The organism is Paenibacillus sp. FSL H8-0261 (genome assembly GCF_045040645.1).
Lineage (GTDB): Bacteria > Bacillota > Bacilli > Paenibacillales > Paenibacillaceae > Paenibacillus_AQ.
In genome coordinates this window covers 5363441-5421111 of sequence record NZ_CP150297.1, presented here as the reverse complement: position 1 = coordinate 5421111, position 57671 = coordinate 5363441, and the positions used below count along the sequence as shown (strand labels likewise).

48 protein-coding genes and 1 pseudogene (2 of these 49 running past the window's edge) are annotated in these 57671 nt (G+C 44.3%); 43 read left to right on the top strand and 6 right to left on the bottom strand.

Going from position 1 to position 57671, the window contains the following annotated elements:
- Window positions 1–1307, top strand: the 3' portion of a protein-coding gene (gene leuS / locus MHI27_RS24140) for a leucine--tRNA ligase (RefSeq protein ID WP_405174857.1). 1144 nt of this gene lie to the left of the window's left edge; only the last 1307 of its 2451 coding nucleotides appear in the window; its start codon lies off the left edge, out of view; it ends in the stop codon at window positions 1305–1307.
- A gap of 59 nt (window positions 1308–1366) precedes the next feature.
- Here leuS and comER read toward each other — a convergent pair whose 3' ends face one another.
- Complete coding sequence (comER, locus tag MHI27_RS24135) at window positions 1367–2218, bottom strand: late competence protein ComER (RefSeq protein ID WP_341128955.1); 852 nt, start codon at window positions 2216–2218, stop codon at window positions 1367–1369.
- 186 nt (window positions 2219–2404) lie between these two features.
- On the opposite strand from comER, the gene MHI27_RS24130 reads away from it, so the two are divergent.
- From MHI27_RS24130 to MHI27_RS24105, 6 genes are all read left to right on the top strand, one after another.
- Window positions 2405–3043: a helix-hairpin-helix domain-containing protein gene (locus tag MHI27_RS24130; RefSeq protein WP_405174856.1), complete on the top strand. Its 639-nt coding sequence runs from the start codon at window positions 2405–2407 to the stop codon at window positions 3041–3043.
- A 115-nt stretch (window positions 3044–3158) separates the two neighbouring features.
- Window positions 3159–3677, top strand: coding sequence for a dCMP deaminase family protein (locus MHI27_RS24125; protein WP_042191041.1), 519 nt, complete (start codon window positions 3159–3161; stop codon window positions 3675–3677).
- Between the two features lie 117 nt (window positions 3678–3794).
- Window positions 3795–6473: a ComEC/Rec2 family competence protein gene (locus MHI27_RS24120; RefSeq protein ID WP_405174855.1), complete on the top strand. Its 2679-nt coding sequence runs from the start codon at window positions 3795–3797 to the stop codon at window positions 6471–6473.
- Window positions 6474–6837: 364 nt separating this feature from the next.
- Entirely contained in the window at window positions 6838–7377 is a 540-nt protein-coding gene (locus MHI27_RS24115; RefSeq protein ID WP_405174854.1) for an RNA polymerase sigma factor, read from the top strand.
- Window positions 7374–8492: a hypothetical protein gene (locus tag MHI27_RS24110; protein WP_405174853.1), complete on the top strand. Its 1119-nt coding sequence runs from the start codon at window positions 7374–7376 to the stop codon at window positions 8490–8492. Before MHI27_RS24115 ends, MHI27_RS24110 begins: the two co-directional genes overlap by 4 nt.
- A gap of 73 nt (window positions 8493–8565) precedes the next feature.
- Window positions 8566–9582, top strand: a complete 1017-nt coding sequence (locus MHI27_RS24105) for a LacI family DNA-binding transcriptional regulator (RefSeq protein ID WP_405174852.1) — start codon at window positions 8566–8568, stop codon at window positions 9580–9582.
- A gap of 88 nt (window positions 9583–9670) precedes the next feature.
- On the opposite strand, the gene MHI27_RS24100 is transcribed toward MHI27_RS24105, so the two are convergent.
- Entirely contained in the window at window positions 9671–10621 is a 951-nt protein-coding gene (locus tag MHI27_RS24100; protein ID WP_405174851.1) for a sugar kinase, read from the bottom strand.
- 345 nt (window positions 10622–10966) lie between these two features.
- On the opposite strand from MHI27_RS24100, the gene MHI27_RS24095 reads away from it, so the two are divergent.
- The 5 genes from MHI27_RS24095 to holA all read left to right on the top strand — a co-directional run bounded on the left by MHI27_RS24095 (window position 10967) and on the right by holA (window position 15558).
- Window positions 10967–11608: a bifunctional 2-keto-4-hydroxyglutarate aldolase/2-keto-3-deoxy-6-phosphogluconate aldolase gene (locus tag MHI27_RS24095; protein ID WP_405174850.1), complete on the top strand. Its 642-nt coding sequence runs from the start codon at window positions 10967–10969 to the stop codon at window positions 11606–11608.
- A gap of 235 nt (window positions 11609–11843) precedes the next feature.
- Window positions 11844–12080 (top strand): hypothetical protein, encoded by a 237-nt coding sequence (locus tag MHI27_RS24090; RefSeq protein ID WP_042191032.1) that lies wholly within the window; start codon window positions 11844–11846, stop codon window positions 12078–12080.
- Window positions 12081–12464: 384 nt separating this feature from the next.
- Entirely contained in the window at window positions 12465–13013 is a 549-nt protein-coding gene (locus MHI27_RS24085; RefSeq protein ID WP_036677530.1) for an RNA polymerase sigma factor, read from the top strand.
- A complete protein-coding gene (locus tag MHI27_RS24080; protein WP_405174849.1) occupies window positions 13010–14260 on the top strand; it encodes a zf-HC2 domain-containing protein in 1251 nt (416 codons plus the stop codon). Before MHI27_RS24085 ends, MHI27_RS24080 begins: the two co-directional genes overlap by 4 nt.
- Window positions 14261–14538: 278 nt before the next feature.
- A complete protein-coding gene (gene holA / locus MHI27_RS24075; RefSeq protein ID WP_042191027.1) occupies window positions 14539–15558 on the top strand; it encodes a DNA polymerase III subunit delta in 1020 nt (339 codons plus the stop codon).
- 248 nt (window positions 15559–15806) lie between these two features.
- Here the strand turns inward: holA and rpsT are convergent, their stop codons facing one another.
- A complete protein-coding gene (rpsT, locus tag MHI27_RS24070) occupies window positions 15807–16079 on the bottom strand; it encodes a 30S ribosomal protein S20 (RefSeq protein WP_042130412.1) in 273 nt (90 codons plus the stop codon).
- 310 nt (window positions 16080–16389) lie between these two features.
- Here rpsT and gpr point away from each other — a divergent pair, with 310 nt between their 5' ends.
- The 16 genes from gpr to dnaJ all read left to right on the top strand — a co-directional run bounded on the left by gpr (window position 16390) and on the right by dnaJ (window position 36712).
- Window positions 16390–17391 (top strand): GPR endopeptidase, encoded by a 1002-nt coding sequence (gpr, locus tag MHI27_RS24065; protein ID WP_042191024.1) that lies wholly within the window; start codon window positions 16390–16392, stop codon window positions 17389–17391.
- Between the two features lie 156 nt (window positions 17392–17547).
- Window positions 17548–18921: a stage II sporulation protein P gene (locus tag MHI27_RS24060; RefSeq protein ID WP_042191022.1), complete on the top strand. Its 1374-nt coding sequence runs from the start codon at window positions 17548–17550 to the stop codon at window positions 18919–18921.
- Window positions 18922–18984: 63 nt separating this feature from the next.
- Entirely contained in the window at window positions 18985–19470 is a 486-nt protein-coding gene (locus MHI27_RS24055) for a hypothetical protein (RefSeq protein WP_405174848.1), read from the top strand.
- A 134-nt stretch (window positions 19471–19604) separates the two neighbouring features.
- Window positions 19605–21419: a translation elongation factor 4 gene (gene lepA, locus MHI27_RS24050; protein ID WP_036677511.1), complete on the top strand. Its 1815-nt coding sequence runs from the start codon at window positions 19605–19607 to the stop codon at window positions 21417–21419.
- A gap of 108 nt (window positions 21420–21527) precedes the next feature.
- The gene (locus MHI27_RS24045) at window positions 21528–23333 is read left to right on the top strand and encodes a sensor histidine kinase (protein WP_405174847.1); all 1806 of its coding nucleotides are present in this window, start codon (window positions 21528–21530) and stop codon (window positions 23331–23333) included.
- A complete protein-coding gene (locus MHI27_RS24040; RefSeq protein ID WP_076299684.1) occupies window positions 23318–24085 on the top strand; it encodes a response regulator in 768 nt (255 codons plus the stop codon). Before MHI27_RS24045 ends, MHI27_RS24040 begins: the two co-directional genes overlap by 16 nt.
- 95 nt (window positions 24086–24180) lie before the next feature.
- Entirely contained in the window at window positions 24181–25485 is a 1305-nt protein-coding gene (locus tag MHI27_RS24035; protein WP_076299683.1) for an ABC transporter substrate-binding protein, read from the top strand.
- 91 nt (window positions 25486–25576) lie between these two features.
- On the top strand, window positions 25577–26461 hold the full coding sequence (locus MHI27_RS24030) for a carbohydrate ABC transporter permease (protein WP_231573337.1): 885 nt from the start codon (window positions 25577–25579) through the stop codon (window positions 26459–26461).
- A gap of 63 nt (window positions 26462–26524) precedes the next feature.
- Entirely contained in the window at window positions 26525–27352 is an 828-nt protein-coding gene (locus tag MHI27_RS24025; protein ID WP_076284811.1) for a carbohydrate ABC transporter permease, read from the top strand.
- A 19-nt stretch (window positions 27353–27371) separates the two neighbouring features.
- A complete protein-coding gene (locus tag MHI27_RS24020) occupies window positions 27372–29621 on the top strand; it encodes an FAD-dependent oxidoreductase (protein WP_405174846.1) in 2250 nt (749 codons plus the stop codon).
- Between the two features lie 212 nt (window positions 29622–29833).
- Complete coding sequence (gene hemW / locus MHI27_RS24015; protein WP_042191005.1) at window positions 29834–31006, top strand: radical SAM family heme chaperone HemW; 1173 nt, start codon at window positions 29834–29836, stop codon at window positions 31004–31006.
- 93 nt (window positions 31007–31099) lie between these two features.
- Window positions 31100–31591, top strand: coding sequence for an N-acetyltransferase (locus MHI27_RS24010; protein ID WP_042194380.1), 492 nt, complete (start codon window positions 31100–31102; stop codon window positions 31589–31591).
- A 104-nt stretch (window positions 31592–31695) separates the two neighbouring features.
- Window positions 31696–32727 (top strand): heat-inducible transcriptional repressor HrcA, encoded by a 1032-nt coding sequence (hrcA, locus tag MHI27_RS24005; protein WP_042191003.1) that lies wholly within the window; start codon window positions 31696–31698, stop codon window positions 32725–32727.
- Between the two features lie 62 nt (window positions 32728–32789).
- Window positions 32790–33371, top strand: a complete 582-nt coding sequence (gene grpE, locus MHI27_RS24000; RefSeq protein ID WP_405174845.1) for a nucleotide exchange factor GrpE — start codon at window positions 32790–32792, stop codon at window positions 33369–33371.
- 114 nt (window positions 33372–33485) lie between these two features.
- A complete protein-coding gene (gene dnaK, locus MHI27_RS23995; RefSeq protein WP_042190999.1) occupies window positions 33486–35333 on the top strand; it encodes a molecular chaperone DnaK in 1848 nt (615 codons plus the stop codon).
- Window positions 35334–35590: 257 nt separating this feature from the next.
- Entirely contained in the window at window positions 35591–36712 is a 1122-nt protein-coding gene (gene dnaJ / locus MHI27_RS23990) for a molecular chaperone DnaJ (RefSeq protein WP_042130386.1), read from the top strand.
- Between the two features lie 316 nt (window positions 36713–37028).
- Here the strand turns inward: dnaJ and MHI27_RS23985 are convergent, their stop codons facing one another.
- Window positions 37029–41504, bottom strand: a complete 4476-nt coding sequence (locus MHI27_RS23985) for a S8 family serine peptidase (RefSeq protein ID WP_405174844.1) — start codon at window positions 41502–41504, stop codon at window positions 37029–37031.
- Between the two features lie 284 nt (window positions 41505–41788).
- On the opposite strand from MHI27_RS23985, the gene MHI27_RS23980 reads away from it, so the two are divergent.
- The 12 genes from MHI27_RS23980 (at window position 41789) to MHI27_RS23925 (ending at window position 52295) form a co-directional block, all read left to right on the top strand.
- Window positions 41789–42148 (top strand): hypothetical protein, encoded by a 360-nt coding sequence (locus tag MHI27_RS23980; RefSeq protein ID WP_042190997.1) that lies wholly within the window; start codon window positions 41789–41791, stop codon window positions 42146–42148.
- A gap of 39 nt (window positions 42149–42187) precedes the next feature.
- Window positions 42188–42367, top strand: coding sequence for a YfhD family protein (locus MHI27_RS23975; RefSeq protein ID WP_042130382.1), 180 nt, complete (start codon window positions 42188–42190; stop codon window positions 42365–42367).
- 93 nt (window positions 42368–42460) lie between these two features.
- The gene (locus MHI27_RS23970) at window positions 42461–42835 is read left to right on the top strand and encodes a hypothetical protein (protein ID WP_076299679.1); all 375 of its coding nucleotides are present in this window, start codon (window positions 42461–42463) and stop codon (window positions 42833–42835) included.
- 520 nt (window positions 42836–43355) lie between these two features.
- On the top strand, window positions 43356–44267 hold the full coding sequence (locus tag MHI27_RS23965; RefSeq protein ID WP_149647628.1) for a methyl-accepting chemotaxis protein: 912 nt from the start codon (window positions 43356–43358) through the stop codon (window positions 44265–44267).
- 197 nt (window positions 44268–44464) lie between these two features.
- A complete protein-coding gene (locus MHI27_RS23960) occupies window positions 44465–45025 on the top strand; it encodes an RNA polymerase sigma factor (protein ID WP_076299677.1) in 561 nt (186 codons plus the stop codon).
- On the top strand, window positions 44985–46661 hold the full coding sequence (locus MHI27_RS23955; RefSeq protein WP_405174843.1) for a DUF4179 domain-containing protein: 1677 nt from the start codon (window positions 44985–44987) through the stop codon (window positions 46659–46661). The genes MHI27_RS23960 and MHI27_RS23955 overlap by 41 nt, the downstream gene beginning before the upstream one ends.
- Window positions 46662–46797: 136 nt before the next feature.
- Window positions 46798–47376 carry a DNA-3-methyladenine glycosylase I gene (locus MHI27_RS23950; RefSeq protein WP_042190988.1) on the top strand — a complete coding sequence of 193 codons (579 nt, stop codon included), beginning with the start codon at window positions 46798–46800 and terminating at the stop codon, window positions 47374–47376.
- A gap of 190 nt (window positions 47377–47566) precedes the next feature.
- Window positions 47567–48622, top strand: a complete 1056-nt coding sequence (gene prmA, locus MHI27_RS23945) for a 50S ribosomal protein L11 methyltransferase (RefSeq protein WP_076299675.1) — start codon at window positions 47567–47569, stop codon at window positions 48620–48622.
- Window positions 48623–48624: 2 nt separating this feature from the next.
- Complete coding sequence (locus MHI27_RS23940) at window positions 48625–49308, top strand: site-2 protease family protein (protein ID WP_379424564.1); 684 nt, start codon at window positions 48625–48627, stop codon at window positions 49306–49308.
- 278 nt (window positions 49309–49586) lie between these two features.
- Window positions 49587–50351 carry a 16S rRNA (uracil(1498)-N(3))-methyltransferase gene (locus MHI27_RS23935; protein ID WP_076284799.1) on the top strand — a complete coding sequence of 255 codons (765 nt, stop codon included), beginning with the start codon at window positions 49587–49589 and terminating at the stop codon, window positions 50349–50351.
- A gap of 3 nt (window positions 50352–50354) precedes the next feature.
- Window positions 50355–51698, top strand: coding sequence for a tRNA (N(6)-L-threonylcarbamoyladenosine(37)-C(2))-methylthiotransferase MtaB (gene mtaB / locus MHI27_RS23930; protein ID WP_405174842.1), 1344 nt, complete (start codon window positions 50355–50357; stop codon window positions 51696–51698).
- Window positions 51699–51995: 297 nt separating this feature from the next.
- Window positions 51996–52295, top strand: coding sequence for a hypothetical protein (locus MHI27_RS23925; RefSeq protein WP_405174841.1), 300 nt, complete (start codon window positions 51996–51998; stop codon window positions 52293–52295).
- Window positions 52296–52540: 245 nt separating this feature from the next.
- On the opposite strand, the gene MHI27_RS23920 is transcribed toward MHI27_RS23925, so the two are convergent.
- Both MHI27_RS23920 and MHI27_RS23915 read right to left on the bottom strand, forming a co-directional pair.
- Window positions 52541–52867 (bottom strand): AzlD domain-containing protein, encoded by a 327-nt coding sequence (locus MHI27_RS23920; RefSeq protein ID WP_341059756.1) that lies wholly within the window; start codon window positions 52865–52867, stop codon window positions 52541–52543.
- A pseudogene (locus MHI27_RS23915) lies at window positions 52858–53591 on the bottom strand (AzlC family ABC transporter permease). The gene MHI27_RS23920 and the pseudogene MHI27_RS23915 overlap by 10 nt, the downstream one beginning before the upstream one ends.
- A gap of 212 nt (window positions 53592–53803) precedes the next feature.
- On the opposite strand from MHI27_RS23915, the gene MHI27_RS23910 reads away from it, so the two are divergent.
- The 3 genes from MHI27_RS23910 to MHI27_RS23900 all read left to right on the top strand — a co-directional run.
- A complete protein-coding gene (locus tag MHI27_RS23910; protein ID WP_341059759.1) occupies window positions 53804–56032 on the top strand; it encodes a hypothetical protein in 2229 nt (742 codons plus the stop codon).
- A gap of 158 nt (window positions 56033–56190) precedes the next feature.
- On the top strand, window positions 56191–56751 hold the full coding sequence (locus MHI27_RS23905) for an ECF-type riboflavin transporter substrate-binding protein (RefSeq protein WP_076284794.1): 561 nt from the start codon (window positions 56191–56193) through the stop codon (window positions 56749–56751).
- Between the two features lie 110 nt (window positions 56752–56861).
- Window positions 56862–57671, top strand: the 5' end (the start) of a protein-coding gene (locus MHI27_RS23900) for an ABC transporter ATP-binding protein (protein ID WP_076284793.1). Its footprint extends 897 nt past the window's final position; only the first 810 of its 1707 coding nucleotides appear in the window; the start codon lies at window positions 56862–56864; its stop codon lies off the right edge, out of view.

The window sequence follows — 57671 nt, the reverse complement described above, 5'->3', positions numbered from 1 at the left end:
CCGGAGACGGACCGCATGTCAATTCTGATTTCTTGAATGGACTTAAGAATGAAGAAGCGATTGCGAAGATGATTGCTTGGCTGGAAGAGAAGGGCGTAGGTAAAGGTAAAGTAACCTATCGTCTGCGTGATTGGCTGTTCAGCCGTCAACGCTACTGGGGAGAGCCGATTCCAATTCTGCATCTGGAAGACGGTACAATGAAGACTGTTCCGGTTGATCAGCTGCCGCTGGTACTGCCTGATGTAGATGCGATCAAACCATCGGGTACTGGGGAGTCTCCACTTGCCAATGTAACAGAGTGGGTGGAAACGATCGATCCTGAGACTGGTATGAAGGCTCGCCGTGAGACCAACACCATGCCGCAATGGGCGGGCAGCTGCTGGTACTACCTGCGTTATATTGATCCGAAAAACGATCAAGAGCTGTGCTCCCCTGAGAAGCAAAAAGCATGGCTTCCAGTGGATCTGTACATTGGCGGAGCGGAGCATGCCGTACTTCACTTGCTCTATGCACGTTTCTGGCACAAGGTGCTTTATGATATCGGCGTAGTGGAAACGAAAGAGCCTTTCCATAAGCTGGTTAACCAAGGCATGATTCTTGGAAATAATAATGAAAAAATGAGTAAATCACGCGGAAATGTCATCAACCCTGATGAGATTGTTGAAGCTTTCGGTGCAGATACACTGCGTGTCTATGAAATGTTTATGGGCCCTCTGGAAGCAACCAAGCCTTGGAATGAAAAGGGTGTTGAAGGGGTTCACCGGTTCTTGTCCCGTGTATGGCGCCTGTTCGTGAATGAGGAAGGTAAGCTCAATTCCAAAATCACAGCAGATGGCGGTACGGAAGAGTTCAAACGTACTTGGCACAAAACGATTAAGAAAGTCACTGAGGATTTCGAACATCTGCGTTTCAATACGGCGATTAGCCAGTTGATGATTTTCATTAACGATGCCTACAAGCAAGAAACCTTGTCCCATGAAGCTGCCGAACACTTTGTGCAAATGTTGTCACCACTGGCGCCGCATATTGCTGAAGAGCTGTGGCAACTGCTTGGTCATGAAGGAAGCATCAGCTACGTGGCTTGGCCAACTTATGATGAAGCATGGACAGTCGATGCTGAGGTTGAAATCGTTATTCAAGTTAATGGTAAAATCGTACAACGCGCCCTGATTCCGCTGGATATGGGTCAGGAAGAAATGCAAGCTCATGCGCTGTCACTTCCTAATGTGAGTGCAGCTGTAGAAGGTAAAACCGTACGCAAGATTATTGCGGTTCCTGGCAAACTTGTAAATATTGTAGTGGGTTAAGCGAAGAACGCAATTCTGCCCGCAGCATCGGAGAAATCCGTGCTGCGGGCTTTGTTGTTCTAACGTTCTTTAGGACCCTGATTAATAGTGTCGTGTCCGAATAGCTCATCAAGCTTAATAACATCCTCATCATATTTATCATGCGTTGTCGTGATGAGGCGTTCAAATACACCATCTAGACTGGTACGTAAGTGGTTTAACGCTTCTGCGGTAATTCCACCGCGAACAGCGACCCGTTCTTGAAGCTCTTGCGGGGTAAACTCCCCTTCTGTCAGCAATTTGCCTGTTCCAAGCAGCATTTCACCAGCGAGTCGGCTGATTAATGTCTCTTCAATTCCAGTGGCCTCAACGGCTGCTTCAATCCAGCGCTCAATGAAATAGCTTAAGAACGCAGGTCCACAGCTGGAGAAATCAGAAGCGATTCGGGTATGTGCTTCTTGGATTTCTAAGGGAACACCTATGAAAGACAATAGCTGTAGCAGTACAAGCCTGTCTTCTTTATTAAGCCTGCTGCCAAATATGCACAGTGAAGTCCCACTCTTGACGCAGTGCGTAATGCTTGGGATGATCTTGGCAATTTTGGACGGCAAAGCGGATTCCAGATGATGCAATTGAACTGGACTTGTAATGGATACGACAATTTGCTCACTCCGGAGACATGAGCCGATCTCATCTGTTAATGTTTTAAATTCAAGTGGCTTTACGCATAAAAAAACGATATCACTTCCTAACGCTGTCTCCCTATTGCTTCCGCAAATGGAAATGCCGGGGTGACGCTTCTCAAGCTCCAGCAGCTTGTTCATGCTGCGGTTGCTGGCAAGCACATCACACGGTTCTAGCGCTCCGGAAGAAAGAAAGGCGTCGATCAGCAGGCTGCCCATGCTGCCTGTTCCGATAAATCCTACTTTCACCTGTGGTTCCTCCTTTCTAGCATTGCTTTTTACTAACTGACATGAATTCTCTTCGTTATATGTATGCAGGATAGCCTTGGACAAATGACAGGTTTTGTATGAATTATTAAAGGGAATTCCAATTAAAGGAATGTATGAAGATTCACAAAAAAGTATAGGACGAATTTTCGTGAGGGGGAGCGCATTTTGAATAAAGGGAATATAGTGCTCGGAGTGGTTGTAGCTCTACTGGGTGGTGGGTTGCTATGGTCTGCAGGGAACAAGGGGGATTCCGGCATTGCCGGATGGGAAACCTTGAATGGAAGCATGGAACAAGCGATTGGAGTCGCTGAGCCAGATGAAGCTTCGGCTACAGAGGGCAAAGTGGGAGGCCAGCAGACGAAGGTAGATAAGCAAAGTGCTGGGAAAGTTACAGTGGGAGCCGAAGCTACTGGGAAGACTGATGCTTCTGGGAAAAATGATAGTGCTGGAAAGGCTGAAGTTAGTGATAAGTCTGATGCTGCTCAGAAGGTGAAGGATACTGCACAAGTAGATCATACTGTCCCGACTCCAGTAGATGAAAAAGGGACAACAGTTACTGGAGAGAATGCTTTGGAGGCGCTTGAAGTTACCACGTCAGTCGCTTCACAGGATGGTAAAATAAATGTGAACACTGCGGGTGCTAAGGAGCTGATGGATCTTCCGGGCATCGGAGAGAAGAAGGCCCAGACTATAATCGAATACCGCAACCGTGAAGGGGCTTTTCGTAGTCTGTCAGATTTGGGGAAGGTGAAGGGGATCGGGCCCAAAATGCTTGAAAAGCTAAAGCCTTTAGTAATATTTTGAAGATATAAGGGTATTGAAGGTACTGTTGAATGTGCTACAACCGTTGTCCTAGTGAATACTTGCGGGGATGTGCTACAATAGTTAACAACTATTTAGAAGGATATGGAGATTGATTATGACTGCTGCTTATCGTAAAGACTGGGATACTTACTTCATGGACATTGCCTGCATGGTCTCAACTCGTTCACGCTGTAATCGCCGACATGTGGGTGCTGTGCTGGTACAAGGCAAGAAGTTGCTAGGAACAGCGTACAACGGGGCACCAATGGGCGTACCTGATTGTTCAGAGGCAGGCTGTATGCTCTCGGAGCAATATGAAATGGAAATCGTGGATGGCGTAGAGACAATGGTGAAGAAACAGCGCTGTATTCGCACGATTCATGCGGAACAGAATCTTTTGCTATTTACAGACCGAATCGATCGGGAAGGCAGTACCGTCTATGTGACAGATGAGCCTTGCTGGACCTGCGCCAATATGCTGGCGAACAGTGGTATCGTGGAAATCGTGTATTACCGACCTTACCGTAAGGATATGGAAAAGGTTGAAGCGATGATGGCTGCCAAGGGTATCATATTTCGTCAATTGGAGAACTATGAGCCGCCAAGTGAAACGATGATCAAAGTATCGGAATAGCTGATCTGTATAACACCAATTTAATAAGATGGCTTGAGGAAGAACCTCTCGTGCGCTTTTATGGCGTATGCAGAGGTTCTTTTTTTGTATCCAGTATTGTGAAAGGGGGATGGGCACGTGAAGGAAAGACCCTTGTTAAGCTTTACAGTATGTTGGGTGGCTGGAAGCGCAGCGGCTTGCTTAATCTCAGGGAACGGACTGCTGTTAGCATGGGCTGGATTAATACTTTTACTGGTGAGTCTGAGGGTGTGGGGAACAGTAAGTTGGAAATACATAGCCATGTTGTGTTTATCCATTTCTTTAGCGGCTGGATATTGGGAGTGGAACGAAGCTCGCAATATTAGCGGAATTCCTGAAGCGCTGGGTAGCACGATTGCAGAGCTGAATGAGAGCCCCGTGGAAGCTAGAGGCACGATCATTTCCGTCGTGGAACGGGATGGGGATCGGGTTGATTTTATAATGAAGCTCTTACATATGAACCTACTTGCAGAAGGAGATGATAATTCATCTGATCCTTTGGATGGACAGGACAGCAAGATGCAAGGGGAGTTAATCGCAGTTCAGATCAAACTTCTGGCTGAGCAAGAAATTGCTGTCGCTGCGAAGTGGCGAAGAGGGGATGAGGTGCTGCTTAATGGCGTGCTGGAAGAGCCGGCAGTAGCGCGTAATTTTGGAGGCTTCGATTATCGTGCTTATTTACATACGAAGAAGATTCATTGGCTATTGAAGGGGCAGGGAGCGGAAAATGTAAGGGTAACCGTGCCAGATTCATGGAGTCCGTTAACGATTTTTCGCTTAAATGACAGCGCGCGAACGGCCCTTGGGGCAGAGCTGGACCAACTTTTTCAAGGACGCCACTCTGGGTATATGAAGGGCTTAATCATTGGGATGCAGGATGATCTCGATCCGGATACCTTTAAGCAGTTCTCTCAGCTCGGTTTGACGCATATTCTCGCTATTTCAGGTATGCATGTAGCGGTGTATGTAGGCGTTCTTTTATTTCTGTTCAGACGCTTACGCTTGACAAAGGAGACCGCACTAACGCTCACTTTCTTACTCGTACCGGTATACGTCCTTTTGTCTGGTGCGGGTCCGTCCATTGTGCGTGCGGGGCTGATGAGTATGATTGCCTTGCTCGCTGCAAGAGTTGGAATGTTGAAGGATGGACTGAATATTTTGGCGGCATCGGCACTGGTTATGTTGATCTGGAATCCTTATATGCTGCTCAGTGTCAGCTTCCAGCTGTCTTTTCTGGTGACCCTGGGCTTGATGGTATACGTTCCGCTTATGAATCCTCTTTTGAGCATACTGCCACGCTGGCTTAAAGGTGCGGTCTCGGTGACGTTAGTGGCCCAATTAGTTTCTTTCCCACTCACGATTTATTATTTTAATCAGTTTTCGCTACTATCCTTTGTCGCCAATTTGGTCTTTGTACCTTTTATTACCTTTGTAGTATTGCCGCTAGGGACGCTTGCGCTACTGCTTGGACGACTATGGGAAGATGCTGCAAAAGTACTGGCACATGTTACGGAGCTGCTGAATAACTTTACTTATTACGCTGTGGAGTGGATCAATGAATTTACTGGTGGAGTACTGATTTGGGGCTCGCCCTCATTGCTGTGGATCGGGGTGTACTATGTTTTGTTGTATGGTCTGCTGTATGTTGCCAATCTAAGAAAGGAAGCTCGTTCTGCACCGCAATATATGGAGGATGAGACGAGGCCATTAGCGGAGGCTGGTTTATCTGTGAACAGTCACTGTGGGTTTGGGAGAGTGGAGAATGCACAGTTTGCTATTGGTGCTTCTAAGGTTGGACGCTGGAGCGGAGCGATTGTTCTACTATTGGCAGTTGGACTGGGGATGTTGCTGTATAGAGGTTATCAGTCGGATGGTCAAGCAGGTAGAGGTACAATTAGTTATCTGGATATTGGACAAGGCGACAGCATTCTCATCACTACACCGAGCGGAGCACATATTCTAGTGGACGGTGGTGGAACCTTAAACTTTGGTCAAAAAGAAGAGTGGCGCGTTCGCCGAAGTCCGTTCGAGGTTGGCGCTAAAGTGCTGGTGCCTCTGCTGAAAAAACGTGGGATCCACCGTTTAGATGCGATTATTTTGACACATGGAGATCAGGATCATGCCGGAGGACTCCAAGCCGTGTTGGAAGAGATTCCGGTTTTGGCGTTGCTTTTTAATGGAACGTTAGTTGATCGCGAGTTTTATATGGGGATGATGAGGACTGCACTGGAGAGGGATGTTCAGCTGTACGCTGTGCATCAAGGAATGACCCTATCCCCGGATGATGCGACAGAGCTGTCCTTTTTGTGGCCGGAGGGAAGAGATGGAGAAGCGTCGGGTACTCCTTATCAGAATGGCATTCCTCTACTGGAAGAGCAGAATCACGATTCGGTAGCTTTTCGCTTAGAGATGAATGGTAGGAGCTTTCTATTCACCGGAGATATGGATTTGGAAGCTGAAGAGGAGATTGTAGAGCAGGCTAAGCAAAAGGGCATCAGCGCTGGACCTGCTATTGATGTGCTGAAGGTAGCTCACCATGGGAGCAAAACATCTACTGGAGAAGCTTGGTTAGAATTCTGGCAGCCTGCAGCAGCGGTGATTTCAGCGGGTGTTAACAATCTGTATGGTCACCCGAAAGCTGAGGTGTTGGAGCGATTGAAAGATAACCAAGCATCTATATTCCGGACGGATCAGCAGGGGGAGATACAGATGCGGGTGCGGGCGGAGGGGGTTGAAGTGCGATATAAGTTGGTGGAGGCATTGCATTTTGTGCAATAGAACGCAATCCAAGATAGCTGGATCTTCATTCTACTGTACTTTGTACACTCAAAATGAGGGGAAACGCCTAATTCTCTGAATTTTAATAGTATCTATTGCATGAAGTGCAACAGAATCTTTCTATGGAGTTGGAAAATCAAGTTCTATTGCACGAAATGCAATAGAAAGCTATTTACAGATATATTCAGCTCTCCCCAATCGGACACGTGAGCACCATTGATGACGTTTAAGCGTTCATCGGTGGTGCTTTTTAATAGACAGATATAGAGATTATGCTGTTAAGTAATATATGACCTAATTATTTATTTTAAAGGGAACTTTTTCAAGTTTGGAAAGTCTTATTAGGCAAGGGGTGAGACGAAACATGCTAAGCGAAGATATGCCATATGCAGAAGCGTATGCGTCCGAGATGACCTTGCGGGAAATGATGGAGGAGTATGGATCGGATGTGTGGAATTATGCTTTTTTCTTAACTAGAAGCCGTGAGCAAGCGAATGATATTAGCCAAGAAGTGTTCTTGAAGGCATATAAAAATGTGGGGAAGTACCGGGGACAATCGTCGATGAAAACTTGGCTACTCACGATTACTAGAAATACAGCCTTTAGCTGGAGCAAAAATAGCTTTTGGCGCAGATTCATACCATTTGGGGATCAACCTGCCACTGTAACTGCTCTGTCTGCAGAAAGAGAAGCGCTAGGCAATCAGTATGCGAACCGAATCTGGGAAATTATTATGAACCTACCAGATAAGAACAGAGAGGTGCTTGTACTGGATATTCAGCATGGGCTATCGATCAGCGAAATGTCCGATTTACTGAATGCACCACAAGGGACTGTGAAATCTCGGCTCGCGCGCGCGAGGGAGAAGGTTAAGCAAGCCATCCAGAAGGAGGAGAGAGAATGAAAGGCAAAGCTGATAATAGTAATCCAGTGATGATCGGACAGACTGATTGGTATGCACAAGCAGGCAAAAGGCCTTTTATTGAAGATGGCTTTACACCTGAGCTGATGATTCAGATCGAACAGGCTGCTACGCTTAAAAATAAAAATCACAGACGTTATCGAATAAACAAAAGTGTGCTACTGACCAGTGTGGCTATGATTTTGTTGATAGGTGCACTTAACTTGCCTATAGGCGCATGGAAGAGTCATGGTCCAGTCCAATCTTCATCGGTGCAGTCACAAGCTGCAGGGATACTACCTTCTTCTACTCCTGCTACTAATGACAAAGCGTTAGAGCCTCCGACAAGTCCAGCAGAGTTTGAGATTAGCGGTAAGAAATATTACATGCCTTTGCCAATGAGCAGAGATAAGAGCAAAGCATATGCCGTTGAGACAACAGCGGGAATCCTTTGGTCGCCGCCGCCCCCGATGGTTGACTACAAGAAGCCAAAGTACACACATCCTACAGAACCGTTCACCCTTTACCTGAGCTCGAAGGACCAGACGGAGCTATCGGCTTCTTCGGCTACTAGGATATATACTTTTCCTCTTTATGCGGGAGGGGCAAGTACCTATCAATATTTGAGTGGGGTTTTTGGAGCAGGAGATTATGTCCTGTTAACTTCCTATAAAAAGACTCTTGGTGTAGGTATGTATGAGGATGGTAAGTTTTCGATACTTAATGTTAAAAAAGCAGCGGCAGGGGAAGCTGTGGTTCCGATCGCGCTTAAATCCTTTGACAATACACTTTTAGAATACAAGTCAATCATTGCTATTGATAAGGAACATGAGCAGCTCGTAATTAGTTACTTAGAATATGCAGGGGATAAAAAGTACAAAGAGAAAACCGTGCTTTATGATATGGAGACCATGAGCATTCCAACGCCTGCTATAGCAATTGGTTTTAAAGAGATTAAGGGAGAAACTTTAATCATGGATTATAAAGTGGGTGGGGAACAACGTAAAGCGGATATTCTTCTGAAAAATGGATTGGGGTGGCTGGATGAGAATTGGGCTTTTTTATCGGAAGAGCAACAAAATAAGCTTTATATGGATTATTTGAATTCTACTCCTTAGTAGATAATTCACCCAATAAAAGCTATACTTTTTGATAAAGTAATTTTCTTTTGAGAAGAGTGGAGCCGAAGTGATGAAGAAGTTAACAATTGATGATGTGGCTCAAAAAGCGGGAGTGTCGAAGAGTACGGTCTCCCAATTTTTGAACAAACGTTTTAAATATATGAGTGAAGCGACGAAGAATCGGATTGAGGCTGTGATTGAGGAGCTTAATTATCAACCGAATGGACTTGCGCGCAGTTTGAAACAGAATCGGACGCATATGGTCGGAATCATCGTTGCTAATATCGATTATTCGCTGTCTATTCAATGTATCCGGGCGATCGAGAACGAGCTGCAGCAACACGGAATCCAAGTAATCATATGCAATGCCGATGAGAATGCGGAAAAAGAAAGCAAGTACGTCGAAACCTTAGTTGCCCGCCAGGTGGACGGTTTGATTATTTTTCCTACGGGGAACGATTCATCTGCTTACAGCCGACTAATAGAGGCGGATTTTCCGTTAGTGTTTATGGATCGTCTGGTAGATGGAATCACTACGCAGAGCTTGCTGCTCGACAATGAAATGGCGGCCAAGATAGGTGTGGGACAGCTTACACAGCAAGGCCATGAGCGAATTGCTCTGGTCACCCTGCCGCTAGGGGAACATGCTATTACCCCGCGTAAAGAGCGGATCAGTGGTTATAAAAAGGCGATGGAAGAAGCGGACCTAACGCTGCGTGAGGAGTATATCTGTAGTGTGCCAAAAGAAGAATTAGCTACAGGACTGAAGCGCCTTTTAGCGTTGCCGGACCCTCCGACAGCGCTATTGGCTACGAATGATATCACGCTAGCAGAGATCCTGAAATATGCGAATCGAAATGCCATCGCTATTCCGGAACAATTGTCTGTCATCGGTATAGATGATGCGGAGTTCGCGCAAATTTATAATCCGGTCATTACAACAATTCGTCAGCCTGCTTACGAAATGGGTATGCAAGCTGCTAAGATTATACTCTCTTGTATCGAGGATAAAGGTGCTTCTGTTCCTATCACTTATCGTTTTCCGCCGACCTTGCAACAAGGGCAGTCTGTGAAGTCTTATAAATAAGTATAGGCTATAAAAATACAAAGAAATGCCGTTCCACAGTTCAACTGTGAGACGGCATTTTTTAATGAATATACTCAAATCTATGTGCTTAAACCTCCTGCTGCATAAACTTTGCAAGCTCCTCACGGGTCGGAAGTCCATCCATATCGCCAGGCGACATGACGGCTAACGCACCGATCGCATTGCCACGTTTGACGGCCTCAGCAATCGGAAGCTTTTCCAGCATCGCACTGATTACACCAACGGCAAACCCATCACCTGCACCTACGGTATCAACGACCTGCTCTACCTTAAACCCGTCTACATAACCTTCTCCTTCAGCGGATTTATAGTAAGCGCCTTCAGGTCCGAGCTTGATGACGACTAAGCTGACGCCACGCGCCAGATAATAGTCCGCAATCTCTTCTGGCGTACTTAGACCTGTAAGAATCTTGCCTTCACCGAGTCCTGGAAGGAACCAATCACAGCGTGTAGCCAGATCATTGATCGTCTTCACCATTGTTTCTGTATCCGGCCATAAACTAGGGCGCAGATTTGGATCGAGGGAGACCGTCTTTCCTTGTCGCTTCATAAACTCCATAGCATGAATAGAGAATTCATGACAGCTCTTGGATAAGGCGGCGGAGATACTTGTTACGTGTAAATGTCCTGCAGCATTAAAGTATGCCTCGTCAAAATCAACCAGACTAAGCTTGGAGGCCGCGGAATTTTTGCGGAAGTATTCGACTTTAGGATCGCCTGTAACAACCTTTGATTTGATTAACATACCTGTTGAATGTTCTTTAGTAAAAGTAATGTTGTCGGTATCAATGTTCTCTTTCTTCATTGCTTGAGCAATGAAATGACCAAAGTTATCTTCGCCAAGCTTCGTAACATAACCTGTAGGATGATTTAAGCGTGATAAGCCTGTAGCTACATTGCTCTCTGCACCTGCCAACGCTTTGGAGAACGAAAATACTTCATGCAGGGGACCCGTTTCATTCGCATAAAACATCGCCATCGGCTCCCCGAAAGTGACGGCATCCAGCTGTTTACTCATTTGAGTTCCTCCTAGGGTAATGAATTTATCCCAGTATAATGATGTGTAACTTGAAATTATCACATAAATCGGTTTTGTACAATAAAAGAATGCTTTTTAATCCGAATGGTGTTTTGGATAAAAGAAAACAAATAAGAAATAAATCCTTTCTATAAAAGGGTTTGTTGATATTATAGGTGAATTAATATCTCTATACCCAGAAAAATGTATTGACTGTTAACCGTATTGTTATTACTATCTGATTATAGATTATATCATTTTGATTAGTAAATTTAATAAAAAAGTTTATCTAAATTAGTATTTCATATTCATCTATGATCGTACCAAGAGAAAGGGAGTCTACTGATGAAGAAAATGAAAGTATTGCAGAATGTGGCGTCCGTTGGAGTTGTAGCCGTTATTCGTGCTGATAGTGCTGAGGAAGCTTTTAAAATGTCCGTTGCTTGTATCGAAGGCGGTTTGAATAATATTGAGGTAACTTTTACTACTCCGGATGCGGATGTGGCGATTAAACGATTGGTAGCGGAGTACGGAGATCGCGCAGTGATTGGAGCAGGAACTGTACTTGATCCATTAACGGCGAGAATAGCCGTTCTTGCAGGCTCGGAATTTGTGGTCAGTCCCTCTTTTGATGCAGAGACAGCTAAAATGTGTAATCTTTATGGTATTCCGTACATGCCTGGCTGCATGACATTAAATGAAATGAAGGAAGCATTGAAGTTTGGTGTGGATGTGCTTAAGTTGTTCCCTGGCAGTGCGTTTGGTCCGGATTATGTGAAAGCGGTTAAAGGTCCTATGCCGCATGTGAACATTATGCCAACAGGTGGCGTGGATCTGAATAATATGGGAAAATGGATTGCCAACGGCTGTATAGCAGTAGGAATCGGGGGTAATTTGACTGCACCTGCGAAGGATGGTCGATACGATCAGATTACCGATCTTGCGGCTCAGTATGTGGCGAAATTTAAAGAGGTAAAAGGTATTTGATTCTGTTTTGTTTTAATTCGATTAGATAGATTTATTGAAGGTTGTATAGCTGACGCATGTCAGCCGTACAACCTTTTTTATATACATATTTTCCGACATTCAGATTTTCTTACATTATATGTTTTCATAAAGTATAGAATGAGGACAAAGGCAATAAACTATAAAGTAGAAGAGTATGATGTTTGACTGACGTCTACGAATTGGAATGGTTTATTATCGGACCGGGAGTGAGTATATGCCTGCTTATCATGATAAAAAGCTGTATCTTGCAGCTGATGAAGAGGATGCGGAATACGTAGAAATTGCGTCGGCATTCCATGGTTGTAAGGTGACGGAAGGCCAGATCTATAGATTAGAGAGGAATTACAATAACCCTCATATTTTTGAGAATGGAGAGGCGTATGTTGTGGATGATGAAACTAGGGACAACTACGCAGTGTTCATGCTCTGCAAGATTGTGTTATATAAATAGAGTTATGTGCTCGATTCTAAGGTTATTTCTTGTTTACTGACGGCTTCTTTTCCGACAGGAGGATAAGCCGGTTCTTTTGGAAATGGGAGATATTTCTTACCTAAACGCTTGCCGGCTTTATTGAGATGCCGAAGGCGTTTATACTTGTGTCATTTTTGTTATAAAGTTATTCAAAAGAGTATTTGAATGATTGAAGTTTCCCCTGTATGCTTAGTAGGAATTATTGGTTGTGAAATGCTATGAAATGTGCGATAGCGCTTTATAAAAGATGGCTTAACATGACGTTCTAAGAAAAGTTTGGTATTCTAAAAATATTAATTACAGGGTTGCAACAAATTCGCAGTCTTGCGCGTCAGTAAGATTGCATAGAGAGGGGGAACCTTCGTGGTGGAGCAGGGACTCATCAGAGCCGCTCAAGCGGGCGATCGCGACGCTCTAATCACCCTATTGCGAGAAATTGAAGGGCATGTATATAAAACCGCCTTCTACATTTTGCATAATGAACAAGATGCGCTGGATGCATCTCAGGAGGCCTTGATCCGGGTTTATACCAAAATCGGTTCATATGAGGAAAAGGCCCAGTTCAAAACGTGGGTTCAGCGAATCGTTACCAATATTTGCATTGATAAATTCAGAAGAACTAAACCTACAGTTTCTATTGATGAGCATGAAATGGTGTTTCAGGATAAACACAATGTGGAACGTGAGGTTCTATCCTCTTATTTAGCTGAGGATATACGTGAAGCGATTGATCAATTGCCCGAGCATCATCGGACAGTCATCGTCCTGCGCTATTTACAAGATTTTTCTTACAACGAGATTGCAGACTGCCTGGATTTGCCTTTGAATACAGTGAAATCATATCTGTTTAGGGCCAGACAGCAGCTGCAGAATAGACTTCAGGAGTACCAGAAAGGTGGTGTATCGGGATGAAATGCGCGGAGGTGATGGAATGGATGCACCGCTATATAGACCAAGACTTGAGCCAAGATGAGATTGTTCAGATGTTCCGTCATATCGATAATTGTCCTTCCTGCGCGGAAGTCTTTGAGCGGCTGACACTTCTCTCCAAAGAATTGGAGCAGTTGCCAGACGTGAAACCCCCGTTTAGTCTGGTTGACTCTATTTTACCTCAGCTTGCAGAATTGGATCGAAGCAGTCGTGAACAAAGCGCTGTGAGAACCGAGGAACCAGTTGTAGTTCCATTTTCACGAGAAAGCTCCCGCGGTAAACCTTCCAAGGGAACCTCTATAGCAGCACGGACAGGCATTGGAGCTATCGCAGCTGCCGTAATATTAGGGATCGCTATTTTTAATATGCCGGATAAAATGCCTGGGGCAGAGGTAGAACAAATGATGCAGGATAGTAGTAAAGCGACCAGCGATAGTGCTAATAATATGGCTATTGAATCGCAAGCCTCTACTTCTGCTGAATCATATGAGGCTGCGCCTGCTAATAGCGGAACGGATTCGGGGGCTCTACCAGCTGCTCCTGATGTGAATGAAGATAACGCTGCATTAGATAGAGCGATGGGGCCGGTAGACCCTGCGTCGATGCCGACTTCTCCAACAGAAACTAATGCTGGATCTGGAGGACGGTCGATACCAGAACCAACAAATAATGTGAAGCCCAATCCTACGGAGAAGATTATGACGCCGAAGCCGGATACTGTAACGAAAGTTCAAACTCCGGATACTAGTGCTGGCGGTAATAATCAGTCCAAAGCTGATAAGAAGGATCAACCTGCTTCTATAGATAAAGGGATCGAAGGTGATTCAGCGACATCTACGGAGGAATCATTAAAGACTTCTGATGACTTCGGAATGGGCGTTATGGGTTTTAACATTTCTAATGATTCTAATGATTCTAATGTACAGACTTGGACTTCCCCTGATGGGCATTATGCCGTTGAGTTTGCTGGATTACAGCTTGTTATTTATAAGAATTCACCCGAAGGTTCAGTGGAAGATAGGATAGCAGTGACTTCTTATCCATTAGAAGGAAATTGGATTTCTGGAGAATGGTCGGCGGATAGCTCGCAGTTCACGTATGTGACGGAGAAAGATGGTGTGAATACCACTAAGGTGTACACTGTACAGGAAGCAGCAGCTTCTTCAACGCCGGTTACATCACCTGGGGCGACACCATCGAAGACTCCATCTTCAACGTCAACAAATTAAATTGAGGCTGGAACATTTTTCGAAGTTTCAGAATATACTATAGCAACCGGACAGGAACTAGAAAGTATAGGATTTGAAGAACATCGGTATGACCGTCGGATGGGAAGTTTCTAGGGCTTCTCACTCCGGCGTTTATATAGATGCGCCGCTTAAACGGAGGGGCTTTGGCCATGGCTGCCAGAGTTTCTCCGTTTTTGCATGTGCATTTATGTTGTTTTTTTTGCTACAATAGGAATCTGGGCAAATTGGGCTAGATGAATGGAAAAGGAAGTGGCGGAATGGATGCCAAAACGGCGATAAAAGAAATCAAACAAGGGAAAATCTCACCGCTGTACCTTTTGTACGGCAGTGAAAAATTTCGAATGAATGAATTCGCGGCATTGCTGGAAGACCAGCTGATTGCCAAAGAGGATCGCGATTTTGCGGTTATTCCCTTTGATCTCTCTGAGACGCCGGTGCAGGCTGTGGTAGAAGAAGCTGAGACTGTACCTTTTATGGTAGAACGTAAATTATTGCTGGTGCGGGACGCATCGTTATTTACAGCGGGAAAAGAAAATGCCAAACTTGAGCATCGTATAGATATTTTAAGTGATTATTTGCAGCATCCTGTAGATTTCAGTGTGATCGTCTTTATGGTGAATAGTGACAAGCTGGACGAGCGTAAGAAAATTGTGAAGACTGTTAAAACGGCGGGTACGGTATTAGCTTTCAACCCGCTAGGGGCAGAAGAACTGCTGCGCTGGGTAGAGAAAGGGATTCGTGAGCGGGGTTGTACGATGGCACCTGGCACCGCAGAGATTCTTATCACTAATGCCGGGACAGGTTTGCAGGGCTTATCCGCGGAAATGGACAAGCTATGTTTGTTCGCTGGTAAGGGAGGAACCGTAGATGCAGAAGCAGTAGAAAGTCTGGTGCATCGCGGAACGGAACAAAATGTGTTTACGCTTGTAGAGGACATCGCTAATCTGCGTCTAGATAAGGCGCTTGATACGCTGTATGAGTTGTTGAAGCAGCGGGAAGAACCCATTAAGATTGCTGCGCTGGTTGCGCGGCAGTTCCGAATTATTTTGCAGGTGAAGGATTTATCAGCACATAGTTATTCGCAAGGTCAGATTGCGTCTCAAATTGGACTTCATCCTTATGCAGTAAAGCTTGCAGGGGAGCAGGCCCACAAGTTCTCAAGTGAACGTCTGCGGCAAATTTTAAGTGCACTAGCTGATCTGGATTATAAGATGAAGACAGGAGCTATAGATAAAGTGCTTGGTCTGGAGTTGTTTATGTTGCGGCTAGGTACTTGAACAAAGCAGTGGAAAAAGTATATGGAGATGATCCATCTATGAAAAATGCCTAATCGGAATGAAAGTAACTTATTCAAAAGAGAAAAGTTGATCATTTAAGAAAACTACCTTCCTAAGGTGGTTTTTTTTCATTCAACTAACGTCTAAAGGAAACTATTACTTATATTTATTGAATAGTAGGCACAAAAAAACCCAACCGTATGAAACATAGCGGTCAGGTTCTTCAATTGCTCATTATGAATGTCGTCCTAGGCTTGAGCCTTAAGAGCGTTCAATTTCTTCGCCAAGCGGGATTTTTTGCGGGCAGCCGCATTTTTATGAACCAGACCTTTAGTTACGGCCTTGTCCAGCTTTTTGGAAGCAGCTTGGAAAGCAGCTTGAGCAGTTTCAACTTCCGTACCTGTCAGTGCTACATCAGCAGTTTTCACAGCTGTACGAAGCGCGGATTTTTGGGAAGCGTTCAGTGCACGGCGTTTTTCGTTCGTGTTTACGCGTTTAACCGCGGATTTAATATTTGGCATTGCATTCACCTCCTGTAAGACATTCGAAATCATTATCAAATGATTCACAACTTAAAATAGTTTAGCATGACCGGTAGTAAAAAGCAATACTTAAAGCTTTCAAATTAAACCATTTTAACCTGCATAAACAAGGGCTTTCTCTCGCACACTATCGACAAAAGAGCATAGGCAGAAGCTTGCAATTTGAGTTTTTGTTAGAAGTAACTCAAGGAAGTGTCTGCTCACAAAACTAAGTATCGCTTACGAAGCAAGTTTTGCTCGAAGTAATTCAATGGAGCGATGCTTACAAAACTTTTAGGAGGCTGGAACAATGGAACCGGATCTGCAGCTATATTCGGTACGCACGGACTTGGCGTTAGAGGCAAAGGAAATGGCTCAAGGGCCACAAAGGACGCCAATCCCTGGTGTAAACGAAGAAGTGGAAGAGTCTGATGGGATAAAAGTTACCCGGCTTGGTGTGGCTAACGCTGCCGGATCACAGGCGATAGGTCGCGCGATTGGGAATTATGTCACGCTTGAGGTACCAGCATTGCGCAATGGTGATACTGGCTTGCAGCAAAAAGTAGCTGAAGTCTTTGCTCGCGAATTCGAGGACTTCCTGACTAGGATTGGGATTGGTAAGGATGCATCTGTACTGATCGTTGGACTCGGTAACTGGAATGTGACTCCAGATTCATTGGGGCCGCTGGTGGTGGAGAATGCGCTCATTACTCGGCAATTTTATGAGCTCGTGCCGGATCAGGTCTCTCCAGGCTACCGTAAGGTAAGTGCTATTGCTCCCGGGGTGTTAGGGTTGACCGGTATCGAGTCGAGTGAGGTTGTACAGGGGATCGTGGATCGTACAAAGCCGGATCTTATTATTGCCATTGATGCGCTGGCATCCCGTTCGCTGGAACGGATCAATACGACGATTCAAATTGCTGACATCGGTATCCACCCCGGTTCGGGGATTGGCAATAAACGGCGCGGATTGACGCAGGAAATTCTGGGTGTTCCTTGTATTGCTATCGGTGTTCCTACAGTTTGCTATGCTTCGACCATTGTAAATAATGTACTGGAGATGATGAAGAATCATTTCGGACAAGGAGCTGGTCACACCAAGGAAATTATGGGGATGCTAGACGATATTTCTGAGCAGGAACGATTGTCATTAGTGAAGGAAGTACTTGAGCCACTAGGACATGATTTGATCGTTACACCTAAGGAAATCGATGAATTTATTGAAGGCATCGCCAATATTGTAGCCAGTGGTCTGAACGCGGCCCTGCATGATGCGGTCGATCCTGAGAATGTCGGCGCTTATACCCACTAATTGAATTATAGCTAGCACAAGTCCGGCGGGATACTGATGTACAGTATCTCGCCGGACTCTATGTCTATTCTCTCATTTACGGTTCTACTATTTCTCTTTCGCTCATAGATTTGGAGTATAAGAGATTACAGAGGGCTGGAGGAGGACATAAATATAATGAATAAAAAATGGTTTCAGCTTTGGAACATCGGCCGTTTACGTGGAAGAGTGCTGGATGCTTTATCGCTGGGAAGAACGATGCTGCTGTTGGCCGGAGGTTCGCTAGTATTTTTTATGCTGCTTGGCGCTGGTGGATTGGCCGGACAGAAGTTGAACTCTTCACCCATTCCATCTATGAAGGGGCTTGCGGCCTCCCTATCGAGTGGATTTTTCATGGAGCTGTTGGGGATGGAGGTACCCCATTTACCGCAGGGTAAAGAGCCTTCTGCTTTTTCAGGTGAAAAAGTGACTTCCTTTGTATTTCAATTGCTGACCAGTGTGAATCCAAGTGATCCGAAGAGTCTAGTTTCTCGTGAAGTGCCAGGCTTGGCAGCGGATGATCCATTTCTTTTGCGAAAAGGCTCGGGTGGCTCTACAGGAGCTCCTGTTGATTATCATCCGGGAACGGATGAACTGGCTGAAGGTGGAGGGGAAGAGGTTGATCCATCGGTTCCAAACGAAGTGGACAAGCCCGAAGATACTCCAGCACAGCAGCCTGAAGCGACAATAGCTCCGTCTCCTGAGCCATCAGGAGCTGCGGGAGGTACGGATAAGAGTGATCCGCAAAGCGAGACAGATAATACCAAGGACACCTCAGTTAAACGGATCCTTATCTATCATTCACATCCTCGGGAGGCCTATAACCCTCTACTAGGAGTAGCGAACGAAAATCCAAGCTCTGCGGTTTCAACTAAAAATGTAATGCTGGTAGGATCATATATTACGAAAAGATTGGAACAACGCGGGATTGGTACAGTTCATGCCAAAGAAGATTTTCTAACAAAAATTGCCGACTATAACTGGAATTTTTCTTACAAATACTCTCGAATGCTGGTTAAATCTGCAATGAGCTCAAACCAAGAAATGAGTGAACTTATCGACATTCACCGCGACTCGCAGCGTCATGGCAAAACAACTGCAGTGATTGATGGGAAAAGTTATGCTCAGGTGTATTTTATTATTGGACATGCGAATAAAGATTGGAAGAAGAACGAAGAGTTTGCGAACAAGATTCATCAAACGATTGAAAAGAGTTACCCAGGAATATCTCGCGGAATATGGGGAAAAGCTGCGGGTAAAGGAAACAACGGGGAGTACAACCAAACCCTCTCACCTAATAGTGTCTTGATTGAAGTGGGCGGTATTGATAATACAGCAGAGGAATTAAAGCGTACGGCTGATATCTTGGCAGATGCTATTGCGGATGTGTATTGGAGCAGTCATGACTCGGAGAAGGTAAACGCAGCTGGCAAGGCGACGAATCCCACAACCCAAGAGAGCAAGGGACAAACCAATGCTACAGCACCTCAAAAGTCGAACGGAGCTTCTTAAGCTATAGACATTTAATTAGAATAAACAGCCTTATTACCAAGTATTTAAAAAGGAGTGGCTTACATGTCTCGTTTCGGTAAAAAACTGGTTATGGTCGGTATTTGGGCAGGGGTCGGCATACTGTTAGGTATGCAGTTCAGCGGCAGCGGAGGGGCGACCGTCTCTAAGCTGTTGCCAGGCTGGACCGACCTATCGACTACGCCAACCAGTCAAGTGACGGGCATGCAATCACAGCCGATTAAGAATGGGGTTACACAAGGTGGGCAGACTTATGTGTATGTTCCGATGGTGATCGACCCTATCACAGGTGCATATACGCCTGTTTCTCCATTGCCTCAGAATAGCAATCCTGCGTCAACTACAGATCTTCCTCAGAAGGTGGTAGATGGGTATAATACGAAAACTCCAGAGCAGATTCTGATTCCTGAGGAACAAAAGCCGACAGTCGATGTGATAGCGGATAAAACGGCAGGCCTTCTGCAGCAAGCTTCTCAGAAGGGCATACGCTGGGTAGTCTCATTGTTCGATTCGGCGGAAGAATCACAATGATTTCAGGAGAAACAGTTATTTCACGGGTACGTGAATAGCTGTTTCTTCTGTTTTACGTAAGGGCGGGATTGATGGAGTAAGCTTGTACTGTTATAATAAGTGGATTAATATCAGGCTGTCTGTGGGGGTAAGGAATGACTGACGTTCAGAAAAGACAACAACAAATTCGCAATTTCTCGATTATTGCACATATAGACCATGGTAAATCGACACTAGCTGACCGCATTTTGGAATACACGGGGGCACTAACCACGCGTGAAATGCAGGAACAGGTACTCGATCAGATGGATCTGGAGCGCGAACGTGGTATCACAATCAAGCTGCAAGCCGTGCGTTTAACCTATCGTGCAGACGATGGTGTAGAGTATTATCTCAATTTGATTGATACACCGGGACACGTCGATTTCACCTATGAAGTTTCCCGCAGTCTTGCAGCATGTGAAGGCGCACTGCTGGTTGTGGATGCGGCTCAAGGAATTGAAGCGCAGACACTGGCCAATGTGTATTTAGCACTGGATAATAACCTTGAAATCCTACCTGTGCTCAACAAAATTGATTTGCCAAACGCTGACCCTGACCGGGTAAAGCAGGAGATTGAGGATGTTATCGGGCTGGATACCAGTGAAGCGGTTATGGCATCTGCCAAAGCCGGTATCGGGATCAAGGAAATTCTGGAGCAGGTGGTGAAGCAGGTTCCTGCGCCATCCGGTAATTCAGAAGAGCCGCTTAAAGCGTTGATTTTTGACTCTCATTACGATCCTTACAAAGGTGTTATCGTCTATGTGCGCGTAATGGACGGTAAGATTCGTGCGGGATCGAAGATTAAGATGATGGCAACTGAGAAGACCTTCGAGGTCATTGAAGTTGGCGCATTTATGCCGCGTATGACCATTGTCGATGAATTGAACATCGGGGATGTTGGATTTATCGTAGCTGGGATCAAGCATGTTGGAGATACCCGTGTCGGTGATACTGTCACTGACGCAAAGAATCCTACTGCTGAGCCGCTTCCAGGTTACCGTAAGATCAACCCGATGGTATATTGCGGTTTGTATCCGATTGAGACTTCCGATTATAACGATCTTCGTGAGGCATTGGAGAAGCTCCAGCTTAATGATGCTTCACTAAGCTTTGAGCCGGAAAGCTCGAGCGCGCTTGGATTTGGTTTCCGTTGCGGATTCCTTGGACTCTTGCATATGGAGATCATTCAAGAGCGGATTGAGCGCGAGTTCAATTTGCCGCTAATTACAACAGCACCGAGTGTTATTTATCGAATTATGCTGACCAATGGCGAAATGATTCAAATCGACAACCCGTCACATTATCCGGAAATCGGAACGATTGACTACATTGAAGAGCCATATGTTAAAGCAGCGATCATTGTGCCTAACGACTTCGTAGGTACTGTAATGGAGCTGTGCCAGAACAAACGCGGCGAGTTCGTAAATATGGAATATCTAGATACTAATCGTGTAACGATTACGTACGAGATTCCGCTGTCAGAGATCGTTTATGATTTCTTTGATCAGTTGAAATCCGGTACGAAAGGATATGCTTCTTACGACTATGAAATTTGCGGATACCGTCGTTCGAATCTGGTCAAGATGGATATCTTGCTTAACAATGAGCAGGTCGATGCCTTGTCCTTTATCGTTCACCGTGATCGTGCATACAACCGCGGTCGTATCATTTGTGAGAAACTACGTGGGATTATCCCTCGTCAAATGTTCGAAGTGCCGATTCAAGCCTCTGTGGGTACGAAGGTGGTTGCGCGTGAAACCGTTAAGGCGATGCGCAAAAACGTACTTGCAAAATGTTACGGCGGTGATATTTCGCGTAAGCGGAAGCTGCTAGAGAAACAAAAAGAAGGTAAGAAACGAATGAAGCAAGTAGGTAGCGTAGAGGTACCACAAGAAGCATTCATGGCAGTACTGAAGATCGACGAGTAGAAATTAGGTAGAGCCGGGAGAATATCCCGGCTCTATTTTTTTGCGCAGGAGAAGATTACAATAGGGTGGAAGGATTGTAAGCACATACACTGTAAGGGGAGTCCTCTTTTGAAACGATTATATTTGAAACTTACGCCAAGTACCTTTAAGAATCGGATTTTGTTAGCTTTCTTACTGTTGGTACTAACACCCATTGCCATGCTCGTTCTGTATAACTTCAAAGAGACAGAACAAATGCTGCAGGATAATGCGGAAACGAAGAACATAGAGCAGCTTATTGGGATTAAGAATGGTTTTGTTGATCTCATGAGTCTCGTTATGAAAACAGGGTCATTACTTGAACAAGATACAACGATTTTATCGATAATGAAGAATCCCGAGCAATCGGATGAAATCACGAGAAAAAAGCTCGTTGAAAACAAGTTTGGAGCGATTGAAAATACATTCTTCATGAGTGGAGCGACGGTGTATTATACTTTAATTGACCTTCATGGAAACGCATACACTTCCTTTATGCCGAGGGAAACCTTGAGCTACGACGAAATCCAATCGGAGGATTGGGTTCAAGCATTGAAGCGAGAAGGAGCGAATCGATATATATGGAATCCGAATGACAAGAATAATGTGGTCCGGGAAAGTACGACAAGTAAGAAAATGCTTAGCCTCTATGAGGTTATGCGTGATAATGGTTTTAACATTTATGCTTATGCAAGACTAAGTATCGATTATGAGGAGTGGTTTATTAGATCAACGTTAGGGAGTAAACAGGAAGGGTCTTTTTTTCTGCTCGATGCCTCAGGGAGAATGATGCTTAACCCGGATAAGGATAAGACCTTTTCTCCGGATATTGCGCAGAGTATTGTGAAGAGTGACCACCAGCGGCAGACAGAGCGTGCTGCATCCATCATCGATCCGAAGGAGAAAAGCTTATACACATACAGCTACATCGAAGAGTTGAATGGTTATGTCGTTAAAAAGGTACAGCTAGCACAGCTATTTCTTGAGGTGTATAAGCAGAAGCAACGATTTTTTGCTGTATTTGGAGTCATACTCCTGCTATTTGTTCTATTAACTTATTTTATATCATCGACGATTACAGTGCCGCTAAAGAAGCTGCAGAAGAAGATGGAGATGACCGCTAAAACGAATCTCAAAATGAAATTACCCGAGCAAGGGCGGGGAGAGATTCTTGCACTGACTCAGAGTTTCAATATCATGATCCATGATTTAAATGAGCTGTTGCAGCGTCTTCAGCTTGAAGAAAAACAGAAGCAATTCGTTCGATTTCAGGTGTTACTTTCGCAGATGAATCCACATTTCCTACTAAATACATTGAATACGATAAAGAGCATCGCCTTAGATAAAGATGATGATGAAATTTATGAAATTTGTGTTGCGCTAGGCAAAATATTGGAAACAACATTAAATACTGAAGTGGATTTGATTCTGTTAAAGGATGAGATTGTACTAATTGAATCTTATATGGAGATTCAGCGGCAACGCTTCGGACATGGGATTGAGATTCAATATGATATCAACGAGGAACTACAGTACGCATTAATCCCTAAATTCTGTCTTCAGCCCTTAATTGAAAATAGCTTGATTCACGGCTTCGGTCAGTCTGTGAAACAAGGGAGAATTGATATTTCCGCTAAGGTGACTGGACAGCAACTATATCTGCAGGTTAAAGATAACGGCATGGGGATAGAAAGAGCACAGCTGAATAAGGCTGCACGGAAACGAAAAGGAATCGGTGTTCAGAATATTAGGGAGAGCTTAGAGCTGTTGTTCAAGAATCAACGAACAGGCATGGACATTGTATCATCAGACACAGGAACTGAAGTGATTATCCATTTTCCACTTCTTATTTCAAAACCTTACGATGGAGGTAAGCTCACATGTGGAGAACGTTAATTGTGGATGATGAACAACCCGCGGTTAAAAGTATACGGAAGTTATTCTTAAAGGCTGGAATCCCGTTTGAAATTATAGGTGAGGCGGAGAATGGAGAAGTAGGCTTGCAAATGATTCGTGAGCTTCGACCTGATGTGGTAGTAACGGATATCAATATGCCAGTGATGGATGGGGTGAAGCTCCTTCAAGTTGCGCGAGAGGAAGGCTTCGACTGCCGATTTGTAATGTTGACCGCATTGAGTGAATTTGAATACGCTCGGCAAGCGCTCGTATTTGGAGCTTCGGACTACATTCTGAAGCTATCTTTAGATCTCCAAGGTTTGAAGCAGACCATGGGTAAGGTTCATGCCGAGCTGGAGCGAATGGTGAAGATGAAAAAGGCCGATAAATGGTTTCCTGAGAAGCAACAAACGGGACCGACAGATCATGTGGAGATGAACAAAATAATTGCTTATATTGAAGAGCATTATTCTGAAGACATCTCGCTCAAATCCATGTCAGAGTTGATACGAATGGATGCCAGCTATATAAGTGACTTATTCAAGAAAAAGACAGGGAAAACATTGACGAATTATATTCAAGAGCGGCGTATTCAGGCTGGAAAAATGCTGCTTGCAGAGACGAAGCTAACAATTAGTGAGATTGGGCAGCAGGTGGGCTTTGAGAACGATAATTATTTTATTAAAATTTTCAAAAAGTGGTGTGGCGTCACGCCAAATGAATTTCGCAAAGAACCAAAAAACGTTCTATAGTTTCCCAAATGTAGTTCATCCCCCAGAATCCGCTCTGATGATAAAGTTATAGACGTAGAGCACAACACATAATCCTTCCAAGGGGGAAGATATCGATGAAGAAAAAGTGGTATCCTGCAGTGCTTTCTGTCTTATTAGCAGGTACGATGCTGGCTGGTTGTGGTACTAGTGGAAGTAATGATGCGCAGGGCAGTGCAAATGGACAAACAGCAAAGGAGAAAATAAAACTTACGATGTGGGGGGCAGTTCCTGCAGAAGCCGGGCCTCAAGCTGTAATTGATAACTGGAATAAAGATCATCCAGACATTCAAGTCGAGTATATCCGTAATGTAAATGATGATGCTGGAAACTTAAAGCTGGATACTGCCTTGATGACCAATCAAAACATAGACCTTTTCATGAACTACGATCTTGCTCATTTACAGAAACGTATGGATGCAGGCGTTGCCTTGGATCTAAGCACGAAGACAGATTATGATATCGACAGCCAGATCGGCGAGGACGCAGCAATGTGGAAAATCAATGATAAGTACTATGGGATTCCTACAAAGAAAAACATGGCGTTTGTGTGGTTGAACAAAGATATGCTGGATGCAGCAGGATTACCGATTCCTGCGGTGGACTGGACCTGGTCAGATCTTGAGGAGTATGCGAAGAAGCTAACGAAGCCTGGTGTGTACGGATTATTGCAGGCAGATTCCTCCTTCTCAACAACGATGGACGGTACGCTTGCTGGAATGGGTGTGAAACAGGCGGATGGTACTTCAAACTTTGGGAATGATCTATGGAAAGAACACCTGGAAATATTGCATAACATGATGTTCGTGGACAAATCCACACCGGAATATGGCGAGCAACTGACCAGTAAAATGCCGGTTGACACCATGTTCTTGCAAGGCAAAGCGGCAATGCTGGCAGCAGGTGAGTTTATTTTCCGAAATGCGAACAACTTGAAAGACTATCCGCATGATTTCAAAACCGCGTTCGCCGCTATTCCAAAAGTGAATAAAGATCAAAAGGATTATAAATATTCGGGCGGTGTGGGTGACATGCTTGCTCTTAATGCGAAATCCAAGAACCTGGATGCAGCTTGGGAGTTCGCAAAATGGTATGCGGATGGCGGTATGCTGCCAATGGCAAGCGGGGGTCGTATTCCAGCCTCTAAGAGTGTAGATAGTAAGGAAGCAATGAGCCTTCTCATGAAGGGTGTGGAAGACAAATATGATACAGATTCAATGAATAAAATTGTATTCGGCAAATTCCCGTCCTTCCAGCTAAATGTAACTCAACAAGCCATTGATGCACGTAAAGAAGAGTATGAAAAATACTTCTTAAATAAGCAAGATATTGAAACCACGATGAAGAATATGCAAACCCGTTCGCAAGAGTTATTGAAGTAATGAAATAGTTAGCACAAAAGAGAAGGAGGAAGATTTCTTCGTTCTTCTCTTTCGTGTACCCATTTTTCAGCATACGAAAGGCGGCGATACCGTGAAGCGGAGAAGCTGGATGGACAGACAAGGCTGGATCGGCATGACCTTTATTCTTCCGAATATGATTGGTATTCTCTTATTCTTTATTATTCCTGCAATCTATTCCTTTGTCCTCATGTTTACGAATTATCAATTTTCAAATCCGAATTGGCAATTTACTGGGCTGGATAATCTCAAACGATTGTTCCATGACGATAATTTCTATGCCTCGATCAAATATACGGTGATATTCCTGATATCGGTTCCAGTATCGATGGTGCTCGCATTTATTGTAGCGCTATTTCTAAACCGCAGTGTGTATCTTAAAGGCGTATTACGTGGAATGTTCTTCCTACCGTATATCTCAAGTGGAGTAGCCGTTGCATTTGTCTGGATGCTGCTATTTCAGCCTTCACAGGGACCCATCAATGAAATGCTTCGCTGGATTGGCATAACATCGCCGCCAGGATGGTTTGCGGATACGGAAACCGCAATGTATGCCATTGATATCGTACAAATCTGGCTGATGCTTGGCTACAATATGATCATATATTTAGCTGCATTACAGGAAATTTCGACAGAACAGCTGGAGGCTGCCCGGATCGATGGTGCAAGCACATTCAAAACAACATGGAAAATTGTATGGCCTCTTGTTAGTCCCACAACTTTCTTATTAATGATTACCGGATTAATTATGACGATGAAATCGTTCTCGATTATTCAAGCCATTACGGCTGGAGGTCCTAGCGGAAGTACGACGGTCTTATCACTATTCGTTTATAAAACAGCGTTCAGTTATTACGATATGGGATACGCTTCAGCCATTTCATGGTTCTTGTTCGCCGTCATTCTCGTCATTACAGTCATTCAGTGGATCGGCCAAAAGCGCTGGGTTCATTACTAAATGATCCCACAAAGTGAAGCTTTGCGGGGGGCCCCGAAACCATAATTTAAAGGAGCAGGCGGTATGAATGAAAAAGCAGGAAACATGAAGGTGAAACTGCCAGTAACGATCATCATGTTTGTTCTAGGACTATTTATGATTGTGCCTTTCCTATGGATGCTCAGCACATCCTTTCAGACACCTGCCGAGGTGTTTAACAAATGGCTGCCTTCATCTCTCAACTGGAGCAATCATATTCGGGTGTGGACAGGAAGTCATGATTTTGTTCCGTATTATTTAAATTCACTTAAGATTTCAATTATTGGAACTGTGGGGGCTGTGTTTCTATCTGCCCTTGCCGCTTACGGATTTTCACGTACTTCGTTCAAAGGTCGAGATGGACTATTTGTCATATATCTATCCATGATGATGGTTCCACCTCAGGTGCTTTTTGTTCCAAAGTTTATCATGTTTAACTGGGTTGGGATTTACAATACGCATTGGGCGCTGATCCTACCAGCCATGTTCTCAATCTTCGGTGTATTTATGCTTCGGCAGTTCTTTATGAGCATTCCTAAGGAAATTACGGAATCTGCTTTTTTGGATGGGGCGGGGCATTATAAGATATTTTTCCGCTTAATTCTGCCATTAGCGAAGCCAGCAATAGCAACGTTTGCTATTCTCGATTTCTCCTGGCAATGGAATGATTATGAGAATGCGCTTGTATTCTTGCAAAGCCCTAAACTATATACCATTCCGCTTGGATTGCAGAATTTTATTCTTGAGAACAATGTGGACTACAACGGGATGATGGCTGCTTCATCGGCTGCGATTATTCCAATGATTATTATCTTCTTTGTGGGTCAGAAATACATTATTCAAGGGATTTCAAGTTCGGCTGTGAAAGGCTAACTATAGGAGGGGTACTAACATGAGAACAGAAACGGTTAAATCCGATGTAACAGTGGTCGGTGGTGGACTTGCAGGAATGAACGCGGCGATCGCTGCAGCGCGCCTAGGGTTAAAGGTAGCACTAGTGCAGAACCGTCCTGTACTTGGTGGTAACTCGAGTTCAGAGGTTCGGGTATGGGTATGTGGTGCAACAGGACATGGTGTAAATCGATATGCACGTGAGACAGGCATTATGGGTGAGTTATTCATCGAGAATCAATACCGGAACCCGGAGGGAAATCCATACTTATGGGATCTAACCTTACTCGAAGCCGTGAAGGCAGAGTCGAATATCAGCCTGTTCCTAAATACCGATGTACGCGAAGTGGAAGCGGAAGGTGAGGCAGAGGATCGGACGATTCGCAGTGTGATTGGTTGGATGATGGGATCTGAGCGGTTGATTACGTTCAAGAGTGAGGCGTTCATCGATTGCACGGGCGATGGTTTGGTTGGCTTCCTGGCAGGAGCTGATTTCCGATTAGGACGTGAAGCCCGCCATGAATTTAATGAGGAATGGGCACCTGAAGTGCCGGATAACATTACATTAGGCAGTACATTATTGTTTTATACACAGGATACAGGAAAACCGGTTCGTTATGTTGCTCCATCGTTCGCGAAGGATATTACAACAACGTCGATTCCGATCCGTCGGGTCATTCGGAGTGGAGATTCAGGCTGTCACTACTGGTGGATTGAGTGGGGCGGTGAGCTTGATACAGTGGATGAGAATGAACGTATACGTGATGAGCTAACCTCTGTTATTTATGGGATTTGGGATTACATTAAAAACTCAGGTCATTTTGATGCCGAAAATATGACACTGGAGTGGGTTGGCTCAATTCCGGGTAAACGTGAATACAGACGGTTTGTTGGCGATACGATCTTAACGCAAAATGATATTCTTGCTCAGCGTGAATTTGAAGACCGGATTGGATTCGGAGGATGGTCGATTGATCTGCATCCACCGCAAGGGATGTACGCAGAAGAGAGCGGCTCGAAGCATCTGCATGCGGATGGGATTTATCATATTCCATTTAGTTCGCTCTATTCGAAGAATGTGCGAAATCTACTCTTCGCGGGTCGGAATATCAGCGCATCTCATGTGGCTTTTGGAACAACACGCGTCATGGCAACCTGTGCGATCATGGGTGAAGCGGCTGGAGCAGGTGCAGCATTATCCGTCATCAAAGGTGTAACCCCTCGTGAAATTCGCAAGCAGCATATGCATGAATTGCAACAGGTGATGTTAAAGCAAGATGCTTCGATTATTGGATTGCGCAACGAAGATCCGCTAGATCTCGCGAGAAATAGTGAGATTCATGCGTCCAGTACGATGAAAGGCATAGTACTGGATCGACCAGCTGAAGCTTATGAGCTTTCTCATGACGTAGGAATTTTGTTTCCGGTTGAAGGAAATATCCTTGGGTTGAAGCTGCTTGTGTCAGCAAGTACTCAGTCAGAGTTGACCGTTGAGCTATGGACGACTGGGCGTGCGGAAAATTACGTTCCAGCAGAGTGTAGACAGGTTGATGTTGTAATAGTACAAGCTGGAGAGCAGCAATGGATTGATGTTCCGGTACAAGAGGAGCAGTGGAGTTCAATCGGCGAATGTAATATCTTCGCTATTATTCGAGCTAATGAGCATATTCAATTGCATATTTCAGAAACCCCAATCACAGGTGTTATTACATTTGAGCGAGGCGTGAAACCTGTAGTCGATTCAGCGCTGGAGGATCATCAGCCAGATCAGCCGGTGATGGAGTGGAGCATGAAACAGCTTGTACGCAGGCATTTCTGCTTTGCGGTAGAAACATCCGCATATGCTGCATCCAAAGTCACTGACGGGTATGTTCGACCTTTTGCAGGGCCACATAGCTGGGTTTCTGAGCCGATGACTGCTGGTAGAACGGAGTGGGTAGAGGCGCGTCTCCCAGATGCTGCTTCAGTCTCTGAAATTCATTTTACCTTTAACGATGATGTTAATGAGGATCTTATCAACTTACATCACCATGAAACGCCATTTCTAGTGATTCCTGAACTAGTAAAGGCTTACGATGTAGAGTTACTCATTGATGGCGTCTGGCAAGTCATGTTCCGCATCAAAGACAATCATCGCCGGAAGAACGTACATCGTTTAGAGAAGCCTGTCCTTACGGATGCTGTTCGGATCGTTGTTCATGAAACCAACGGAGGAGAACGCGCAGAACTCGTGGAAATGCGGATATATTAAGAAGAAACGGCTTAGCCGTCCTTATAGGGACAGTATCCGTTTCTGAGAGAAATACAAAATATATAGGATAACGTAAAACTTATACTTTTTTGTATTTTAAAATAGAGATCATTTATAAATGATCGCCCTTGGAGGGAAGCCGTCAGGCTTCCCTTTTCTTGTTTTTTAGATTACACTAGTCAAACGATATTTTTATATAAAGGAGACAGCTAATGACCACGAATACTAATGGCCGTCCCCCTGAGGCCGTATACATTCATATTCCTTTTTGTACCAATAAGTGCTTTTATTGTGATTTTAATTCCTACGTTCTCAAGGATCAGCCGGTTATGGATTATCTCCAAGCCTTGGATCGAGAAATGGAGCTGACCGTCAAGAACACTCCACCGGGTGTTATCAAAACGATCTTTGTCGGCGGTGGTACCCCAACAGTACTGAAGCCGGATGAGATGGCTTATTTTCTAAAATCAGTTCGGACACATTTCCCAAACTGGGATAAAGATATCGAGTTCTCTATGGAAGCAAATCCGGGAACTACGGATATAGATAAGTTGGCGGTTATGAAAGAAGGCGGCGTGAATCGGGTGAGCTTTGGTGTTCAGGCGTTTCAGAACGAACTCCTTACGGGCATTGGCCGGATTCATAATGTTGACGATGTATACCGCAGCTTGGAGAATGCTCGTGCAGTTGGTCTTAACAACCTGTCGGTTGACCTTATGTTTGGTTTGCCGAACCAAACTGTAGAGATGCTGGGCGAAAGTATTCGTAAGGCCTTGGAGCTTGATTTACCCCACTATTCTATTTACAGCTTGAAGGTGGAGGAGAACACTCTTTTTCACACCCTATTTAATAAGAACAAACTTCCTCTTCCTAATGAAGAAGATGAACTGCAAATGTACCTCTTGTTGATGTCATCTATGAAGGAAGCGGGCTATAACCAATACGAAATCAGTAACTTCGCAAAACCAGGTATGGAGAGTCGTCACAATATCACTTACTGGCGTAATGAAGATTATTATGGTCTTGGAGCAGGTGCACATGGATATGTGGGTCGTCAGCGTCATATTAATGTTAAGGGTGTAAATCCTTATGTTGAAGCTACACGTAAAGGGTTGCCTCGATTAGACGCATACCCAATCACTGAAGCAGAAGCGATGGAGGACTTTATGATGGTTGGCTTACGTATGCATGAAGGCGTCTCTAATGAGGCTTTTCAAGCGCAATTTGGGCGTTCGATAGAGGATGTATTTGCGAAATCCTTGCATAAGATGCTGCATGCGGGTCTACTTGAGCACGAAGAGGGGACTTATCGACTCAGCAAGCAAGGGATCCTTTTCGGGAACGATGTTTTCGCGGAATTTGTAGGCGCACTGACAGAAGTTTAATTTTAAAATACCCCTTGAATTGTAATTCACTCTGTTGTATATTTATTCATATTATCAACAGAGGGGTGAATTAAAGTGCTTGCCAAGACGGAAATGATCCGCCATTCGTCTCCAGCAGGAGACGCACAGGTGATTTGCAGAAATGCTGTGATAGAAGATGTTGAACCGTTGTATCTGATGATAGAAGAATACGCACAGCGCGGGATCATGTTGCCCCGTTCCAGGCAGGCGCTGACACGCCAGATCGATCAATTCGTTGTTGCAGAAATTGGCGGCAGATTCGTTGGCTGTGGGTCACTCTTCAGACTCGGGAATGATCTTGTAGAGATTCGATCGATCGGTCTGAATGACGAAGGTAAGGGCAAAGGTGTCGGCTCAATGATTTTAGAGAAGTTGGTTGAGGAAGCCAGAAACCAGAAAATCCCTAAGGTCATGGCACTAACCTACGCCGTAGATTTCTTTCTTAGAAACGGATTCGAAGTCGTTGAGAAAGAGATTTTTCCCGAAAAGGTATGGACAGATTGCGTGAATTGTAAAAAGCAGCATGCCTGCGATGAAATAGCAGTACTTAAGATGCTGAACTGACTTGACAATGTCAATGTCAGTTTGGTATTTTTGTATTAGTGGTTAGCACTCATCTGAGTCGAGTGCTAACGAATCGGAGCCAACAGCCGATAGGAGGGGATAACATGTTAACTGATCGCCAGAGAATGATACTAAATGCAATTGTAGATGATTATATTTCATCGGCAGAACCAGTAGGATCTCGCAGCATTTCTAAACGGGGTGATGTAGGGTACAGCCCTGCAACTATTCGAAATGAAATGGCTGACCTAGAGGATTTGGGTTATCTCGAGCAGCCTCATACATCGGCGGGGAGAATACCTTCCCATAAAGGATACCGATATTATGTGGATCATTTGGTACCGTGGAATTCCGCCGAAACGGCAGAGATGGGCACGATCCGCGCTTTTTTTGCCGAGAAGCTGAATGCGATGGAGCAGGTAATCCAACATGCGGCGATGATTCTTTCCAATATGACGAATTACACTTCCATCCTTCTGGGACCGGAGGTTTTTCATACATCATTGCGTCATTTTCAGTTGTTACCACTAGATGATAAAACCGCTGTAGCGATTATTGTTACAAGTACGGGTCAAGTTGAGAACCGTACGGTGAACATTCCGCCGGAGATATCCGTTTCCGAGATGGAGAAAGTGGTTAACCTACTGAATAGTAAGCTGGTCAATGTACCACTCTATAAGCTGAAGACTCGGCTGTATTCCGAGCTTGGCGAGGAAATGCAGCGTCACATCTCACATTATGAAGAATTAATGCAAGTGCTAGACATTGCGCTGGAAAGTGATCAAGAGCAGCGTATCTATCTTAGTGGAGCGACGAATATGCTTACACAGCCTGAGTTCAAGGATGTTGACAAGGTGAAAAGCATTCTTGATCTGCTGGAAGAGACGCCTACATTGCTCAAAATGCTGGCCCCTACAACAGGCGGCACAGGTATCCAGGTCCGAATAGGGACGGAGAACAATCATGAAGCGTTCGCTAACTGCAGTCTGATCACCGCCACTTATTCTCTTGATGGGCAGGCACTGGGGAGCATTGGTATCCTTGGTCCGACACGAATGGAATATGCAAGAGTGATGGGGATCTTGGGCATTTTATCCCGAGATTTGACAGCGATGCTGGCACACTGGTATAAGTGAACAGAGTCAACATTGATTACGTGAATGATTTTAATGAATGATTTTAAGGAGGTGAAGACAACTTGAAAAAGGAACAAGTTCAAGATGCTAATGAATTCAAAGAAGATTTGATAAATGAGGAACCTGAGGCTGATGTAGCTTCGGAAACCGACTCATTTACGGCAGAAGAAATTAGTGAAGGTGCTTCAGACACAGGTTCGGAGGTAAAACGTCTGCAGGATCTCGCTGATGAATATCAAGGACGTGCGTTGCGTGCGCAGGCTGATTTCGATAACTTCCGTCGTCGTACTCAGAAGGAGAAAGAAGAGTTGGCTCAATATGCCACCTCCAAGCTCGTGACTGAATTGCTTTCAGTACTGGACAATTTTGAGCGTGCTTTAGTGACTTCTCCTAGCAGCCCAGAATCCGAAGCTTTCGTGAAGGGTGTTAATATGATTTTCCGTCAGCTAGATGGGGTATTGAAGTCCGAGGGACTTACGGCTATGGAAACAGTAGGACAGCCTTTTAATCCTGAATACCATCAGGCTATTATGCAGGTGGAGAGCGAGGAGTACGAAGAGGGTATCGTAACGGAAGAGGTCCAAAAGGGATACCTCCTGAAAGATAAAGTCCTTCGTCCTGCTATGGTCAAAGTCAGCATGTAATCTGTATATATAGGACGGGCAGTATCTGTCCACCATGTACCATTCGAATTTTTTAAATATTTTATTATTTTAATGAGCGAATGCTCCATATACCTTTAGAGGAGGCAAATTATTGTGAGTAAAGTTATCGGTATTGACTTAGGAACCACGAACTCTTGCGTTGCCGTAATGGAAGGCGGCGAAGCCGTTGTAATTCCAAACCCAGAGGGCGCACGTACAACCCCTTCGGTGGTAGGTTTTAAGAAAGACGGCGAGCGTATCGTCGGTGAAACAGCTAAACGCCAAGCAATTACTAACCCTGATCGTACGATCAGCTCTGTTAAACGTCACATGGGTACTAACCATAAAGAAAGCATCGATGGTAAAGACTATTCCCCACAAGAAATTTCAGCAATGATTCTTCAAAAGCTGAAATCCGATGCAGAAGCATATCTTGGCCAAACTGTTACTCAAGCAGTTATCACAGTTCCTGCTTATTTCAATGACAGCCAACGTCAAGCTACTAAAGATGCAGGTAAAATTGCAGGCTTGGAAGTTTTGCGTATTGTGAATGAGCCAACAGCTGCAGCTTTGGCATATGGTCTGGAGAAATCCGAAGATCAAACTATCCTTGTTTATGACCTTGGTGGCGGTACGTTCGACGTATCTATCCTTGAACTGGGCGATGGATTCTTTGAAGTAAAAGCTACAAGCGGCGACAACAAACTTGGTGGCGATGACTTTGACCAAGTGGTTATGGATCATCTGGTATCCGAATTTAAGAAAGAGCAAGGCATTGATCTGAGCAAAGATAAATCTGCTGTACAACGTTTGAAAGATGCAGCTGAAAAAGCAAAGAAAGAATTGTCGGGCGTACTGACAACCACTATTTCTCTTCCGTTCATCACTGTAGTTGACGGAGTACCTCAGCATTTGGAGATCAACTTGACTCGTGCGAAGTTTGATGAGCTTACTGCTGGTCTAGTAGAACGTACTTTGGGACCAACTCGTCAAGCATTGTCTGATGCTGGCATGACGCCTGCAGACCTTACCAGAATCGTTCTGGTTGGTGGTTCTACACGTATCCCTGCTGTACAAGATGCAATTAAGAAGCTTACAGGTAAAGATCCACACAAAGGTGTGAATCCGGATGAAGTTGTAGCTCTTGGTGCTGCTGTTCAAGCGGGTGTATTGACTGGTGATGTTAAGGACGTTGTATTGCTCGACGTAACTCCGCTTTCCCTCGGTATCGAAACTGCAGGCGGCGTGTTCACGAAGATGATCGAGCGTAACACTACAATTCCTACAAGTAAATCCCAAGTATTCTCGACCTTTGCTGACAACCAACCTAGCGTTGAGATTCACGTGCTACAAGGTGAGCGCCAAATGGCGAATGGCAACAAAACATTGGGACGCTTCATGCTGAACGAGATTCCACCAGCACCACGTGGCGTACCGCAAATCGAAGTTTCTTTCGATATTGATGCCAACGGTATCGTGAATGTGTCTGCAACTGATAAAGGCACTAACAAGAGCCAAAAGATCACTATCACTTCTTCCAGCGGTCTGAGCGACGCAGAAGTAGAACAAATGATGAAGGATGCCGAGCTTCACGCTGAGGAAGACCGTAAGCGTAAAGAATTGGTAGAAGCGAAGAACAGCGCTGACCAACTCGTGTATTCCACTGAGAAAGTGATCAAAGATCTTGGTGATAAAGCTGATGCTTCCGAAGTTGAAAAAGCAAACGAAGCTAAAGATAAAGTGAAAGCAGCACTTGAAACTGACAATCTTGAAGAAATCAATGCAGCTACAGAAGCATTGACTGAGATTGTACAACAGTTGTCCATGAAGCTGTACGAACAAGCTGCTCAAGCAGAGCAAGGTGCTGAAGGTGGCGCTGGAGCTGCTGAAGGCGCTCCTAAGAAAGACAATGTAGTTGACGCTGATTACGAGGTTGTTGACGAAGATAAGAATCAAGGGTAACCTTAAACGATAAGTGTATAGGGCGTAACTGATAAATTCTTATATAGTTAAGAAGGGAAGGTCAAAACCGGGTCATCCCGTGTTTTGACTTTCCTTTTGTAATATCAGTTTGCACACTCTTCGCGAATGCGCCTTCTGATATTGTAAGAATAAACATCTGCTGGAACTGGATGGTCAGATCCTGGGGTTTTATCGTATAATGGTTTCTTTGGCAGGTAATTAGGAATTTGAGTATGTAATGTACGGAGGTGAAAGCAGTGGCAGATAAACGCGATTATTATGAAGTGCTTGGCCTCAGTAGAGATGCTTCAGACGACGAGGTGAAGAAAGCGTACCGGAAATTGGCGCGCCAATATCACCCAGACGTGAATAAAGCAGATGATGCTGAAGCTAAGTTTAAAGAAGTAAAAGAAGCTTACGATGTTCTTAGCGACGGACAACAGCGAGCTAGATATGACCAATATGGCCATATTGATCCTAACCAAGGTATGGGCGGCTTCGGAGGCGGCGGTGGCGACTTCGGAGGATTAGGCGATATCTTTGATATGTTCTTTGGCGGCGGCGGACGTCGTGATCCTAACGCACCACAGCGTGGTGGGGATTTGCAGTATACGATGACCATTGAATTCAAGGAAGCGGTATTCGGTAAAGAAACTGATATCACTATTCCACGTACGGAAACTTGCGATACCTGCTACGGCTCCGGGGCTAAACCGGGTACTAAACCAGAGACTTGTTCCACTTGTCATGGTAGTGGGCAACAGGAATTCGTACAGAATACACCACTTGGACAGATGCGTAATCGTCGTCCATGTTCACATTGCAGTGGTACAGGTAAGATTATTAAGGAAAAATGTACGACTTGTAGCGGACAGGGTAAAGTTAAGAAGCAGCGTAAGATTCATGTACGCATCCCTGCCGGTGTCGATGACGGTGCGCAGCTGCGCATGACTGGCGAAGGCGAGGGCGGCTTACGCGGTGGTCCTGCTGGAGACTTGTATATTGTCATCCGTGTCAAATCGCATGATTTCTTCGTACGTGAGAACGATGATATTATGTGCGAGGTTCCACTTACATTTGCACAGGCTGCACTTGGCGATGAGATTGAGATTCCTACCTTAACGGAAAAAGTGAAGCTGAAGATTCCTGCGGGAACGCAGACCGGTACTTTCTTCCGCCTTAAAGGTAAAGGTGTCCCACGTCTACGTGGATCTGGCCAAGGTGACCAGCATGTTAGAGTCATTGTTGTGACACCTAGCAAGCTGAATGATGAGCAAAAAGATTTGTTGCGACAGTTCGCCTCTCTAAATGGAGAAAACACACATGAGCATGAGCAATCTTTCTTTGATCGTGTGAAGCGTGCGTTCCGCGGGGACTGATATTTCTAACTTCATTAATTGAGCAAATAAATAATACAGCAGAGCAGCTATCCTCCCGTTATTTGGGGATCGCTGCTCTGCTTTTTTGATTAAGGCAGTTTGCTCATGTCGACTGTTAGTAGGGACAAGCTAGCCAATCTCATACGGTGCTTTTCATGCCAATAGCGACTTTGGGGTCCGTTAGCATACCAAATATCGCATAATCCAGCGTTTAAGGTCATCTGAGTCCGATGACTGCCTCGGAAACGCAAATGTGACTTATAGACGAAAAAGCCCCAGCAGTCATTGGCTGCTGGGGCTTTCTTTTAAAGTGCAACTAGATGTTGTTCGAAGAACGTAGGTCCTCAAGCACACGGCTCAGAATTGTTGCTGCTTGTGCACGAGTCAATGTACCTTGTGGATTGAAGCTGTCCGCAGTAACACCTTTGAGATAACCTTTGGTTACAGCATAGGCTACAGCGTTGCGTGCCTCCGCAGCGATGTTATCCGCATCCTTAAAGCTTAAAGGTGTCTTGGCTACTGTAAGATCAGCACCAAGAGCCTTAGCGATGATAAGAGCTGCTTCCTCGCGAGTCAGCACATCACGAGATCCACTTTCTTTGATGCGAGTACTCCAAGTGTCACCTTTTCCAAGTAGACGGTCGAAGAGCGTTAGAAGCTCTGCCTGATTTAAAGTGTCAGCAGGTTTAAAGCTGCCATCGGCTCCTTTGCCGGCAATGATACCATGTGAAGCAAGGATTTCGATATCGGTTTGAGCCCAGTGTGTGCCAATATCTTTAAAGCTTATTTTTCGGGATGCTGCACTGTAAGAACCGTCACCAGTAACGTTAAACTGTAGAATCCCTTCTTTAGAGATAGAACCAGGTAGTAGATAGGACCATTTATGATCCTTTGATTCTACATAAGCGGCAGTCTTTCGTGCATCATGAAGACTGTTGGCTTTTAGATTAAGCTGAAGGATGATCGGCTTTCCGGTTGTCCAACCATTTTTGATAGTGAGAATGGAAGAACCGATATTTAATGCTGCTGAGCTACCTGCTAAAACTGCTGTGTTGCCCGCATCGGTCAGACTAATCGTAAGGGTTAAGCCGTTGCTGTTGATGAAATCCGGAAGTGTCGCCGCTGGAATAAGTACATTGAACCCATTACCATTTAGGCGGAGCGCATTCTCCGATTTCTTTAACTGCTCGGCTTGGGCCGGGGTAAGAGTAACAACAACTTGGCTATATTTATTGAAGCTTACATCGCTAAGATCAAGAACAGAAGTTTTATCTTTTGCATTCTGGATCGAATTGGCTAATGCAGTGTCTAAGATGTTGAACACCGCTGAAGGCTTGCCACCTGCTGAATCTGCAGTCTCTACTAGCTTCCCAGATTTCAATGCGATTCCAGAAGCGGGAGTACTGGTTGCCGTAGGTACATTCGATTCAGGTGTAGGTGTTGGCTTCGGTGTTTCAGGTGTGTTAACAGTTACGCTTACCGTTCTCAAACCAGATGGGATCGTTGATGTTGTAGCATCATTCCAGACCTGTACATCGTATAGCTCCAAGTCGTATTTTCCCGCTTTAGATGGTTTGAAGGTTATTTTGCCTAGTGAGCCAGAGCCGTGATAAGCACCACCTGATAGATTGACGCTATACTGTGTCAGTTTGCGGCCGTCTCCGAGATCATAGGTTTCTGAGAATTCTGTAAGTGCAACACCAGAGAAATTCTCCTCTTGATACGTAGCCAGTTGTACGCTTGGCTGGATCGCTGGTGTTTCGAGAGAACCATCGTAGATGACAGCGAATGAAGCCCCATAGATGCCATAAACCTCATCTGTCACGGAATACCCTAGATCAACGGTTACCGGTTGTCCCAAATCAATAGTGGCTGCAGATAGAGACGGATTTACATTGAAAATACCATCCCCTGTGCTATAAAGCAGTCGCTGAGCATAATCATCGTCGTCCGCGCCATTACCTACTTTATCAACCACATAGATTTTGTACTCATTAAGCCCCCCGTTAACAGGAACGTCAATGGAAAAAGCACCATTACTTGCAATTACTCCACCGAATTTATAAGTATTCCCATCATAATGTTTACCTTCGGCGTACACGGTAAACCAATTTCCAATAGGTTGTGTATTAGAAATATAATAGGCCATTAGGTCATCATCAATAAAACCGCTGATTTGAGCCGCACCAGGATCGGTTGGCGCTTCACGTTCATACTCCTCAAGTGTGATGCCGGAAACTAATGGCTTCTCGGTATCAATTGTGAACTTGATCTTTTGTGTCTCGAGCAGTTGTCCATTGGGAAGCACAGGAGTGATGTAGTAGTGACCATCTGGTAAAGTGGACTTGGCGGAGGTCTCCAGGTCTGTTAACGTTCCATCCCAATTTGTAATTTCGTACACGCCACGATAGACCTTTTCATCGATAGAATAAACTGCACCTAAAACTGTCGCAGGAGCATCTATTGAAGAGGCTACAAAACTTATGCCATCCAGCTCTTCATTGACAGAGAAGGTAAAGGTGGTATCGTCTGAGCGTCCATCCCCATTAGGAGAAATCTGTGGATCTTCAAAAGAAAGTTGATTAACAGGCTCTAAATTGAATTTATCGCCAACAAGTGCATTAAAGGGAAGACGAAGAGTTTCTGTATCAGAGGTTAGGAATAGGATGCCTTCATATGCTCCCTCTTTTGCAGTGTCAGAAACCTTCAGTGTAAATTGTGCATAATGATCTACACCTGAGGTAATACTTTTTGGTGCAATATTAATACTAATGTCACCAGGCGCTTCTGTAAGCCATTCGGTGGACAGCGTGTAGGTTGATCCAATCCCTTTAAAGTCCTCTACATAGACTGATTTCGTTACACTAGCTCCCTTTGAGAGCAAGCCAAAGGATAAGGAACCTGTGTAATAAGGGATTTCTACAGTACCTGGAAGACCACTAATTAAGCTCTCCCCGACTTTAGCAATAGATTCAGCTTTAGCTGATTTCTCCAAATTAATTAATCCGGCACCTTGTTGATATAGTGAGTAAGGATTCCCATCACGGTTAAAGATAGGATCAGCATTGTTCATTAGCAGTGCTTTAATTTCATTTGGCTTAAGATCAGAGTTTTCACTCAGTAGCAAAGCTACAGCTCCTACAACATGTGGGGTTGCCATGCTGGTGCCGCTTTTTAAGCCATAAGCGTGTTCGTAATCACCATTCCAGCTAGGAATTGTGGAGTTGATACTGACCCCTGGCGCAACAACATCAGGTTTGATTAGATAATCCGGCATCCCCGGACCCATTGAGCTGAAGTTTGCTAACTGATTGACTTCAAGCCCTATATAGTAACTGATGATATCTTTAGCAGCATCCAATTGAGCTTTTATCTTTTTGCCATCTGCTTGAGTAATTCCGTAGGTAGGAACGTAATTCCCAGGCGCACCAAGGGTGGGAGAGATTTCACCAGTAGTATTATTAGCAATTAGGACAAGTTTGGCTCCAGCTGCTTTGGCATTTAGAGATTTATCTCCGAAACTCAGCACACCTCGATCGACAAGGACTACCTTATCTTTGACGTCCAAATTTGTGTAATCGGAAGTACCTCCAAGACCAGCGTAAACGATCTTACTGCCAGCTATATTATCAACTAAGTCTGGGGAGTAAGTTGCTAAGGTCCCTGGAATTTTTTTAACATCGCCAATATCAAAGAATGGGGTATTCACTGGGGTAGTAGAAGCACCTACACTAAGTGCGAGTTGAGATCCAGCAGGTTCGCCCAATGTTCCTACATCCGGTCCAGCGTTACCGGCGGCAACTACAACATTCACGCCCGACTTTATGGCGTTGTCTATCGCGATTGAACTTGCGGAATAGCTTTGGTTAACATCAGAGCCCAGGGAGAGGTTAATTATATCGGCTCCATCAGCGACCGCTTTCTCAATACCCGCGATTACAACCGCTGTTGGACCGGAACCGTAAGGGCCAAGTACGCGATACGCGTACAAATCTACCTCAGGTGCAACATCCAAAATTGTACCTGCTACATGAGTGCCATGCGAGGTTTCATATGGGCTACCATTTTTTGGAGGGGAGTTGGCATCAGGAGGTGTTTCTGACGGATCATTATCCTGATCATAGGCATCGTAACCGCCCTTATAATTATCCTTTAATAAAGGGTGGTTTTTATCGATGCCGGTATCTACAACCGCTACCTGTACCCCTTCTCCTGTGTAACCTAATGCATGTAGTGTATCCGCACCTATAAGATTGCCACTGTCCGAATAAGAACGTGTAACAGGCAAAGTCGCTACCTCTAGACTGTCTGCTAACGCATGTACTTCATCATTTGGATAAACAGCTGCAACGCCCGGAAGCTCTAACAGCTTGTTTACTTGATTGGCTGGCAGAGTAATGGAATATCCGTTAAAAATCTCACTGTATTCAAAACCGATGTCGGCATCGATTTTCTGCGCTGAGGAAATAAAGCTTTTATGCTCTGAGATAATTTTACTGCGTTGTAAGGAGACTGAGGATCGTAAAGAAGAAGTTTTAGCCTCATTTTCATACACACTGACTGGTTTATTAGTTAATTCCACGATCACGGATACTGGTGCTGAACCTTTGAGCACACCCGCGTAGTTATGAGGGGTCACACTTTGAGACTGTACATTATTAGCTAGGTTAGTTGATGTTTCAAGGGATGAGTTCGCAAATGCAGCGGATGGAAAAAGGACAGAAACAGCCAGTCCGAAGCTCGCCGCCCCAATACCAAATTTTTGAATAGAGTGTTTAAAGGTACGTTTCAAATAAGTTCATCCTCCCAAATGAATTTTTATATTGCAGGGTGTATCTGTAGTTCTCCTCCTCAGCGTAAAATGTAAAAAATTATGAAAATTAAATTTATTCTACAGCTATAACTTCAAATCGAATATACAACTTTAGCACTATATTGCAGGGAAGCGTCGAGGAAAATGTCGAATTCCCAGTAAATAAGTGGAGTATGAGAAAAAAAGGGCATAAAAGAAGTGAAATGAAGACAATATAAAGGAATGCAACAGATATCTGAATTTCAAGCGAGAGCGGGGATAAGATGTCGGAAAGATCTATTTTGGCTTATTTTAAAAGCCCTGAGGAAGCGGAGGGTGTTGCTCGTAAGCTCCGTGCACTTCGGGCCATTGAAATTTCCGTTGATCGCTTCAGTAGATATGGAGGCACGAGCTTTAGCTCAGGGGTAAACCCAGTGACAGGCAATGTTGCCAGAATGGACTCCATGACTGCTGAGCGTGCACACACAGGTATACTAGCTGCTGCTGATACCAGCGCCAGTGGGATGAGTCATGGCGGAGATGGAGGACCGACGGGTAGAGATATTTTACTTACGGTGATCTTGAATTCGGAGTCTCATGATCAAGCATTACGCTTAATTGAAGAAGCAGGCGGGATGATTTGAATAATAATTTTCTTAATAAGAAGGGAGATGATCGATACTATGGATAGAGAGAACTCGCAAATATTCTCAAAGACCGAGAAGATGAAAATGCTGTACGAGGCGAAGGCAGAGGACGTAGAGTTTTCAGCAGCGGAGGCAGATCTGGAGGATATCGAAGCCCAGGCCCGGGCTTTAGAAGCAGACAAACGTCAGCTGCATGAAATTATGAAAAAAGAATAGATGCTAAAAGCTAAGGCAGATACCTCACATTGTGGGGTATTTTTGCGTTCTGGTGTGTATAATTAGGAGAATAGCCCAAGCAGGGGGGAGAATATGGACAACGTTATTTTATGGATAGGTTTAGCACTGCTTATCGCATTCTTAACTTTTATGAATCAGAAGCAACTGTACTCTTCAAAAGTAAAACAGGCCTACCGTGAGCTGCGGGAGCTAACTGAAAAAGTTCGGCTGGAACGATCTGAGGCAAGCGATTTATACCGTTGGGAAGTAGAATTAGCCGAGATGGAGAAACACCCGAACGAACTTAATAAACTGGATGCTGAGATTGGGGTTCGCCAGGCGTTTGTGATGTATTTGGAAAGACATAGTCCTCTGGATGCAAGACTTCCAAGTTTAAAGGAGGCTGCTGCCCATCAGAAGGATTCAGTATGGGGAATCAAGATGGGAGATTACGGATCCAAGAAATAAGGAACTGTACATATAAGGGCTATGTTTGCTGGACCGTTTGGTATGTGCATTTTCAAGAGACAAATTAGTATTAATAGGAACTTGCTTCGAACCCTGGCTGGAATTACAGCTGGGGTTTTTGTGGTTAAAAATAAATACGGAAAAACTCCCTGTATTTTTCTCCAGGCGCCTAAAAATGTGAGCTTTTAGGGAGAATCTCCCACAAATAACTCTTAAAACTAGAAAAAGGCTTGATTTTATAAGATTATAGGGAGCATTTCCCTAAAAAAGAGATAAATCTTCGATATTTGTGTATTTATAGGGAGGTTTTCCCTAATTATCATCACTTAAAAGTATTTCAGGGATCAATCTATTAGAAATGAGCAATACTCGCTCGCCATTGGCCTTTTTTAACAACGAATTTTAATAAATTTAATAAGAATCATGTATTTCTCTCTGCGCAATAAGAGCGTATAATTGTTCAGATATACTTCATGATGACGCGACGAGTAACTTATAGATATCCAGGAGGAATTATTATATGGGAATGGTACACTCTCAGGGAGTTACCGATGAGCTTGTTGTCCGATCTTTAGAAAAAAATTTAGCGATTATAAGGTTTGATCTTGATCGAAGAGTGGCTTATGTGAATGACGTTTTTGCTAGTTCGATGGGGTATAACAAAGAAGAGATGTATGGGATGCATCATAAAGAGTTTTGCTTTCCTCACTTTGTAAATAGCCCGGGCTATGAGCTGTTCTGGCAGGATCTTTTTTCAGGGAAAAGTGTCCAGGATAAGATCGAACGAATGGATGCAAAAGGAAATGCGGTATGGCTGGAAGCTACATATATGCCTGTCTTTGATGAAAATAATGAACAGGTCATTGGCGTATCTAAGATAGCGACTAATATCACGGATCGACAAAATAACATGAGTGTTGTGGTACAGCGGATGCAAGAGATGTCGGACAGCTTAAATCATAGAGCCGAGAAAGGCATTGAACGTAGTCAAGAACTATTGCTGAGTATCGATAAAATAGCCGAAGTATCCATTGAAAATACACAGACTCTAGCTAATCTGGAGACACAAGCGGTATCGATTCAGGGAATTGTACAAACTATTCGTAACATTGCTTCGCAAACGCAACTGTTAGCGCTTAATGCAGCAATTGAAGCGGCACATGCCGGGGAGTTTGGGCGTGGTTTTGACGTGGTTGCAAAAGAAGTTAGGAAGCTATCTTCCATGGTGCAGGATTCGATCATTCAAGTGAAAGATAGTGTGGATGCCATTACGCTGGAAATCAATAAGATCTCCAAAGGAACAAACCAGGTGCAAGAAAATATAGAAGCTAGTCAACAGCAGATTCAAATAGCCTTAGATGATTTCAATAATATCTCTTCCTCAGCCCAGGATTTAGATACACAAGCACGAGAGGTTATGAATATCATTTAATTTCTGTATGCTGTTAGCGTGAATATAAAGGAAAGCCAGTTCTCAGATTTATGGGGAGTGGCTTTTTGTGTTGCGAGTATAATTGCTATCTTTCATCTGTTATTACTAGCATCTATAGTTTATGCTCAGAAAAACGAACCTTTTCCAGAGCTTGGTTGTCATATAGATATCACAGATAAGAAAGGAGGGCGCGAGATTTGGAGACTAACCGGGAATTATTCGAAGCCTACAACAAGGATGTATATCGGACCTGCTACTATATGGTGCATGACGCCGCGGATGCGGAGGACTTGACGCAGGATGTGTTCATTACCGTATTTCACACGAATCGTGAGAACGTAGAGCATTTGAAGGCTTGGATTATGAAAATAACGGTCAACCATTGCCTGAATCATTTGAAACGGAAGCGTACTTTACAACAAAAAATCTCAGACAATCTTTATTTATTTAAGAAGTCTCCTGAAATCCCTGTAGAACGATTGATTGAGCAGCGGGAGACGACAATGGAATGGGCGAAATATTTGAGCCAGCTCCCAGTCAAACTTCGGATGGTGATTACGCTTAGGTACATGCATGATTTCAGCTTGGCTGAAGTATCAGACCTGCTATCCATCCCGCTCGGGACGACCAAATCAAGGCTGCATAAAGGGCTAAAGGTATTGCGGAGAATTTTGCTGGAGGCTGGGGTTCAAATTGAACGGAAAGAAGGCGAATCTTATGAAAAAGTTGGAGAATATGCTGGAGCATCAGTTAAATGAGGGTCAAAGTGTAACATATCCTGATTTTGAAAGCATGTGGGAGAGAATTGAACATAAAAATACAACATCTTTTCACGCTCGGATGAGCAGTGGTAGCCAGAAACAGGGGAGAAACTGGAGCAAAATAGCACTTGTTTCATCGTTTTCATTACTTCTAGCGGCGGCGCCAGTATATGCGGCAGTTCATTATAATTGGGATACAATGCTCCGTGAAAAAGGTGGTATTCAGGCGGCACTGGCACAAAACCTCGGTCAAAAGCTGGATCAATCGGTGACAAAGGACGGAGTGACGCTAAAGCTACATACCGCCATTGTGGATGAGAATCGAACGGTCATCTTATTCACATTGGATGTTGGACAACGACAGGACAGTGAAACTTGGCGTGTGACTGAGATGACCCTGAAAGGTACTGAGGGGGGAAATAGTTCTGGAGAGTATAATTATCTGAACTGGGACGAAAAGAACCGAATTTATAACGGTTATTTCGAAAGTGAATGGACACCAGAGAAGGACACCGTGAATGTTCAGCTAGTTACAAATGATATTCAGGCTTTTAGTGAACAATCGTTAGATTTGCCGCTGGATATTCACTCGACGGAGACACAGAGCTTCCCTATTGGACAGGAGGGGATGCGCAGCATAGAGGTGAAGCCATTTACCCAAGGTCAAGAGAAAATGTTATTCTCTTCAGCGATCATTTTTGATCAGCCAGAAGCAAAAGAATGGGCCTATCCAAATATTGTCGGTTACAAAAATGGAACGCTCATAAATTCGCTGCCTGGAGGTACTTTCGGTACACCAGGAGAAAAAGGGGAGTATACAGCGCAGCAATACTTTAAGGCGGAGGATGTTTCCGGTGGTCAAACGACTTATAAGCTGCAATATATGAAGAAAGAAAAAGATGTTAATGGACCACTTTCATTCGATCTTCAATTAAGTAAAAAGCAGATGGAGAGCGGGACGATAAAAACCAGTCTAAATCTGCCGCTCGAGGCAGGTGAGACTGATTACACGCTGGAGAATATGGTTGTGTCGCCTACTCAAATTCGAGTCACAGTTAGAAGTAAGGATATAGACAATGGCTTCCCTTATAAAAAGTATGCTCTTGAAGTAGCAGGCAAGACGCTTGAGGGGAATTTATGGAGATCTCCAGAGGGTGAGCCGGAGCTGACAGTGCTTCGTTTCGAACGGCCAGTCGACCTTGAAATTACGAAAGAGACTCCGATTACCTTTGTAGCTAAATATAAGGTGACTCAGCATGGTAGCTATAAAATTACCAAAAATAATGATGACAAAATACCGCTTCTTTTAACGAACATCTCTCAAAAGAAACAGACGATTATCCAGCAACTCAACGGGTATCCGGTGAAGTGGACCTACTATATGCAGGGATCCGATCTTTATGTAGAAACTGGAAGTGAAGATGCTCGCTTCGGTGGAATTAACCAGACACATATCGGGTTGGGTAAAGAGCGCATCCTAGGTAAACCGCTAACCGTCAATTTCGCGGGGGATGGAAACAACAAGGCCATTGATGTGTATAAGGATTTTAAAGGTACAGAAGCTACTATCTATATGTTCTACTATACAACTGATGATCCTGATAAAGAAACGAGAGTGCAGATCCAGTTATAAGAGTTAGAAGAAGCATAATTAAAGGAAATAGAATAACTTTTTTAGGGGATGAACCTTGTGTTCTTCCCTTTTTTTCGTATACAGTGAGTAGACGTTGTTAAGGTTTAGCTATGAATAATTAAAGGGAGGAAAAATGATGGAAGTCACTCGCTGTGCTTGGGTCAATGATGATCCTCTATATATTGCCTATCATGATGAAGAGTGGGGAAAGCCTCTGTATGGTGACCAAAAGCTGTTTGAATTGCTTATGCTGGAAGGGATGCAGGCAGGGCTGAGCTGGTACACGGTACTAAAAAAACGGGCGCGTTTCAGAGAGGTATTTGACGGATTTGATCCGAATAAGATTGTCCATTATGATGAAGCCAAAATGGCAGAGCTAATGAGTGATCCAGGGATTATTAGAAATCGATTGAAAATTGATGCTATCATTCGTAATGCGGGCGTGTATTTGCAAATTTGCGAGGAATATGGCAGCTTTGCAGAGTATCTCTGGAGCTTTGTCGGAGGTGTGCCAACTATTAATCATTGGAAGACTCGTGCAGATGTACCTGCTTCGACGGCTCAGTCTGATGAGATGAGTAAGGCATTAAAGAAGAAAGGCATGAAGTTTGTGGGTACTACAATATGCTATGCTTTTATGCAGGCATCGGGGATGGTGGATGATCATTCGCTCAACTGCTTTTGTAGGCGTAAAGAGGACGTCGCAGGTCGTTGAGCTGTAGTTTGGCGTTACACCAATAAGAAATGTTATACTATGAAGCGAATGCTTTCGAAGCGAGTTTTGCACGAGGTAAACCAATGAAGCAAATGCTCACAAAACTAAGCCTATGCTTTCGAAGCGAGTTTTGCACGAAGTAAACCAATGAAGCAAATGCTCACAAAACTTTTAGGAGGATTACATAAAGATGTTATGGCATGAAGTGACGATACATACAACAGAAGAAGCACAGGAAATGATTTCGAATTTTTTATATGAAGCTGGTGCGGGTGGGGTTTCTATCGAGGAATCCGGCACACTGAATAAAGAACGGGATACACGTTACGGTGAATTGTACGACCAACCTTTGAATGATATTCCTGAAGGGGAAGCGGTCATAAAAGGGTATTATGCCGATTCCACAGATATGGATGCTGTTATAGAAGAATTGACTCCACGGGTAGCCGAATTGCATGAGTACGGGATTGATCCAGGCAAAGCGTTGATTTCTTGGAAGACTGTGGATGAAGACGAATGGGCGCATGCTTGGAAGCAATATTTCAAACCGCTACGCGTATCCAAACGTCTTACCATTAAACCAACCTGGGAGGAATATACGCCTGAGAGTCCAGATGAAGCCATCATTGAGATCGACCCTGGCATGGCATTTGGTACTGGGACTCACCCTACAACAGCTCTGTGCCTCCGTGCACTTGAAAAGAATATTAGCGGCGGTGAAGAAGTTATCGATGTCGGCACCGGTTCAGGAATTCTGGCTGTAGGTGCGATGCTGCTAGGTGCAAAATCCGTATTGGCCTTAGATTTAGATCCGGTGGCTGTGGAAAGTGCACGGGAGAATGTAGCCCTTAACAAGCTTGAATCATCCATAACGGTAAAAGAGAGCGATCTTCTATCGCTGCTGGGCGGGGAAGGCGTAGCTGATACAGCGGCTGGAGAGATGTGGCCATCCGCTAGACCTGGTCACTCACTAGAAGGAGCCGTTCCTGCTAAGCAAGAGCAAGAAGGCAGCCTTGGCGTGACATTGCCTGTACAAATTGTAGTTGCGAATATTTTGGCGGAAATCATCGTATTGTTTACGGATGATGTGTACCGCGCGCTTCAGCCTGGAGGCCTCTACATTACCTCAGGTATATATAAAGATAAAGAAGGACTTGTAGCGAACGCGCTGAAAGCGTCTGGTTTTGAGATTATTGAAATATCCCGTGAGGAAGATTGGGTGGCGTTTACAGCCGGAAAGAGGTAAAGATGGATATATTACAAAATATAATTCGAGTAGATTTAGATCAGCTTCCTTTCCTGCTCATTACAATTTTAATTGCTTTTACAGTACATGAATTCAGTCATGCATATTTCGCGAATAAGTTCGGTGACCCAACAGCAAGATTACTTGGCCGCATGACGCTTAATCCTGCTGTTCATTTCGATTTCTTTGGTATTTTGCTGCTGCTAGTTGCTGGCTTCGGTTGGGCACGTCCGGTTCCGGTAAACCGCGATAACTTTAGTCGTCCTCGTCTCATGGGAGTCATCGTGTCGGCTGCGGGACCAATCAGTAACCTGCTCTTAGGAATTATTGGTGCTATAATCTACGGTGCACTTGCGGCAGCTGGAGTTCTAGATAATATCTCGAATGATCGCATGCTCGAGGCTGTATACTTATTCTTTGGCACCTTCATTCAATGGAACTTCTTTCTGTTTCTGTTCAATCTTATTCCGCTGCCGCCACTGGATGGCTATCGGATTGTGGAAGATATCGCCCCACGTTCGATCCGCGGCAAATTACAGCAATTTGAACAATGGGCTGTATTTCTCTTTTTATTGATTCTGTTTATTCCTGGGCTACGGACGTATACAATAGATCCGCTCGCAGGCTGGGCTAGTGAAATGTCGAGAACATTTGTACAGTTGTCTCTAAGAATTTTTGGCAGCTAAGGCAAGGGATGAAGTCTGTTCAACCTTTGTCAAACATTGTATTATGTAATTTGATCAAAATTTGATCGTTAATTTTCGTCTGACCGAACCTTATATTTCTTGAAGAAACGGGTGACGTCCTTATAAGGGCGACTAAGCCGTTTCTTCAAATATAAGAAAGTATAAGTATCACTCTATACTTTATGACTTATATTTTTCGATTAAACGCTTACCGTCCTTATAAGGACGCCGAAGGCGTTTATACTTGTTACTGAATTTATGAACAGGATGATGATGAGATGCAGCGATATTTCGTTACACCGGAGCAGTTTGGTGCGGATACCGTGAGAATTGATGGGGAAGACGCCCGTCATATCGCTAAAGTGATGCGTGGTAAGGCAGGGGACAAGCTTATTGTTAGCGATGGTGTTTCCCGTGAGGCATTAGTAGAGATTGCGCAGATTGAAATTGGGGAAGTCACTGTGAACATTTTGGAGTCCCTGGAGATGACGCATGAACCTCGAATTAAAATTACAGTCGCTCAGAGCTTGCCTAAAGCCGATAAGATGGAAACTGTAATTCAGAAGTGTACAGAGATTGGTGCTGTAGGCTTTGTTCCTTTTCTGTCAGAACGCACAATAGTGCAATACGACGAGCGTAAAGAAAGCAAACGACTGGATCGCTGGCGTAAAATTTGTAAGGAAGCTGCCGAACAGGCTCATCGGAACATCGTTCCGTCTGTAGGATCACCGTTGTCCTGGAAACAGCTTTTGCAGACTTTTAGTGAATATGATGCTGTTTATTTTTGTTATGAAAAAGAGGAAGGCTTACAGCTTCGAAGCAGCGTCGCTCCATGGTTAGCATCGCTTTCGCCGCAGTCTGGCGGGAAAGTTATGGTTGTGGTAGGTCCTGAAGGAGGTTTTACTCCGGAGGAATGCCTCAAGGCAGAAGAAGCCGGGGCAGTAACCGTAGGACTAGGACGGCGAATTCTGCGCTGTGAGACAGCGGGCATGGTTGCCGCTGCTTGTATATTATATGAATCTGGAGAAATGGGAGGAGCTTAAGAGATGCCATCCGTAGCGTTTTATACTTTAGGTTGTAAAGTGAATTTCTATGATACCGAAGCCATTTGGCAGCTATTTAAAAATGAAGGTTACGAGCAGGTTGATTTCGAGGGTCCCGCCGATGTATATCTGATTAATACTTGTACAGTAACTAACACAGGTGACAAAAAAAGCCGTCAAATGATCCGACGTGCCGTGCGCCGTAATCCAGAGGCCATCGTAGCCGTAACAGGCTGCTACGCACAAACCTCTCCTGGGGAGATTCTAGATATTCCTGGAGTTGACCTTGTCATCGGTAACCAGGACCGCGATCAGATCATGACACATGTGAAGAATATTGAATCCTCACGTCAGCCGGTCAATGCTGTGCGTAATATTATGAAGACACGTGAGTTCGAAGAGATGGATGTGCCAGGCTTTGCGGATCGGACGCGTGCTTTTATGAAGATTCAGGATGGTTGTAACAACTTCTGCACCTTCTGCATCATTCCATGGTCGCGTGGACTTTCTCGCAGCCGTGATCCAAAAAGCATCGTAGCTCAAGCGCATCAATTGGTAGAAGCAGGGTATAAGGAGTTTGTACTAACGGGTATTCATACCGGAGGTTACGGTAATGATCTTGATAATTACCGTCTTTCCGATTTACTGTGGGATCTAGATAAGGTAGATGGTCTGGAACGGGTGCGTATCAGTTCTATCGAAGCTAGTCAGATTGATGAGAAGCTGCTTGAGGTGCTGAACCGTTCCTCCAAAATGTGCCGTCATCTGCATATTCCGTTACAAGCCGGTCATAATGATGTGCTGAAAGTGATGCGCCGTAAATATACGACAGAAGAGTATTACGCCAAAATGCAATTGATCCGCCAGGCAATGCCAGATGTCGGGATTACCACTGACGTTATCGTTGGATTCCCGGGTGAGACTGATGAGATGTTCCGTGCCGGTTACGATTTCATGAAGGCTGTAAATTACTCGGAGATGCATGTATTCCCGTATTCCAAGCGGACAGGTACTCCTGCAGCGCGGATGGAGAATCAGATCGATGAGGAGATCAAAAATGTACGCGTGCAGGAGCTGATTGATCTATCCGAAGAAATGCAATTAGCATATGCCCGTAAGTTTGTAGGACAGACGCTAAGTGTGATTCCGGAAAGATCCGCTAAAGGAGCTCCGGGCCGCAATATCCAGCATGGATTCAGCGACAACTATTTGCAGGTCTTCTTTGATGGAGAGGATTCACTTCAAGGAGAACTTTGTGAGGTGAAGATCACCGAAGCTGGTGTGAACGAATGCCGAGGCGAATTGGTCGTGGTTAGTCAGAGCGGTCTTAAGCTGGCTGTTCGTTAAGGAATAGACGTTAGTTAAAAGACAGCAAAGGAGCAATTCTCCCGTTAATGGAGAATTGCTCCTTTGTATGTTTGGCGTTAGCTGAGAAATGCAACCGCATAGCAGAGAAATAGCTGCTACATGGGAGAGGCATAGCTCTCTCCTAATCTTGCGGTTTTCTATGGAGATACCAGCATACTTATTAGCCATTTGAGCATACTTTCGGACTCCAGGGACAATATTCTTGGAAAAGTGGTACATATATTAGCAGTGATTTTGTAAAGAAGCCCAAAACTGCGCCCGTATCGCCCGGAAGGCGTGAAACGTGAGAAAGAGGGGTATAAATCCCCCAGATATCGCCCGAAAGGCGCGAAAGATGAAAAAGAGGGGTATAAATCCCCCAGATATCGTCTGGAAGGTGTGAAACGTGAGAAAGAGGGGTATAAATCCCCCAGATATCGCCCGAAAGGCGCGAAAGATGAAAAAGAGGGGTATAAATCCCCCAGATATCGCTCGAAAGGTGTGAAACGTGAGAAAGAGGGGTATAAATCCCCCAGATATCGTCTGGAAGGTGTGAAACGTGAGAAAGAGGGGTATAAATCCCCCAGATATCGCTGAGAAGGTGGTGCGGAGCGCCTGAAAGAGAAACTCTCGCTTACAATCACTATAAATGACTTGTACTATGTCATCTTTTTAACTCTTTTGTGGACGAAACTGGCATGATGAATCTTGATTGTTACGCAGAAATAATGCAGCTATTCCTGATAACGAATTCTTACGAGTAGCGCCAAGAAGTGGTCAGATAAGAGACGGAGGGGAGCAGCAGCCACGGTAACTCATTGCTTTTGGGGTCCCCTGCATGATCAAAAAAACATCCGCAGGATCATGATCGAAACAATCCCAACCAGTACAGTTCCTAGCAAACTCCGGGTCTTAATAGCGATCCAAAAAGTAGGGATTGCCGCAAAAAGCTCAACGTTATTAGCAATAGGCGAGAATTTTCCATCATTTAAGAGGATCTCCTGACCTATTAGTGCCGCCATAACAGAGATAGGAACATAATTTAACCAGCGCATTCCCCATTCAGGCAATTCGAATCGGCTTAGAATCATTAATGGAACCACCCTTGGAATGAAGGTTACCAAAGCCGCCCCTAGAATAATCAAAAATACATCCCATCTCACTTCCATTTTTCAAGCACCATCCCTACTGTTGACGCAATGACCGTTGCAATAATGACACCCACACTACCGGAGAATACGAAGGAGCTAGCTACAGCGATGATTACTGCTAGGATTGAGACAACTAAATCAAGTTTTATTTTATTACGATCAATCATGGAAATAACAAGGATGCCAATGAACATGGCAGGTAAAGCAAACTGTAGACCGAATTGATCTGGATCAGAAATCCACTGTGCCAAAAAAGCTCCCGCTATATTCGCAATAAACCAATTTAAATAGGCAGTGAGATTAAGGCCATGCATCCATTTTTCACTGATTTGTTGCTTATTCACTGTTTGATTAATAGCAACTCCAAAGGTCTCATCTGTCAGCAGGGTTCCAACCAGCATGTTTCTCAGTGGGGTAAGATGCCGGAAATAAGGTGAAAGAGCTGCACTAAGCAAAATATGACGAAGATTCACGATAAATATCGTAACGATAATAGCAACAGGTGAGCTGCTTACAGCTATCATTCCAGCAGCTATAAACTGTGCTGAACCGGCATAAAGCATCAGACTGATCAAGGCAATCTCAGCAATGCTTAGCCCGGCTGTCTTTTGAACAACACCTGCTGCAAGTCCAATGCTCAAATAACCGAGTAGTGTAGGCATGCAATCTTTACCCCTTTAAGAAAGCTATCCTCCTCTTTTGGAGTAGGGATTGTCTCTAGTTGAAAGTTCTCTATACTCATCGTAGCCCCCATGGTTCAAAAAAAAGAATGTAGTAGCTATCATTTTACTTCCTAATATATTGATCAACCCTTCACCTGATTATCTAGTCTGAAAGTCCTGAATTTGGCTTTATGGAGTTATAGGGTAAACACTTGGTGTACAATTGTCGATATAAGTAAAAGAGTGTGGGGATAAACCACCAAACGACATTATAACCTAAGGGAGAGAACAAATGACTGTGTACAGGAAAATGACGAAAATGCTCCTCATCATGATATTGTTAGCTACTGCGGTTTTTCCGGTAAGTGTCTTTGCAGCTGCCGGCGATATCAACTCGATTGAGTTTGAAAGCTCAGCCAAAGTGCAGCTTACGGTTGGACAAACGCCAAAGCAACTGAAGGTATATGCGAATGTGGAAGGGTCCTCCTCCAAAAGAGATGTGACCGGTGCAGTGGTATGGAATTCTTCTAACACTAACGCTGTAAAAGTAGTAAATGGCTTATTGACTCCAATAGATAGCGGAAAGGCTATTATTACAGCTACTTATAATCATGCACTCGCTACTATAGAAGTAGAGGTTTCACATCCGATCAAAGAATTGAAGCTCGAATATAGCTCCGAAGGGAACTATAAATTGGGTGACGAAGAGGATAAACTGTTGGTCAAAGCCAATGCGATTGGTGGCGAAACAGCGACTTCTGCCAAGGATGTAACGGCTGATACCACTTGGAGCAGCTCCAATACAAGCGTATTGACGATTGCAGAAGGTAAAATCACACTGGCGGGTGAAGGTACCTCAACCATTACTGCCAAATACAAGGATCTAACAGCAACCTTTAAAGCTGTAGTCAAATTGCCTTATTCTGAAATTGAGCTTAAAAATGATAAGGGCATCGTAATTAAGGAAATTGAAATGCTCGTTGGCGATAATCCGGTGAAAGTAGCTGCGTTTACCAAAGAGACTACAAAGACGACCGCAAATGATATTTCAGAGAAAGCGGAATGGTCTTCTTCTAATACAAGTGTCGCTACTGTAGACAAGGGAGAAATCAAAGTACTGTCCGCAGGAAAAGCTGTAATTACAGTATCTTATCTGGGGATTACACAAACTGTGGATGTATATGTACGTGCTCCTTACGAGGCGTTATTGCTTACTCCATCAGGCGATCAATTCTTGTTTATGGGTGAGAGCTTGAACGTTAAAGCAGAAGTTAGAGATGCTGCGAATTCCACTCCGAATGTATCCAGTAGTGCAGTATGGAGTTCGGACAACCAACTCGCGGCGACGGTTACTGCGGGTACTGATGCTGCAGCGATCACCGCAAAAGCAGTGGGAACATCGGTTATTAAAGCAGAGTACAGAGGGATTAGTAAAAGCTTTAAATTGACGGTATACCCTACGATTACTGAGTTGGAAGCTGATAAAAAGGAACTGGACATGTACACAGAGGATTCCGTTAGTTTGCCAAAGGTCAACGGAACCAAGCTAGATGGAACGAAGCTGGATCTCAGTCAAGAAATCGAGTGGACTTCTGCCAACGATGAGATCGCCACCATCAAGGATGGCAAGCTCGTTGCTGAAAAGGCTGGTACTGTTAATATTGTCGGCAAAATAAAATCAGAGAATCCTACCTCCTCCAAAGCGGCTATCCGGGAAAAAAGTGTTGTAGTGAGTGTTACAGTTAAAGATAAGGTTCATATTTTGCTCGGACCAGAGGAAAACGTTGTGATTGTTACTGGTGAAGAGAAGGCTGTTCCTGAAGTCAAAGCTGTGATGGAAAATGGGAATGAACTCGATGCTACAAGTACTATGGAATGGGAGATTACCGGTACGAATGCAATTATCAAGACAACCTCTTCCGGCAAGGTAATCAAAGGACTGGTGAAGGGTTCTGCCACTTTAAAGGGAACCTACGCTAATAAGACTATTAGTATCCCGGTTACTATTGAACAAAAGGTTACTAAAATTGTTGTAGAACCGAATGCGATTGAATTGAATATTAAAGGTTCTAAATCCATAAAGGTAACGGCTTACTACTCTAATGGTAAGACGGGGAATATCTCCAGCAGCATGAATTGGGAGTCCTCGAATGAAGCAGTTGCCACGGTTAAAAGTACATCTGTTAAAGCCATAACAGAAGGAACTGCGACGTTATCAGGTTCTTACCAAGGGCTCGCTGCTAGTGTCAAAATTAATGTAGTTCCTAAGCTAATGAAGTTGACTGTCAACGAGAATAGACTGAAGATGGCTCCAGGAGCTGTTCAGAATGCAGTTGTGATTGCGCAGTATGATACGGGGAAGACAGCTATTGTTACTGGAAGTGCGGCGTGGACTAGCTCTAAGCCTTCTGTAGCTAGAGTATCTGCTAGCGGCCAGATTGTAGCTGTGAGCAAAGGAACGGCATCCATTAAAGGAAAGATTGGCACCAAGACAGTGACGGTAACCGTTACTGTGAAATAGATAAAGCAAATCATATAATAACTCTATAAGTGGTCTGGGTCTGCAAAGCCAACATTAATGTTGCTTTGCAGATTTTTTTATTTTAATCTATATTAATTCCGACTATTCCGATGTATAATTACATAAAATAAAAGAGACGCGTTGGGGGAGATGAAAATATGGCAAAACAAAAGGTGTTATCGATTAAGACGATTGTTGCGATTGGTATCGGTTCTGCTTTATTCGTTATTTTGGGCAGGTTCGGTTCGATTCCATCCGGAATTCCAAACACTAACATTGAGACTACATACGCTTTACTGGCATTGTTCGCACTGTTGTACGGTCCGTTTGCCGGATTACTCATTGGCCTGATCGGACATACACTGAAGGATGCGATTTTTTATGGTTCCCCTTGGTTCAGTTGGGTGATCGCTTCTGGAATTGTTGGGCTCGTTGTTGGTCTGCTTGTGGCTAGAATTGGGATTCATGACGGGGTGTTCGGACGAAAGGAACTGATTCGTTTTAATCTGGCACAGATTGTAGCAAACGCAATCGCCTGGTTCTTAGTAGCACCTGTACTGGATATTCTAATCTATGCAGAACCAGCGAATAAAGTATTCACACAAGGACTTATCGCCGGAGCATCCAATATAGTCACTGTAGCAGTGATTGGCTCACTACTCGCAATTGCATATGCAAAGACAAGAACGAAGCAAGGCAGCTTGACCAGAGAAGCCTGAGTAGAATATAATCCAAACCAAAAGCCGGTGGAGATCACCGGCTTTTTTATGGCTGTAAAACATATAATGGAAGTGAAATTCTTCAAACGAAGCTAAGAGGAAGGTCAAGGATGAAAAAAGCAGTGATTGAATTTAAGGATTTTAGTTTTCAATATCGAGCACAGCAGGAGCCTACACTCACAGATATCAACTTAACGATTGCCGAAGGGGAGAAGGTACTTATTGTGGGACCCTCTGGTTCTGGAAAAAGTACACTGGCTCATTGTATAAACGGACTCATCCCTTTTGCCTATAAAGGTGAAATGTCTGGGTCATTGCGAATTAAGGGTCTGGAGCAGAAAGAACTTAGTATTGCAGCATTGTCGGATCAGGTAGGGACTGTATTGCAGGACCCGGACGGACAATTTGTTGGATTAACGGTTGGAGAGGACATCGCCTTCAGTCTGGAGAATCACGCGGTTCAACAGGCCGAAATGATAGAAAAGGTAGTGGCTGCGGCAACAGCCGTGGATATCCACGAATATTTGGGAGCGTCACCTCAGGAATTGTCAGGCGGTCAGAAGCAAAAAACGACCTTAGCTGGTGTTCTAGTTGGTGATGTGGACATCCTGTTGTTTGATGAGCCTTTGGCAAACTTAGATCCATATACCGGCACAAAAGCGATTGAGCTTATTGACCGAGTGCAAAAAGAGACCGGTAAAACGGTTATTATTATCGAGCACAGACTCGAGGAAGTACTTCACCGTGCGGTGGACCGCATTATTGTGATCCATGACGGACGCATTGCGGCGGATATGCCAGCCGCTGAGCTATTAAGCACTCGCTTACTTTCAGAAGTAGGCATTCGGGAACCTCTCTATTTAACGGCTTTAAAGTATGCAGGATGTACGATTGCATCAGATATGAATCCACAGCATATA

Bases quoted from the DNA above. Each gene is read 5' to 3' on its own strand.
- MHI27_RS24125 (WP_042191041.1), top strand. From the start codon at position 3,159: ATGACTGCTGCTTATCGTAAAGACTGGGATACTTACTTCATGGACATT.
- MHI27_RS24115 (WP_405174854.1), top strand. From the start codon at position 6,838: ATGCTAAGCGAAGATATGCCATATGCAGAAGCGTATGCGTCCGAGATG.
- MHI27_RS24110 (WP_405174853.1), top strand. From the start codon at position 7,374: ATGAAAGGCAAAGCTGATAATAGTAATCCAGTGATGATCGGACAGACT.
- MHI27_RS24105 (WP_405174852.1), top strand. From the start codon at position 8,566: ATGAAGAAGTTAACAATTGATGATGTGGCTCAAAAAGCGGGAGTGTCG.
- MHI27_RS24100 (WP_405174851.1), bottom strand. From the start codon at position 10,621: ATGAGTAAACAGCTGGATGCCGTCACTTTCGGGGAGCCGATGGCGATG.
- MHI27_RS24095 (WP_405174850.1), top strand. From the start codon at position 10,967: ATGAAGAAAATGAAAGTATTGCAGAATGTGGCGTCCGTTGGAGTTGTA.
- MHI27_RS24090 (WP_042191032.1), top strand. From the start codon at position 11,844: ATGCCTGCTTATCATGATAAAAAGCTGTATCTTGCAGCTGATGAAGAG.
- MHI27_RS24080 (WP_405174849.1), top strand. From the start codon at position 13,010: ATGAAATGCGCGGAGGTGATGGAATGGATGCACCGCTATATAGACCAA.
- holA (WP_042191027.1), top strand. From the start codon at position 14,539: ATGGATGCCAAAACGGCGATAAAAGAAATCAAACAAGGGAAAATCTCA.
- rpsT (WP_042130412.1), bottom strand. From the start codon at position 16,079: ATGCCAAATATTAAATCCGCGGTTAAACGCGTAAACACGAACGAAAAA.
- gpr (WP_042191024.1), top strand. From the start codon at position 16,390: ATGGAACCGGATCTGCAGCTATATTCGGTACGCACGGACTTGGCGTTA.
- MHI27_RS24060 (WP_042191022.1), top strand. From the start codon at position 17,548: ATGAATAAAAAATGGTTTCAGCTTTGGAACATCGGCCGTTTACGTGGA.
- MHI27_RS24055 (WP_405174848.1), top strand. From the start codon at position 18,985: ATGTCTCGTTTCGGTAAAAAACTGGTTATGGTCGGTATTTGGGCAGGG.
- lepA (WP_036677511.1), top strand. From the start codon at position 19,605: ATGACTGACGTTCAGAAAAGACAACAACAAATTCGCAATTTCTCGATT.
- MHI27_RS24040 (WP_076299684.1), top strand. From the start codon at position 23,318: ATGTGGAGAACGTTAATTGTGGATGATGAACAACCCGCGGTTAAAAGT.
- MHI27_RS24035 (WP_076299683.1), top strand. From the start codon at position 24,181: ATGAAGAAAAAGTGGTATCCTGCAGTGCTTTCTGTCTTATTAGCAGGT.
- MHI27_RS24025 (WP_076284811.1), top strand. From the start codon at position 26,525: ATGAATGAAAAAGCAGGAAACATGAAGGTGAAACTGCCAGTAACGATC.
- MHI27_RS24020 (WP_405174846.1), top strand. From the start codon at position 27,372: ATGAGAACAGAAACGGTTAAATCCGATGTAACAGTGGTCGGTGGTGGA.
- hemW (WP_042191005.1), top strand. From the start codon at position 29,834: ATGACCACGAATACTAATGGCCGTCCCCCTGAGGCCGTATACATTCAT.
- MHI27_RS24010 (WP_042194380.1), top strand. From the start codon at position 31,100: ATGATCCGCCATTCGTCTCCAGCAGGAGACGCACAGGTGATTTGCAGA.
- hrcA (WP_042191003.1), top strand. From the start codon at position 31,696: ATGTTAACTGATCGCCAGAGAATGATACTAAATGCAATTGTAGATGAT.
- MHI27_RS23980 (WP_042190997.1), top strand. From the start codon at position 41,789: ATGTCGGAAAGATCTATTTTGGCTTATTTTAAAAGCCCTGAGGAAGCG.
- MHI27_RS23975 (WP_042130382.1), top strand. From the start codon at position 42,188: ATGGATAGAGAGAACTCGCAAATATTCTCAAAGACCGAGAAGATGAAA.
- MHI27_RS23970 (WP_076299679.1), top strand. From the start codon at position 42,461: ATGGACAACGTTATTTTATGGATAGGTTTAGCACTGCTTATCGCATTC.
- MHI27_RS23965 (WP_149647628.1), top strand. From the start codon at position 43,356: ATGGGAATGGTACACTCTCAGGGAGTTACCGATGAGCTTGTTGTCCGA.
- MHI27_RS23955 (WP_405174843.1), top strand. From the start codon at position 44,985: ATGAAAAAGTTGGAGAATATGCTGGAGCATCAGTTAAATGAGGGTCAA.
- MHI27_RS23950 (WP_042190988.1), top strand. From the start codon at position 46,798: ATGGAAGTCACTCGCTGTGCTTGGGTCAATGATGATCCTCTATATATT.
- prmA (WP_076299675.1), top strand. From the start codon at position 47,567: ATGTTATGGCATGAAGTGACGATACATACAACAGAAGAAGCACAGGAA.
- MHI27_RS23940 (WP_379424564.1), top strand. From the start codon at position 48,625: ATGGATATATTACAAAATATAATTCGAGTAGATTTAGATCAGCTTCCT.
- MHI27_RS23935 (WP_076284799.1), top strand. From the start codon at position 49,587: ATGCAGCGATATTTCGTTACACCGGAGCAGTTTGGTGCGGATACCGTG.
- mtaB (WP_405174842.1), top strand. From the start codon at position 50,355: ATGCCATCCGTAGCGTTTTATACTTTAGGTTGTAAAGTGAATTTCTAT.
- MHI27_RS23920 (WP_341059756.1), bottom strand. From the start codon at position 52,867: ATGGAAGTGAGATGGGATGTATTTTTGATTATTCTAGGGGCGGCTTTG.
- MHI27_RS23910 (WP_341059759.1), top strand. From the start codon at position 53,804: ATGACTGTGTACAGGAAAATGACGAAAATGCTCCTCATCATGATATTG.
- MHI27_RS23905 (WP_076284794.1), top strand. From the start codon at position 56,191: ATGGCAAAACAAAAGGTGTTATCGATTAAGACGATTGTTGCGATTGGT.